We start from the raw sequence: 55,416 nt of genomic DNA on the forward strand, positions 1-55,416 counted from the left end.
GCCATCCTCGCCTCGACCAGCGCCGAGCCCGGCGCCGACCTGACCGCCACCGAGCGGACGATGCTGAAAAGCATCCTGGATCTGCGCGAGCTGCGCATCGGCGACCTCATGGTTCCCCGCGCGGACATCGTCGCCGTGCAGAAGGACATTTCGCTGGGCGAGCTGCTCGCCGTCTTTGCCGAGGCCGGCCATTCGCGCCTCGTCGTCTATGACGACACGCTCGACGACCCTGTCGGCATGGTCCATATCCGCGATCTCGTGACCTATCTGACCCAGCGCGCCATGACCCCGCGCGTGGCGCCGCCGCGCGCCGCCACCCCGCGCAATGGCGCGCGCGAGGCCTCGGGGACGGAAGCGCCCGACGCCGGCGGCAAGGCCGCCCGCCCAGCCTTCAACCTCAAGGCCATTGACCTCAGCAATTCGCTCAGCGGCGCCAAGCTGATCCGCCGGCTGTTGTTCGTGCCGCCCTCCATGCCCTCGATCGAGCTGCTGGCCAGCATGCAGGCGAGCCGTATCCATCTCGCCCTCGTCATCGACGAATATGGCGGCACTGACGGCATCGTCTCGATGGAGGACCTGGTCGAGGAAATCGTCGGCGACATCGAGGACGAGCACGACGAGGACGAGACCCCCACCATCGCCCGCCAGGCCGATGGCAGCTTCATCGCCGACGCCCGGGCCAGCCTGGAGGATGTCGCCGAGATGATCGACCCGGCCTTTGCCCTCGGCGAGGAGGCCGAGGAGGTCGACACGCTGGGCGGCCTGCTCGTCACCCTGGCCGGCCGCGTGCCGGTACGCGGCGAGATCGTGCCGGCGCCGGGCAATTTCGAGATCGAGGTGCTCGATGCCGATCCGCGCCGGGTCAAGCGGCTGCGCATCTCGCCAAGCCGTGGCGAGGCGGGTGCTGACGCCCGACTGGCCGGCGGCGAAAGCGCGGGCGCCACGGCGCGGGCCCTGCCGCCGCCCGCCCAGCAGGCCGGCGAGGCCACGCGGATCGACACGCGCCGCGACACCGATGCCGCCTGAGGCGAGGCCAGGCGTTCGGCCCGGTGCCCGGCGAGCGCTGCGTCGATGCTGACGCCGGAGCGGCTGCAGGCGGCCCCCGCCCGCTGGCGCGCGCTCGCCGCCCTTGCGGCCGGCGGGCTCTCCGCGCTGGCCATGCCGCCCTTCGGGCTGTGGCCGGTGCTGGCGCTGACGCTGCCGGTGCTGGTGTTCCTGATCGACGGCACCCTGGAACTGCCGCTGCGCCGGGCGCTGCAAGCGAGCTTCCTCGCCGGCTGGCTGTTCGGCATGGGCTATTTCGTTGCCGGCCTGTGGTGGATCGGCCAGGCGTTTCTCGTCCAGGCGGAAGTCTTCATGTGGCTGATGCCGTTCGCGGTGATCGGCCTGCCGGCGGCGCTTGCGGTGTATACCGGGCTCGGCTGTGTGCTCGCCCGGCTGCTGTGGACCCGGGGGCCCGGGCGGATCCTCGCCTTTGCCGCCGCCCTCACCTTGGCGGAGACGGCGCGCGGCACGCTGCTGACCGGCTTCCCCTGGAACGATTTCGGCTATGCGCTAGCCACCGATCTGCGCTTCGCGCAAGCCGCCTCGGTCATCGGTCTCATCGGCCTGTGCCTGGTTGCGCTGGCCTGCCTTGCCAGCCCGGCGGCGCTGTTCAGCCCCGCCGGCGCCCGCCGCGCCCGCCATGTGCCACTCGCCCTCGCCGTCGGCCTGCTCGCCGCCCTGTGGGCGGGCGGCCAGTGGCGCCTTGCCACCACCGAGGTCGGCACGGTGCCCGGCGTGCGGCTGCGGCTGATGCAGCCCGACCTGCCGCAGGACCAGAAATTCCGCTACGACGCCCGCCGCAGCGTGATGGACCTCTATCTGGCCACCAGCGAGAGCCAGGGCGGGCTTGCCGGCGTCACCCATCTGTTCTGGCCGGAATCGGCCTTCCCCTTCTTCCTCGAACGCGAGCCGGAAGCGCTGGCGCGAATCGTGGCGATGCTGCCGCGCGGCACCACCCTCATAACAGGCGCCGCGCGCTACCAGCCAGTGCCGGGCCGCGAGCGGCCGGATGTGTTCAACGCCGTGCGGGTGATCGATTCGGAAGGGATGATCCGCGGCAATGCCGACAAGGTGCATCTCGTTCCTTTTGGCGAATACCTGCCGTTTCAGGAAACGCTGGAGGCGATAGGGCTGGAGGCGCTCACTCGCCTGCGCGGAGGCTTCGCCGCCGCGCCCATGCGCAGCCTGCTGCCCATTCCCGGCCTGCCCGATGCGGTTCCGCTGATCTGCTATGAGGCGATCTTTCCCGACGAGGTGATGCCCGCCTCCCTCGCCCAGGCCGGCGAGGCGGGAACCCGGCCGGGCTTCCTGCTCAACCTGTCCAACGATGCCTGGTTCGGCCTCACCCCGGGCCCCTACCAGCATTTCGAGCAGTCCCGCCTGCGGGCGATCGAGCAAGGATTGCCGTTGGTCCGGGTAACCAACAATGGCATCTCCGCCATTGTCGACCCGCTGGGACGAATCACCGCGATTCTACCCTTGGGTGTGCGAGGCGTACTGGACGACAGCCTCCCACAAGCTTTGTCCGCTACCCCTTATGCCACGTTTGGCAGGGTGATACCGTGGTTGTTGCTTCTTGGCGGCCTCTGCGGGGCGCTCGTGCTGCGTTTGCGAGCTATGCACGTCTAGATTGATCGACGCCGGAACGCGCTGCGCCTAGACTGTCGACGGGCTCGGGCACTGCTTCTCTCCCTCTGAACCGGGGGGGAGGTATTTTTTTGTTTGCAGTCGGGGAAGCCGATGACGAAGAAATCTCCCAATCCCGTCGACAAGTATGTCGGCAGCCGGGTCCGCATGCGTCGCATGATGGTCGGCATGAGCCAGGAAAAACTTGGCGAGAGCCTCGGCATCACCTTCCAGCAGATCCAGAAATACGAGAAGGGCACCAACCGGATCGGCGCCAGCCGCCTGCAGAATATCTCGCAGGTGCTCTCCGTGCCGGTGGCCTTCTTCTTCGACGGCGCCCCCACCATGACGGGTGACGTGCCTGGCTTCGCCGAGGACGCCTCGCCGGCCTATGTCTCCGATTTCCTGGCCTCGTCGGAAGGGCTCGCCCTCACCCGCGCGTTCCTCAAGATCGCCGACAGCAAGGTCCGCCGCCGTATCGTCGACCTGGTAGAGGCTCTTGCCGAGCCGAGCCCGGCGGCGTGAGCCGCCGGTGCCGGCGCGTTCTTTTTTCCGAACGAATCCGCCTTTAAAACCTTGACCGCCCCGACCGCGCTTGCAAAAGATGCGCGGTCGGGCGCGGGCATATGCGCCTGCCGAGAATCGAGGAGCCGACTCGTGTCCCGCCAAGCCTATCTTTTTACTAGCGAATCCGTCTCCGAGGGGCACCCTGACAAGGTGTGCGACCGCATCTCCGACGAGATCGTCGACGCCTTCTTCAAGCACGGTCCGGAATTCGGCTGGGATCCGAGCCATCTGCGTGTGGCTGCCGAGACGCTGGCCACCACCAACCGGGTGGTGATCGCCGGCGAAACGCGCGGCCCGGCGCAGCTGACCAAGGACTTCCTCAGCCATATCGCCCGGCTCGCGATCAAGGATATCGGCTACGAGCAGGACGGCTTTCACTGGGAGAAAGCGGCGATCGACGTGCATCTGCACGCGCAGTCGGTCGACATCGCCCAGGGCGTCGATTCCGCCGGCAACAAGGATGAGGGTGCCGGCGACCAGGGCATCATGTTCGGCTATGCCTGCCGCGAGACGCCCGAGCTGATGCCGGCGCCGATCTATTACGCCCACAAGATCCTCAAGCTGCTTGCCGATGCCCGCCATTCCGGCGAGAGCACCGTGCTCGGCCCCGACGCCAAGAGCCAGGTGACGGTGCGCTATGAGGGCGGCAAGCCGGTCGAGGTGACGCAGATCGTGCTCTCGACCCAGCACCTCGATGCCGACCTCTCCTCGCACGATGTGCAAAGCATCGTGGAACCCTATATCCGCCAGGCGCTTCCCGATGGCTGGATCACCCCGGCCACCGTCTGGCACGTCAACCCGACCGGCAAGTTCGTTATTGGCGGGCCGGATGGCGATTGCGGCCTGACGGGCCGCAAGATCATCGTCGACACCTATGGTGGCGCGGCCCCGCATGGCGGCGGCGCCTTCTCCGGCAAGGACCCGACCAAGGTCGACCGCTCGGCCGCCTATGCCGCGCGCTACCTCGCCAAGAACGTGGTCGCCGCCGATCTCGCCGACCGCTGCACCATCCAGCTGGCCTATGCCATCGGCGTGTCCGACCCGCTGGCGGTCTATGTCGACCTCTACGGCACCGGCAAGGTCGACGAAGCCAAGCTGGAGAGCGCGCTGCGCGAGGTGATGAACCTGCGCCCTCGCGGCATTCGCGAGCATCTCGGCCTCAACAAGCCGATCTATGCCCGCACCTCCGCCTATGGCCATTTCGGCCGAGCCCCGGATGTCGATGGCGGCTTCTCCTGGGAGCGGACCGATCTGGTCGAGGCGCTTAAGTCCGCCGTCGGCTGACATTGACGCCCCGCGCGCGATTGCACGCGGAAGACACTGCGCTTATGCGGGGCGGACAGGCCATGTCCGCCCCGCCCTTGTTTCGAGCATCCCGCATGACCGCCGCCGACGACACCCGCCCCGACACGACCGGCGACAGGCCGCCGGATGGCGCCCCCGCCCCCCGCGAGGCCGCTTTCTATGGCCGGCGCAAGGGCAAGAAGCTGCGCACGGCGCAGGCCGCCCACATGGCGCAGGACTTGCCGCGCCTTGCCATCGGGCTGGACGATGTCGGCGCGGCGTCGCTCGCCGACCTCTTTCTCCACCGCGTGCGCGAGGTGCGGCTGGAAATCGGCTTCGGCGGCGGCGAGCATCTGGTGGCCGAGGCGCAGCGCCACACTGACATCGGCTATATCGGCGCCGAGGCGTTCCTCAACGGCATCGCCAAGGCGACGACCAGCGTGAGCGAGAAGGGGCTGGCCAATGTCCGGCTCTATGGCGACGACGTCATTCCCCTGCTCGACCGCCTGCCCGCCGCCAGCCTGACGCGCGTCGACCTGCTCTATCCCGACCCCTGGCCCAAGCGCCGGCACTGGAAGCGGCGCTTCGTGCAGGCCGACAATATCGACCGCATCGCCCGGCTGCTGGTGCCCGGCGGGCATTTCCGCTTCGCGACCGATATCGAGCATTATGCGGCGTGGACGCTGCGCCAGCTTCTCGCCGATCCGCGCTTCGACTGGACCGCCGAGCGCGCCGACGACTGGCGCCTCGCCTGGGCCGGCTGGCCGGGCACGCGCTACGAGGCCAAAGCCCTGCGCGAGGGCCGCCGGCCGGGATACTACGAGTTCCGGCGCCGCTGATTACCGTCTAGACTTGGAACCATGACGGGTGCGGCCGCGTTTATGTGGCACGTCGACCCACTGTCCCTTATCCGGAGATACACATGGCCCAGCCGCAGGACGATTTCGCCAAGCTGTCCGCCGACCTCTCGACCCTGCGGAGCGATGTCGCGAAGCTTACCGAGACGCTCGCCACCATCGCCAAGTCGGAAGGGGCCTCGGCCGCCGACGCCATCGCCGGCCGGTTCCGCTCGGGCGCCGCGCGCGCCGAGGCCGCCGCCTCCGGTCTTGCCGAGGAAGGCTATGCCGCCCTGCACGACGCCAAGGTGCGTGCCCAGGCGTTGACCGGCGATCTCGGCGCAACGATCGAACGCAACCCCTATGGCTCGGTGCTCGCGGCGCTGGGTGTCGGCTTCCTGTTCGGCCTGCTGTCGCGGGGCAAGTGATGCTCCGCCTTCTGCTGGCGATATTTGGCGGGGAAATCCGCCTCATGGCGCGCAGGGCCGCGCGCACGGCCCTGCTCTGCGCGATTGGCGGCCTGCTGATCGCGTGCGCGGCGGTGTTCTTCATGATCGCCTCGTTCATCGCTCTGGCTGACCGCTACGACGCGCTTACCGCCGCGCTGGTGATCGGCGGATCCCTGTTGGTACTGGGCCTCATCTTCCTTCTCGTCGCGCTGCTGCGTGGGCGGCGACGCCGGCCGGCAGGGCTTGGCGGCTATGGCGCCTATGGTGCCATGCCCCCTGCGGCTTCCGGCATGGCGCCGGGCGTCGGCCCGGCACCGCCGGCCGGGATGCCTCCCGCCAGCGTGAAGACCGTTCTCGGCATTGCGGCCGGCGCGGTGGTCGTCGGCCTTATTCTTGGCCGACGGGTCTGAAAATGTGATGCCGGGCCCTCATCGGCCCGGTCCGCATTAGCCTCCCGTTATTGCAGGGGCTGCTAAAAAGGACCAATCTGCCACAAAGGCCGGAGCCCGGCGCCACCCGCGTGGCGCGGGGCGTTCCGCTTGCCGCAGGAGGTTCCAACTTGACGTTTCGACGTTTGTCGCTGCGGCCGGGAGCGGCCATTCTCGCTACGCTCACGGCGTTGGGTGTCGCGCTGCCCGCGCGTGCCGACGCCCCGCCGGCAGACTTCATCGCCCGCTCCTCGCCAGCGGGCAATTATCTCGCCGCGCGCCTCGCCATCACCGAACGCGACACGGCCGCCGCCGCCGCCTATTACCGCGAGCTGGCCCGGCTGTTCCCGCGCCAGCGCGAATTGCTGGAGCGCGCCTTCCTTACCCTGCTGGCGGAAGGCTCCATCGACGAGGCGGTCGGGCTGGCCCAGCGGCTGGTGCGGATCGATCCCGAACATACGCTGGCACGGCTGGTGCTCGGCGTGCGGGCGATCAAGGCCAAGCAATATGTCACCGCCCGCAGCAATCTGCGCCGCTCCGGCCAGGGTGCCATCGCCGAGCTGAACGCCACCCTGCTCAGCGCCTGGAGCCAGTTCGGCTCAGGCGATGCCCGCGCCGGCGTCAAGGCGATCGACGCGCTGCAGGGCCCGGAATGGTATGCCGGCTTCAAGGATTTCCACGCCGGGCTCCTGCTCGACGCGGCCGGCGTCAAGAAAGAAGCCGGCCAGCGGCTGGAGGCGGCGCTCAAGCTCGATCCGCGCACCCTGCGCGTCGTCGATGCCTATGCGCGCTGGGCGTCGCGCAATGCCGACAAGGCGCTGGCGGTCTCGACCTATGAGGCGTTCGACAAATTGGTGCCCGGCGACCCGCTGGTGGCCCGCTCGCTGGAGCAGCTGAATGCCGGCAAGACGCTTCCGCCGCTGGTGACGACCCCGGTCGCCGGTGCGGCGGAGGTTCTGTACGGTCTTGGCGCGGCGCTCGGCCGCCAGGGCGGCGAGGACCTCGCTTTGGTCTATCTGCAGCTCGGCCGCTGGCTGGACCCCTCGCAGCCGCTGATGGCGATCACTCTCGCCGACCTGTTCGAGACGATGAAGCGGCACGAGGACGCCATCGCCCTCTACGCCGCCGTGCCCGATTCCTCGCCCTTCAAGACGAATGCTGAGGTGCAGCGCGCCCTCAATCTCGACGCCATCGACAAGCATGACGAAGCGCTCGCCGTGCTCAAGCAGGTGGTTGCCGGGAATGTGAAGGACCAGCGCTCGATCATGGCGCTGGGGGACGTGCTGCGCGCGAACGAGAAGTTCGCCGAGGCCGCGGAGGTCTACACCACGGCCATCGACCAGCTCGGCACGCCGCAGGCCAAGGACTGGGTGCTCTATTACTTCCGCGGCACCTGCTACGAGCGCACCAAGCAGTGGGACAAGTCCGAGGCCGATCTCAAGAAGGCGCTGGAGCTCAGCCCCAACCAGCCGCATGTGCTGAACTATCTCGGCTATAGCTGGATCGACCAGGGGGTGAACCTGGAGGCCGGCACCGATATGATCCGCAAGGCGGTGGCGCTGCGCCCCGATGATGGCTTCTTCATCGACAGCCTCGGCTGGGCCTATTACCGCACCGGGCATTACAATGAGGCGGTGCGCGAACTCGAGCGTGCGGTCGAGCTCAAGCCGAACGAGGCGGTGATCAACGACCATCTCGGCGACGCCTATTGGAAGGTCGACCGCAAGCTGGAAGCCCGCTTCAAGTGGAACCATGCCCGCGACCTGAAGCCCGAGCCGGACGAGCTGGCCGATATCGAGCGCAAGATCGCGGTGGGCCTGGATGAGGCCGAGCGTATCAAGTCAGGCGCGGCGACGATCCAGAAGACCGAGGCGGCGCCCGCCGTCGAGCCGCAGAAGGCGGCGGTGGACAAGACGCAGGATGCTGACAAGCCGGGCAATGGCGGCTGAGGCCGCGGCTGTCGCGTTCTATCGATACAAAAGAGGGGCGGGTCCTGCGGGACCCGCCCCTTTTTATTGATCGGTCTTCTTAGCTGGTTGGTCTTCGGGCTCAGCGCGCGGCGGTGCCGACGAAGAACAGCGGACGCGCGCGGAGGGCGAAGGCGCCATCGCCGATCAGCCAGAGCGCGAAGGATGCCACGATCAGGAAGCCGGGATATTCCCAGCCGCCGCCAGCGGCGGAGAACAGCCAGCCATTGGGAATGTGAACGCTCATGGCGCCGGCCATGACCGGGATCAGCAGCAGCGCGACATGGCGGGCATAGACGCCGGCGATGATCAGCAGGCCGCCGATCAGCTCGGCCAGGAACACCGGCCAGGCCAGCGCTTCCGGCAGGCCGAGGCTGCCGAGGAAGCCGGCAAAGCCGGGGATGGTGAAAACGGCGTATTTCAGCAAGGCGTGGGACACCCACATCAGGCCGAGCGCGACGCGCAGGACAAAGGCGCCGTAGGGGGCGGAACGGGAATCGATCATGGCGGATCTCGCGGGAATGTTGAAGGAGCGGGGCAGGCGGCGCCTGTCGTCGCTCGGAGGTAATCCAACGCCCGCCGCAACGCGATAGCCGCGAATACCCGAGCGCCCTTGCATTTCCGCAATGGCGTGACGATTGACAGCCACGCCATGTCCTCGTCCCCGCCCGTTTATCGCGCCGAGGTGGTGGGACCCTGCTGTAACGGTCATTCCGGGCGGCAGGGCGCGTGCGTGCCTGAGGCCGCGTGCCCTAGCTGCGCCCGACAGGCTGCGCCGGTCCCCGAATGGAACTGGAAGCGGCCGTCTCTTTCAGGGAAGCGCCTGGACCTCACCAGAAGCGGCCGCCCGCGCCAGGATGGCAGACCCCGCCCGTCCATCCGCGCGCGGTTGTCGACTATTTTACCGGATCGATTTCCGCCGTCTCGACTGGCACGGTCTCGGCGCGGGCCGCCGGCTTGGGCGCCACAGTGCGCTCGGCCAGCCGGGTGCGGCCGCTGCCACCGCGCTTGAACTCGCACCACAGCCGGTCCGCCCCGGCGAGATTGCCGCGGAAGCTGACCTTGTCGGTCTTCTCCAGCTCGAAGCAGGGCTGGAAGGCCACGCCCTTCAGCTTGGCGCACACCGACTCGCCCCGCACCATGATGGTGCCGGCGGGCAGCGTCACATAGCGAGCATTGCCCTTGCCGCGCATCTGGATGGTGCCGGCGACCGAGCCGTCGGGAAGGATGCGGCCCGAGCCGGCCGTGCCCTCATAGCAGGTGTAGGAGAAGGTCTGCCCGACGACGAAGCGCTGGGCCTCCTGCGCCGTCAGCGTCTCGGCCGAGGCGGAAGCCATCGGCGCCACCATGATGGCGGCGAGAAGGGCGGCAGCCGGCAGGGCAGAAGACAGGCGCATGACGGTTTCCATCGCTCGGGAGTTTTCACGATGCGCTGCGAAGGGCCTGCCTTGTCAAGGCCGCACGGCGAATCAGTCCCTCCTGCCGGGGCACGCGACTTGCCGGTGTGGCCCCGCCGCAACGCCTTCGGTACCACGATCCCTATGGTGAAGGATGAGGGTTAACAGCTCGCAAACGCGCGCCGCCCTTCAGCCTGCCGCTGGCAGCGCCGCCCGCGCCACCGGCTTTTCGACGATCGGCAGGTTGATGGCGGCAGAGGCGAAGCTGAGCGCCACCGATAGCCACCAGACGAAATCATAGGAACCGAGGCGCTCATAGAGCAGCCCGCCCAGCCAGACGCCGAGGAAGCCGCCCACCTGGTGGCTGAAGAAGGCGAAGCCGTAGAGCATGGCGAGATAGCGGGTGCCGAACATCAGCATCACCAGTCCCGAGGTCGGCGGCACGGTGGAGAGCCACAAAAGGCCGAGCACGATGCCGAAGCCGATCGCCGTCACCGGGTTCGCCGGCAGAAGGACGAAAGCGATGATGGCAAGTCCACGGGCAAAATAGATCGCCGCCAGCAGATAGCGGCGGGGCATGCGGCTCGACAGCCAGCCCGAGCCGAGCGAGCCGGCCATGTTGGCCAGCCCGATCGCCGCCAGCGTCCAGCCGCCCACGGCGATGGAGAGGCCGCGGTCCATCAGATAGGCCGGCAGATGGGTGGTCACAAAAGCGAGCTGGAAGCCGCAGGTGAAGAAGCCGAGCACCAGCAGCACATAGCTGGGATGGCGGAAGGCCTCTCCCAGCGCGGCGCCGATCGACTGCTGGCGCTCCCCCGCCTTCGTGGCGGGAGGCGCGCCCGCCAGCGCCAGCGCCAGCGGCATGATCAGCAGCATGGCGAGGCCGAACACGAGCAGCGTCTGGTGCCAGCCAATGGTGGTGTTGAGCCCCGCCGCCAGCGGGGGAAACAGGAACTGGCCGAAGGAGCCGGCCGCCGTGCCGGCGCCAAAGGAGAGCGGGCGCCACTTCTCCGGCAGCATCTTGCCGAAGGCGGCGATGACGATGTTGAACGAGCAGCCCGAAAGGCCGAAGCCCACCAGCACGCCGGCGGACAGGTGCAGCATTCCGGGCGTCGCCGAATAGGCCATCAGCACCAGGCCGGCGGCATAGAGCGCCGCCCCGAGCCACAGCACTCGCGTCACCCCGAAGCGATCGGCGACCGCGCCGGCAAAGGGGGTGCCTATGCCCCAGATCAGGTTCTGGAGGGCAATGGCGAGGCCGAATGTGTCGCGGCCCCAGCCATATTCGCCTGTCATCGGCAGCATGAAGAGGCCGGAGGACGCACGCGGGCCGAAACTGAGCATGGCGATCAGGCAGCCGCACAGCACGATTAGCAGCGGCGCGCGGGCTGCGAGGCTGGGCCGGGGAGCGTCGGTGAGGGCGGACATTGGAGGCCTCGAATCGGCGCGGCGGGCTGCCTTGGGCGTTCAGGCTAGCGCTGGGCCGTCCCGGATGGAAAACGAATAAATTTCAGGATGAGTATCAGCAAAACTGATGAAAGTGGGGAGGCTTTGCTGTCCGAGGTGGCTCGATACTGCCGCAGTGAGGCCGCCGCGCCACACCTCCGCGCAATAGCGGCCAGTGACACGCCCGTGATCGGCTGGTTCACGAACTTTGCCATGCTTCGCCTGTAGGTGAGGATCATTGCCGCATTTCACCGTTCCCCACCTCCTTCCTTCCGCGTGCGCCCCCCATGCTTCTCGACCGACGCCTTTTTCTCCTTGCCTCGCCGTTCGCCCTCGCCGGCTGCGCCACCACGCGCGAGCCGATGACGAGCCGCGTCCTGCCGCCGGCGATGGACCCGCACTATCTGCGCATGTATGCCGCGATCACCGACGAGCCCTTCCCGGTGCCGGCGGTTGACCTCACGCAGATCGACCCGCGCTTCCTGCGCCAGGAAGTGGCCTATCCGACGCGCTACCAGCCGGGCACGATCGTCGTCGATCCCAATGAGCGCTTCGCCTATCTCGTCATGGCCAATGGAAGGGCGCTGCGCTACGGCGTCGGCGTCGGGCGCGAGGAAGGTTTCAATTTTCGCGGCGAAGGCGTCGTCGCCCGCAAGGCGTCGTGGCCGGGCTGGACGCCCACCCCGGCGATGATCGCCCGCGAGCCCGAGCGCTACGGCCCCTATGCCGGCGGCCTGCCGGGCGGGCCGACCAACCCGCTGGGCCCCCGCGCGCTCTATCTCTACAAGGACGGGCGCGACACCTATTACCGCCTGCACGGCACCACCGAGCCCTGGACCATCGGCACGCAGGTATCGTCGGGCTGCGTGCGCTTCATCAATCAGGACATTATCGACCTGTACCGCCGCGTGCCCACCGGCACCCGCGTCATCGTGCTGCCCGCCACCGGTGTGCCGGTCGGCTGAGCCGGACGGGCGAGAGGCCCACGCGCTCGCGGCGCCTTTCGGTCAGTACAACGTCATGCCCGGGCTCGGCCCGGGCATCCACGTCTTTCGCCTGGCCCTGCGCTAAAGTGGTGGATCCCCGGGTCGAGCCCAGGGATGACGGCGAGAAGGCGGCCAAGGCCGAGCATACCGGCCGGAGTGAACCCGCCTGCGGCCCCGCTTCACCCCAGCCTGATCTCGAACGGTTCATTCTCCATCGCCTCGCGGCCCCGGCCGATGGCGGCGATGGCGGCGCTCATGCGGCCCTGACGGCCGAGCGCGGAATCGGCGATCGCGACCAGCAGCGCGTTCGGCGTGGCGATAGGGGAGGCGGCACGCAAGGCGTGGGCGATCTCCGCCTCGTCGCGCTCGGGCTCCAATGCGCAGGCGGCGATATAGGCCGAGGCGGTGGAGCGGCTGACGCCGAGATAGCAGTGCACCACCAGCGGCGCCTGCCGCGGCCAGCGGCGCGCGAAGCCGAGGATCGCCTCGACATGCTCGATCGAGGGGTGCACCAGCCCGTCCTGCGGGGCGAGAATGTCGTTGAAGCCGACGAAGAGATGATTCTCGCGCAGCACCGTGGGCGGCAGCGTTACCGGCGTCGCAATGTTGATCACGCTCAGCACATGCTCGGCGCCGGTGCGGGTGACGGTCTCTGCGAGACGCGAGAGCGGGCAGACGTGGATCATGGGGCCTCCGCGACCAGTTCCTGAAAGCGGGCGAGAAAGCGCGCCTTCGCCTCATCCGCGCTCCAGGGAGTTAGGTAGTCGCGCTCGTCCGCGCTGTCGAGCGGGCAGGGCGTGCCGAAAAAGCGCCGCGCTTCCGCGATCTCGAAGCCGGCGAGCCGGGTCGCCTCCAGGAACGCGCTGGCGCGGTCGGCCGCCTTGACCCGTGCCACCAGAGTGGCCGGCCAGTGCGGCGGCAGGCCGAAGCGCAGGCTCACCGCCGCCAGCAGCCGTGCTTCCACTGCCTTGTAGTCGCCCCCGATCACCGCCTTGAAGGGGCTGATCATGTCGCCGACCACATATTCCGGCGCGTCGTGCAACAGCATGGCGAGCCGCCAGCGCCGGTCGATATCAGCCCCGCGCAGTGCCGCCTGCCGGCGGGCGAGCAGCTCGACCAGCACCGAATGCTGCGCGACGGAGAAAATGTGCTCGCCGCGCGTCTGGCCGTTCCAGCGGGCGACGCGGGCAAGGCCATGGGCGATGTCCTCGATCTCGATGTCGAGCGGCGAGGGATTGATCAGGTCGAGCCGCCGCCCCGACAGCATGCGCTGCCACGCGCGCAGGGGCTTTGCGGCCGCCAGGGGGAGGCTTGCGGGAGTGCGGGGCAGGGCTTTGACAGGTTCGCTCATGGCAGGTTCGGTCGTATCAGGTTCGGTCGTATCAGGTGCAGCCGTGGCGCGGCCTGCATGGTGCCGGCCTCAGGCCCGCGCGCCGTGGCGGTGGCAGGTGACGGCATGATCGTCCACCATGCCCACCGCCTGCATGAAGGCATAGACGATGGTCGGGCCGACGAAATTGAAGCCGCGCTTCTTCAACTCCTTCGACATGGCGATCGCCACCGGCGAGGTGACGAGAGCGGGATCACCGGGCGCGCGGCGATTGTCGAGCACCGGGCCGTTAATGTCCCAGAGCAGCGTTGAGAAGCCCGGCCCGCGCTCCTGGATGTCGAGCCAGACCTGCGCCGAGCGGATGGTCGATTCGATCTTGGAGCGGTTGCGCACGATGCCCGCATCCTGCATCAGCGCCTCGACCTTTTCAGGCGTGTAGCGGGCGATGATCTCCGGCTGGAAGCCGTCGAACGCGGCGCGAAAACCCTCGCGCTTGCGCAATATGGTGATCCAGGCGAGGCCGGCCTGGAAGCCGTCAAGGATCAGTTTCTCGAACAAGGCGCGGTCGTCATATTCCGGCACGCCCCATTCGGTGTCGTGATAGGCGACATAAAGCGGATCGGTGCCGCACCAGGCGCAGCGGGTCAGCCCGTCTTCATGGGTGTGGACCTTCACGGTGCATTCTCCGTGCCCGGAATGGCAAAGCGCGCCCAGCCGGGGCGCTCGGGCACCAGCGCCGTGCCGTCCGCCTCAATGAGCTGGCCGGCGGCGCGGGCCTCCTCCAGCCGGTCGAGCCGCACCAGCGCCAGCGCCCGCCCGTCGACGCCCGAGCCGATACGGCCGATGCTCTTGCCGCCGGCGGTGATCGGCGTGCCCTCGGCCGGCGGCGGTCCGCACAGAGCGAGCGGGATGATGCGGGTGCGCGCCGTGCCGCGATGCTGCATGCGGCTGACGATTTCCTGCCCGACATAGCAGCCCTTGTCGAAATCGATGCCGCCGAGCTGGTCCATGTCGGCCTCGTGCGGAAAGGCGTCGCCATAGAGGAAATCCTGCCCGCCCTCCGGCACGCCGAGGCCGATGCGGTGGGCATGCCATTCCGCCTCCGGAACCATGGCGATCTGCGCCGCCTCGGCGGCTGGCAACAGGAAGCGCCGGCCGAGCGCCGGCAAGCGCGGGTCGTCATAGGAAAGCGTGTCGATCAGCGGTTCCGCCCCACCCCAGGCGACCGCGACGGTGAGGTCGTCGAGCAGGCCGATCTCCACCTTGGCCCGCAGCCGGTAGAGCTGCAGCCGCTTGAGAAGGTCGGGCGCCACAGCGCGGGGAATGTCGAGGCGGAAGCCGCCCTCGGTCGTCAGCACGATCATGTCGGCGACGATCTTGCCCTGCGGGGCGAGCAGCGCGGCATAGCGCGCCGCGCCGGGCGCGGGGGTGCGGGCGGTGAGAAGATTGTCAAGGAAATGGGTGGCGTCGGCCCCGGCGATGCGGGCGACGGCACGCTCCTTCAGGATCGCGATCGGCATGGAGGCGCGCTCCGAACTGGGGTGCCCGGCGGTGCGGGCGGGTTGCCCGAGAGGTACGACGCGCCGGGCGATCGGGCAAGCGCAAAGAAACGAAACGGGAACAGGTCGCGCCGGCATGCGCGTTCATCGCCGTGTGGATCCGCAAGGCATTTTCGCCGGCGCGGTTGCCCGCCGACGTCGGCGCCCCATCTTCAGGACGGGCTGCCCCGTTCCAGCCCCCACCATTTCGCAAGGGAGATTTCCATGTCCGGCACCGTTCTCTTCACCGGCACCGCCACCGCCATTGGCGGCCGGGGCGGCCATTCCCAGACCAGCGACGGCTCGGTGTCCGTCGATCTCGGCATGCCGAAGAACGGCGTGCTCGATTCCGGCAAGACGACGCCTGAGCACCTGTTCGCCGCCGGCTATGCCGCCTGCTTCGGCTCGGCGGTCGAGGCCGTCGGCCACCAGAAGAAGCTTGACGTGACCGGCGCCGCCGTCACCGTCGCGGTGTCGCTGGTGAAGGGCGATGACGGCTTCAGCCTCGCCGCCAAACTTTCGCTGAAGGCGCCGGCGCTGACGCCCGAGCAGACCGAGGAGGTGCTGGAGGCGGCGCACCAGATGTGCCCCTACTCCAAGGCCACGCGCGGCAATATCCCGGTCGAACTCAGCGTGGGGTGACCTCCCTGCGAGTACCGCTATAACAATGTCATCCCGGACGGCCCTAGGCCGATCCGGGATCGCATGTCGTTCGTGGTTCTGAAGACGGTCTAGGCTCTCCGGCTTCGCCTCCTGCCGGGACGGTAAAGGGCCGGACGTGCCGGCCCCCGCTCACGCCGAGCGGCGCAGTTCGCCCGTGCCGCCTTGCGCCACCAGTTCGCGCAGGCTCGGCAGTTCCACCGGCGCGCCGGTGGGGCTGACTAGCCCGCGCGCGCCCTTCAGCACACCGGGGCGCAGCTCCAGCCCGAGAAAGCGGCTGCGGTCGAACGCGCCGGGCAGCCACAGCCCTTCCGTCAGCCCGACATCGAAGCCGAAGCGGGCATAATAGGGCGCATCTCCGACCAGCAGGATGGCGCCATGGCCGAGCCGGGTCGCCTCGCAGATGGCGGTGTTCATCAGCGCCGCGCCGAGGCCCCGGTCGCGGAACCACGGATGCACCGCCAGCGGGCCGAGCAGCAGTGCCGGGCGGGCGGGGCCGGCGGTCACATGCCACAGGCGCAGCGTTGCCACCACGCGCCCGTCCGGGCCGTGCGAGGCGAAGGCGAGGCCTTCGGCCGGCTTGCGGCCTTCGCGCAGGCGCTCGCTGGTCTTGGCGAGGCGGGCGGCGCGGCCGAAGGCGAGGTCGAGCAGGGCCTCGCGCTGGGCGATGTCGGCCGGCGTCTCGAGCGAAATGGCGGGGGCGGCAGTGGCGAGCGCAAGGGTGGTCATTGGCGGCCTCCAACACCCGGGATCGCCGGGCAAAGAGGGACAGGGAATTGTGAAATCGGTCGTCGGCCAGCGATCCCGGATCGCCGCGGCGTCCGGGATGACGAGAGCGGGGCGCGGCCCGCTCAGATCACATAGGATCGCAGCGGGTCGAAGCCGTTGAACGCCACCGCCGAATAGGTGGTGGTGTAGGCGCCGGTGGCCTCGATCAGCACCTTGTCGCCGATGGCGAGCGACACCGGCAGCATGACCGGGGTCTTCTCGTAGAGCACATCGGCCGAATCGCAGGTCGGGCCGGCGAGCACGCAGGGCTCCACCGCGTCGCCGTCGCGCGCCGTCACGATGGGGTAGCGGATCGCCTCGTCCATCGTCTCGGCGAGGCCGCCGAACTTGCCGATGTCGAGATAGACCCAGCGCACCGAATCGGTGTCCGACTTCTTCGAGATCAGCACCACCTCGGCCTCGATGAGGCCGGCAGCGCCGACCATGCCGCGGCCCGGCTCGATGATGGTCTGCGGGATGGCGTTGCCGAAATGCCGGGACAAGGCGCGGAAGATCGCCTCGCCATAGGCTTCCGCCGCCGGCACGTCCTGCAGGTACTTGGCCGGGAAGCCGCCGCCGAGATTGACCAGCGAGAGAGAAATGCCGCGCTCGGCGCAGGCGCGGAAGATAGCGCTAGCCGACGCCAGAGCCGAATCCCAGGCCTCGACATTCTTCTGCTGCGAACCGACGTGGAAGGAGACGCCATGCGCCTCCAGCCCGAGCCGGTGGGCATGCTCCAGCACGTCGACGGCCATGTCGGGCTCGCAGCCGAACTTGCGCGAGAGCGGCCATTCGGCGCCGGCACCGTCGCACAGGATGCGGCAGAACACCTTGGAGCCGGCGGCGACGCGGGCGATCTTCTCGACTTCCTCGGTGGAATCGACCGCGAACAGGCGCACGCCCAGCTGGAAGGCGCGCGCAATGTCGCGCTCCTTCTTGATGGTGTTGCCGAAGGAGATGCGGTCCGCCGTGGCGCCGGCGGCGAGAACCATCTGGATCTCGGCCACGGAGGCGCAGTCGAAGCAGGAGCCCATCTCGGCCAGAGCGGAAAGGATCGCCGCATCCGGGTTCGCCTTCACCGCGTAGAAGACGCGGGTGTCCGGCAGCGCCCGGGCGAAGGCGGCATAATTGGTGCGGACCACGTCGAGATCGACGACGACGCAGGGGCCATCTTCACGACGGGTGCGCAGGAATTCGCGAATACGGTCGGTCATGTCAGTCTCCACAACCCGAAGCTTCGATCCAGATGAAGCGGACATGTGGATGCGAACACCCGCCCGCGGCGCCAATGGGCCGCGTTGATGGCAGGAATGCGCACCCGTCCGCCGACCGTGCGGCGCGTGCCGCTCGGTCGTTTGGAATGGAGCCGTGGCATCAGAGCGCCGCTGTGCGCATGTGGAGAGCGCCAGCGTCGTCAAATGCCTTCGCTTGGTACGGGAAACCCGACCGCACGCCCGGCAAGAAGTAGTGCCTCTTCAGTTTCCCGACCTTTGGAGGGCCGACAGAGACCAAAAAAGCCCGTACGTCGTTGCTTCAAGTCACGTTCCCCGCTGAGAGCGAGGTGCGCCGGTTTCGCCTCCGGCTACCGATCTGACTGGCGACTTTCCGGCCTCTTGTCCGGACTTCCGCCGATCGGCACGCGACCACAGGCACGTGCGAATATTGGGCAAGGCGGGATATAGGGATCTACGCCGTCATATGCAAGCGGGTTTTGCAGTTTTCATCGCATACGCCCGAAATATCGGCATGCTTGCCGATCAGGCGGTAGCGCAGGGCCGGCGCTTGGCTTGCGCGGGCAACAGGAGGCGCAGAAGCGGGCGCGCCTCAGCCTTCGACAAAAGGCTCGATAGACTTTGCCTTCATCACGAAGCGATAGATGCCGTAGAGGGCGAGAAGGCCGAAGGCGCCCTCGAAGATGAGCTCCCACACCCAGCTGGCCTCGAAAAGGGCGGCAAGGGCCCAGCCGGCGGCAAGGCCGGCCCCGATGAGCTCGGCGCCCAGCAGGATGGCGGCGCTTCCCACCGTGCTGACATTGTCCCAGCGAATGCGTCGGCCCGTGCTCATCTCGTCCCAATCCGTCTACTTCGGCGCGGCGCAACCTGCTATGCCCGGCGGCGCGGGTCAAGCGGCGACGCCTTCGGCGGGGGCGCATGTGGAGTGCGAAATGGCTCACGATCGGGTTTACGAGAGCACGCGCGCCGGCTCCGGCATGGTCGCCACCCCTCATTGGCAGGCGACCGAGGCCGGCCGTGCGGTGCTGGAAGAGGGCGGCAATGCGGTGGAGGCGGCGCTCGCCGCCGCCGCGACCCTGGCCGTGGTCTGCCCGCAGGTGAACCAGCTCGGCGGCGACGGCCTGTGGCTGATTCGCGACCCGCGCGGGCGCGTCGCGTGCATCGACGCCGCCGGTCCGGCCGGCGAGGAGGCGCTGGCCTCGTTCTACCACGAGCGCGGCCATGACGAGATCCCCGCGCGCGGCCCGCTCGCCGCGCTCACCGTGCCGGGGCAGGTGGGTGGCTGGTTGCTGGCGCAGGAAGCCGCCAGCGCCTTTGGCGGCCGCATGCCGGCGCGGCGGCTGCTCGAATCGGCGATCGAGCACGCCCGCGTCGGCATCTCCGTCTCGCCCTCGCAGCACCGCGCGACCCTTGAGTCGCGCGCCGAGCTCGACGCCATTCCCGGTTTCCGCGCCTCCTTCCTCGAGCCCGATGGCAAGGCGCCGGCAGTGGGAACGGTGCAGCACTGCGAGCGGCTGGCCGACACGCTGGCGCAGCTCGCCCGCGCCGGGCTCGACGATTTCTACCGTGGGGAGGTCGCGCGCGAGGTCGCCGCCGATCTGGCGCGCGCCGGCAGCCCGGTGACGCGCACGGACCTGCGGGTCTATCGCGCCCTCACCCGTCGGCCGCTCACGCTGAAGCTGCCGGACATGGCGCTGTGGGCCGCGCCGCCGCCCGCACAGGGACTGACGATGCTGCTGACCCTCGCGCTTTTCGCCCGACTCGGCATCACAAGGGTAGAGAGCGCCGCCCATCTGCACGGGCTGATCGAGGCCGGCAAGCGCGCCGTGCGGATCGGCGCCGCGGCGATCACCGAGCCGACTGTCCTCAGCCCCGACCCCGCCGATTTCCTCACCCCGGAGGCGCTGGCGCGCGAGGTGGCGGCGATCGACCCAAAGCGTACTTTGCCCTGGCCGCAGGGCGCCGGAAGGGGGAGCACGCCTTTCGCCACGCCTTTCGCCACGTCTGGCGGCGCGGCGTGGATCGGCGCGGCGGACAAGAGCGGCGTCATGGTGTCCTATCTCCAGTCGCTGCATTCGACCTTCGGCGCCGGCCTCGTGCTGCCCTCGACCGGCGTCCTGATGCATAATCGCGGCGCCGCCTTCTCCCTTGATCCGCGCGCTCTCAATCCACTGCAGCCCGGCCGCCGGCCGCCGCTGGCGCTCAGCCCCGGCCTGGCGCTGCTGGCGGATGGGCGCGTCATCGCTTTCGGCGCCAGCGGCGGCGAGGGCCAGCCACAGACCGATGCCGCGGTGCTCAGCCGCTATCTGTTCGGCATGCCGCTCGGCGCCGCCATCGCCGCGCCGCGCTGGCGGCTGAGGGCAGGGCTGCAGATCGAGGCGGGAATCGACGAAGCGATTGCCGAACAGCTTGCCTCCGCCGGTCACGATGTCGAGATCATCCCTGAATCGTTCCCCGACATGATGGGCCATGCCGGGGCGGTCATTCTGCATCCCGGCAAGGCGGGGCTGGAGGGCGCGCATGATCCGCGCTCGGACGGCGGCGCAAGCGGGGTGTGAACAGGCGTATCTGCCCCTACGCGACTTCATCGAACGGTCACAACAACATGCGAGACGCGCCGCCATGGACGTGATTCTCACCAATGCCCGCCTTGTCCTGGAAGACCGCGTCGTCGATGGCACGCTGGTCCATTCGGACGGGCGCATCCGCGCGATCGACGAAGGCCGCTCGCACCTTTCCGCCGCCATCGATTGCGAGGGTGCCTATCTCGCGCCCGGGCTGATCGACCTGCACACCGACGCGCTGGAAGGCCATTTCGTCCCGCGCCCGAAGGTGATCTGGCCGGATGCCCGCGCCGCCGCGCTGGCGCATGACGCGCAGATGGCCGCCTCGGGTGTCACCACCGTCTATGACGCGATCTGCGCCGGCGGCTTCGACCAGGCCAAGGCGGACCGGCGGGCGCTGTATGAGATCATGCTGGACGCGGTCGATTCCGGCGTCGAGCGCGACCTGTTCCGCGTAGACCACCGCGTCCATCTGCGCTGCGAGCTGACGGACCGCACCCTGCCCGACCTTGTCGACGTCGCGCTCGGGCGGCCGACACTGGCCCTCGCCTCGCTGATGGACCACACGCCCGGCACCCGCCAGTGGCGCAATGTCGAGCATCTCAAGGTCTATCTTACCGGCATCGGTAAGAGTGGTGGCGATATCGACGCCGAGGTGGCCGACCGCATCGAGCGCGCGCGCGGTGCCGTCGCCGACAATTACAGCCGGATGGTGGCGCTGTTCGCCTCGTCCGGCCTCGTGCTGTCGAGCCATGACGACACCACCCCCGCCCATGTCGACGAGGCGGTGGCGGCGGGCTGCACCATTTCCGAATTTCCGACCACGATGGAAGCCGCCCGCGCCGCCCGCGACAGCGGCCTCGCCACTATTGGCGGCGCGCCAAACGTCGTGCGCGGCGGCTCGCATGCCGGCGGCGTGTCGATGCGCGACCTCGCGCGTGAAGGGCTGCTCGACGCTCTCGCCTCGGACTATGTGCCGGCGAGCCTTCTGCAGGCGGCGCTTGCGCTGACCCGCACCGCCGGCCTCACCCTTCCTGACGCACTGGCCCTCGTCACCTCAGCCCCCGCCCGGCTCGCCCGGCTGGAGGATCGCGGCCGGCTGGAGGCGGGCCTGCGGGCCGATCTGGTGCGCTTCCGCCTCGCCGACGATACGCCCCGGATCGACGATGTCTTTGTCGCCGGCCGGCGTGTCTTTTGAGGGGCCCGCTCGTGTCCGCCGTGCCGAACGCCGCGCTTCCCAACGAACTCGCCGCCACCCGGCCGACGACGCCGCGCTATGCGCTCTATTTCGCCCCGCCGGCGCAGAGCCCGCTCTGGCGCTTCGGCTCCGCTGCGCTCGGCTATGACGCGGAGACCGGCACGGAGCCTGCACCGCTGGCGTTGCGGCGTTTCGATGCCGCGCGCTGGCGCGAGATCACCGCCGAACCGCGCCGCTACGGCTTCCACGGCACGCTGAAGGCGCCCTTCCGCCTCGCGCCCGGCCGCAGCGAGGACGAGCTGCGGGCCGCCTGCGCCCGCTTTGCCGAGAACCGCGCCGGCTTCGCCTCGCCCGGGGTGAAACTGGCCAGCATCGGCCGCTTCCTCGCCCTGCGGCTCGCTGCACCCAGCGCCGCGCTGGACCGGCTGGCCGCCGGCACGGTGGCCGCGCTCGACGATTTCCGTGCCCCGATGAGCGAGGCCGAGCGCGAGAAGCGCCTGCGGGCGCCCCTCACGCCACGCCAGCAGGAATATCTCGCCCGCTGGGGCTACCCCTATGTGCTGGACGATTTCCGCTTCCACATGACGCTGACCGGTACGCTGGACGATGAGGAGCGGGCGCTGGCAGAGGCGGAGCTTTCCGAGCATTTCGCCGCCAGCGGCGCCGACGGGCCGCTGATCGTGCGCGAGATCGCACTCTATCGGCAGGAGGCCGGCCCGTTCCGGCTGATCGCCCGCTTTCCCTTCGGCAGCTGAGGCGGAGACACGACCATGGCGCTCAAGCTCGGCCCGGTGCCGACCGTCGACCCCACCGCCGAGGTCACGCGCTCGACGCTGGGTCGCTACACCGAGGTCGGCCCGCGCACCCAGCTGCTGGAAGTGGAGTTGGGCGATTATTCCTACGTGGTCAACGATTCGGACATCGCCTACACCCGCATCGGCCGCTTCACCTCCATCGCCGCCATGACCCGGATCAACCCGGGCAACCACCCGATGCAGCGGGCGAGCCAGTCGCATTTCACCTACCGCGCCTCGGCCTATTTCGACGATGCGCAGGACGAGCCGGACTTCTTTGCCTGGCGGCGGGCGCAGGGCGTGACCATCGGCCATGATGTGTGGATCGGCCATGGCGCCATCGTCCTGCCGGGCCGTGCCATCGGCGATGGCGCGGTGATCGCCGCCGGCGCGGTGGTGACGAAGGACGTCGCGCCTTACACCATCGTCGCCGGCGTGCCGGCCAAGCCGGTGCGCGAGCGCTTCCCGCCCGTCATCGCCGAACGCCTGCAGAAGCTGGCCTGGTGGGACTGGGACCATGCCCGCCTGAGGGCCGCGCTGGACGATTTCCGCGCGCTGCCGGTCGAGGCCTTTCTGGAAAAGCACGGCGGGTAGGCCTGACGCCCCCGGCGCCATCCCGGCTCTCACGGCGCCCCTCCGGGATGGCGCGGCGCCCCGCCCTTGCGCCGGTCCCGCTCCGCCGCTACGCCTTGGCCTTGGAGTAGGAGGACGCGATGGCCGCAAGCGCACTGGATGTCGACGAGGTGCTCGCCCGCCGCCGGCTGCGGCGCAAGCTCGCTTTCTGGCGGGTCTTTGCGCTGCTGGTGGTGCTGCTCGGCGGGCTCGGCGCCTTTGCCTGGTGGAGCGATGGCGCGGTGCTGCCGCGTGCCTCGGCACATGTCGCCCGCGTCACCATTGGCGGCATCATCCGCAATGAGCGCGAGCGGATCGAGATGCTGGAAGCCATCGGCAAGTCCGGCGCCAAGGCGGTGATCCTTTCGATCGACAGCCCCGGCGGCACGGTGGTCGGTTCGGCCGCGCTCTATGACGCGCTGCGCCGGCTGGCGGAGAAGAAGCCCATTGTCGCGGTGGTGAACGGCATGGCGGCGTCGGGTGCGTATATCGCGGCCATGGGGGCGGACCACATCGTCGCTCCGCGCAACGCGCTGGTCGGCTCGATCGGCGTGCTGTTCCAGTTCCCCAACTTCGCCGAGCTGATGAAGAATGTCGGCATCTCCTATGAGGAGATCAAGTCGAGCCCACTCAAGGCGGCCCCCAACATGTTCGACCCGCCCACCGAGGACGCCCGCGCCGCGGTGCGCTCGCTGGTCGAGGACAGCTATGCCTGGTTCAAGGGGCTGGTGGCCGAACGCCGCCTGCTGGAGGGCGACAAGCTGGCCCTCGCCGCCGACGGCCGGGTGTTCACCGGCCACCAGGCCCTGCCGCTGCGCCTCATCGACGAGATCGGCGACGAGCGCACCGGCCGCGACTGGCTGGAGCGCGAGCGGGGCATCGATAAGGATCTTCCCGTACGCGACTGGCATACCCGCCGCAGTGGCGACGAATTCGGCTGGCTGCACGGTATTTCAATAAAGCTGATGTCGTTGATCGGGCTTGAAGATCTCGCCCGTATCGTGGCAGATGCGGCCGGTGGGGCCGCAGCGCAGGCCCGCCTTGACGGTCTTCTGGCCCTCTGGCACCCTCGGGGAGGCTAGACGGGGCCAAGAGCTTCCAAAATATCAATTTTTTGGAGTACCGACGAGCCGAACAAAAAAGGGGCCGGGGCGTCGATGATCAAGTCCGAACTTGTGCAGCGGATCGCTGAAGCAAATCCGCATCTCTATCAGCGCGATGTCGAAAACATCGTGAATGCGATTCTCGATGAAATTGTCGCCGCACTGGCGCGCGGCGATCGTGTCGAACTGCGTGGCTTCGGCGCCTTCTCGGTGAAGGCCCGCCCCGCGCGCACCGGCCGCAACCCGCGCACCGGCGCGCATGTGGATGTCGACGGCAAGGCCGTGCCCTATTTCAAGACGGGCAAGGAAATGCGCGAACGCCTCAATGATGGCGTCGACCTGGAATAGGTCTGCTGGAATAGGCTGCCGAGGGAGAATTCGTGCTGCGTCGTCTTCTGCTGATCCTCATCGTCCTGCCGGTCTCGGTAGGGCTTGTCATGCTCGCCGTGGCCAATCGCCATCCGGTGTCGCTGGTCATCGACCCGCTGACGGGGCCGGGGGGCTGGTCGCTTGAGGTGCCGCTGTTCCTCATCGTCTTCGCGGCGATGATCCTCGGCGTCGTGCTGGGTGGGGTCGCGGCCTGGCTAAGCCAGGGTCGCCACCGCCGGGCCGCCCGCAGTTCCGCGCGCGAGGCCCGTTCCGCCCATGCCGAGGTGGAGGCGCTGCGCGCCGCCAACCGCGAGCCGGCGGCGCGGCCGGTGATCACCCATCGCCGCGACGCGGCCTGATCGGACACAGCCATGAGTGATCTTCGTTTCGTCTCGTCCGGCGAGATCGCCGCGCTGTTGTCCTTTCCCGCGCTGATCGACGCCATCGAGGCGGCCTTTCGGCGCTCGATCACCGTGCCGGTGCGCCATCATCACACAATAGCGCGCCCAGACGGCGACGCGACGGCGCTGCTGATGCCGGCCTGGACCAGCGCGGGCACCGAGGACGACGTCTACGGCACCAAGCTGGTGACGGTGTTTCCCGGCAATGCCGCCCGCGGCATCGAGAGCATCACTGGGCTCTACATCCTTAATTCCGGCGCCACCGGCCAGCCGCTGGCAGTGATGGACGCCCGCGCCCTCACCGTCTGGCGCACCGCCGCCGCTTCCGCGCTCGCCGCCCGCTACCTCGCCCGCGAGGATGCCAGCCGGTTGGCGCTGATCGGGGCCGGGGCGCTGGCCCCCTATCTCGCCCGCGCCCATGCCAGCGTGCGGCCGATCCGCTCCATCGCGGTGTGGAACCGCACGCTCGCCAAGGCCGAGGCACTGGCGGAGATCCTGCGCAGCGAGGGCTTCGACGCGAGCGCCGAGGCCGATCGTGGCGCCGCCATTGCGGGGGCCGACATCGTCACCTCCGCCACGCTCTCGCCGCAGCCGCTCGTCGAGGGGCGCTACCTCGAACCCGGCCAGCATGTGGACCTCGTCGGCGGCTTCACGCCGATCATGCGCGAGGCCGATGACGAGGCGATCCGTCGCTCGCGCGTTTATGTCGACACCCGCGCCGGTGCCGGCAAGGAAGCGGGCGACATCGTCATCCCGCTCGCCAGCGGCGTATTGACGGCGGACGCCATACAGGGCGACCTGTTCGAGCTGACCGCCGGCACCGCGAAGGGGCGCGGCAGCGCGGACGAGATCACCCTGTTCAAGTCGGTCGGCACCGCGATTGAAGACCTCGCCGCCGCCGAGCTGGTGTGGAAGGCGCTGAAGGGCTGACGGGCCGGAGCCCATCGGCGGCCTGCGGCCTTCGAGGCCCGGCCAGGGGCCGGGCACCTCAGGATGAAGAACCGCCTGTTTTTGGATAGAGCCTCGTCATGCTGAGGCACCGCCTGCAAGGCCTCGAAGCACGCCGGGCGGCGCGCTCAATGTCCCGGCTTGCCCTGCGCCTTCACCCGCGCCGCGTCGAGCCGCTCGATGATCGCCTTGGCCACCAGCGTGACCAGCGCCACGAGGGTCAGCAGCGTTGCCACCGCGAAGGCGGCCACTGCATTGTTGTCCTGGTAGAGCAGCTCGATTTGCAGCGGCAGCGTGTTGGTCTGGCCGCGAATATTGCCCGCCACCACCGAGACGGCGCCGAACTCGCCCATCACCCGCGCATTGCACAGCGCCGCGCCATAGAGCAGGGCGAAGCGCACATTGGGCAGGGTGACGAGACGCAATATGCGCCAGCCCCCCGCCCCCAGCGTCACCGCCGCCTCCTCTTCCTCCGACCCTTGAGCGATCATCAGGGGGATCAGCTCGCGCGCCACGAAGGGAGCGGTGACGAACAGGCTGGCGAGGATGATGGCCGGCACGGCGAACATGATCTTGATGTCGTGTTCGGCCAGCCAGGGTCCGAGCAGCCCCTGCGCGCCATAAACGAAGAGATAGGCGACGCCGGCGATGATCGGCGAGATTGAGAAGGGCAGCTCGACCAGCGCCACCAGCAAATTGCGGCCGGTGAAGCGGAACTTGGCGATGCACCAGGCGGCGGCGATGCCGAAGCCGACATTGATCGGCACCACGATCAGCGCGGTGAACAGGGTGAGACCGATGGCATATTGCGTGTCCGGCGCGGCGAAGGAGGCGGCATAGGCGCCCATGCCGTGCCGGAACGCCTCGGCGAAGATCGCCAGCAGCGGTGCCACCAGCACCAGCGCGGTGACGAGCAGCACGGTGCCGATCAGCAGGAAACGCGCCAGCGGGCCATCGCCGACGCGGATGCGGCGGGGCGGATGAGCGTTGGCGGGAGGAAGCGGTTCGCGGGCCATGGTGTCAGTCCCCCGTGCCGATGCGGCGCTGCTGCCAGAGCTGGATCATATTGACCAGGAACAGCATGACGAAGGCGAAGCCGAGCAGCGTCGCGGCAATGGCGGCGGCGGCCGGGTAGTCATATTCCTCGATGCGGATGAAGGTGAGCAGCGACACCACCTCGGTCTTCAGCGGCAGATTGCCGGCGATGAAGATGATGGCGCCGAACTCGCCCAGCGAGCGGGCGAAGCCGAGCGAGGCACCGGTGAGGAAGGCCGGCAGGATGGCGGGGAAGATGATGCGGGCGAAGATGCGCAGATCCGACGCGCCGAGCGTGGCGGCGGCTTCCTCGACATCGGCAGCAAGGTCCTCCAGCACCGGCTGCACGGTCCGCACCACGAAGGGAATGGAGGTGAAGGCCATGGCCATGGCGATGCCGAGCGGAGTGTAGGCGACCTCGATGCCGATCTGCGCCAACGGCCCGCCGAACCAGCCATTCTTGGCGAACAGCGCCGAGAGGGCGAGGCCCGCCACGGCGGTGGGCAGGGCGAAGGGCACGTCGACCAGCGCGTCGAGATAGCGCTTGCCGGGGAACTCGTAGCGCACCAGTACCCAGGCCAGCGCCAGCCCGTAAATGCAGTTGAACAGCGTGGCCAGCGCCGCAGTGGACAGGGTGATGCGGAAGGCCGCCATGGTGCGCGCCCCGCTCATGATGGCGAGGTAGCGCTCCCAGCCGACATCCAGCGCCTGCCAGACCAGCGCGCCGAGCGGCAGCAGCACGATCAGGCTGAGATAGAGCACGGTGATGCCGAGCGAGAGCGGAAGGCCCGGTATGACGCGGTTCAACGGGCGGCTCCTTGCGTCTGGGCCCCCGTTCGCGAACGGGGAGCGGGAAAACTCCAGAACGGAGTTGGCCGGGACACGCCCGGCCATTGCCGCAATTCAACATGAATGTCCAGCGTGGACAGGCCTTCTGCCGCTTCCGGCACGTCATCCCGGAATTGCCGTCAGGCAATATCCGGGATGACGTCGACACTCATTCCCTTCGCGCGATCCCGGCTCTGCGCTTCGCTTGGCCGGGATGACAAGGGGGGTGCGCCGTCGCCTACTGCGCGACGAACAGCTCGTCGAGCTTGCCGCCGGAGGCGAAGTGGGTCTTCTGGGCGTTGGCCCAGCCGCCGAACACGTCCTCGACCTTGACGAGGCGGACGGGAGCGAACTTGGCCTTGAACTCTTCCGCCACCTTGGGGTCGACGACGCGGTTGTTGAGCTCGGCGGCGATCTTCTGGCCTTCCGGCGAATAGAGATAGGTCAGGTAGTCGGTGGCGACCTGGCGCGAGCCGCGCTTGTCGACCACCTTGTCCACCACCGCGACCGGGAACTCGGCGAGCAGGCTCACCTCGGGCACCACGACCTGGAAGTTCTTGTCCTTATAGGCGTCCTTCACGCCGATCACCTCGGCCTCGAAGGTGATGAGCACGTCGCCCTGCTCGCGCTCGACGAAGGAGGTGGTGGCGCCGCGCCCGCCAGTGTCGAACACCACGACATTGGAGAGCAGCTTCTTGGCGAAGGCGTCAGCCTTGGCGACGTCGCCGTTGAACTTCTCCAGCGCGAAGGCATAGGCGGCGAGATAGGTGTAGCGGGCATTGCCCGAGGTCTTCGGGTTGGGGAACACCAGCTTCACGTCGTCGCGGACAAGATCGTCCCAGTTCTTCACGTTCTTCGGATTGCCCTCGCGCACGAGGAAGGCGGGGAACGAGTACCAGGGTGAGGAGCCGTTGGGCAGGCGGGTCTGCCAGTCCTTGGCCACATAGCCCTTGTCGGCGAGGAAGGTGATGTCGGTGATCTGGTTGAAGGTCACCACGTCGGCCTCAAGGCCCTCGACGATGGAGCGCGCCTGCTTGGAGGTGCCGGCATGGCTCTGGTTGACCTTGATCTCCTTGCCGGTCTTCGCCTTGTAGGCCGGCTCGAACTGCTTGTTCTCAGCCTCGAACAACTCGCGGGCGACGTCATAGGAGGCGTTGAGGATCTGGTTCGGCTCAGCGGCGCGGGCCTGCGGCGCGATGGCGGCGAAGGCGAGGGGCGCGAGCGCGGCGGCGAGGGCCGAGGTCAGGATCAGGCGGCGCGAGGGGCGCATGGGCAGTCTCCACGGTCGGAACAGGGCGCGGCCGGGGTCGCGGCCAGCAAATACATCATAGAGTCGTGAATTTAATAATTTCACAGTCAAACGTGAGTAGCATGCGGGATGTCGTCACGGAAGGGGTAATTTCAACCCCGCTGCCCTGCCATTTCACATTCGCGGCAAGGATACCCCGCCAATGTCGGCGCCCTTCTGTCCCGCCGTCGGCGACACCCTCGCCTCAATGGCCGGTTCCGTGCTAGGTGGCTCTCTTCCAGGAGGCGTCCGTGTCGCTTGAGATCAAAATCTGCGGGCTCAGCACCGCCGAGACGCTGGAAGCGGCGCTCGGTGCGGGTGCGGACATGGTGGGCATGGTGTTCTTCGCCCCCTCGCCGCGCCATGTGGACTTCGCCACCGCCGCCGTCCTCGGTGCCCAGGCGCGCGGGCGGGCGCAGATTGTCGCGCTCACCGTCGATGCCGATGATGCCGCGCTCGCCGCCATTCTCGACGCGCTGCGTCCCGGCATGCTCCAGCTGCACGGCCGCGAGACCCCGGCGCGCGTCGCCGCCATCAAGGCGCGCTTCGGCCTGCCTGTGATGAAGGCGCTCGGTATCGCCGGCCGCGAGGACCTTGCCGCGCTGGCCGCCTATGAATCGGTGGCGGACCGGCTGCTGCTCGACGCCAAGCCGCCCCGGGGCGCCGTGCTGCCCGGTGGCAATGGCGTGACCTTCGACTGGAACCTTCTCGCCGGCCTTGACCTCGCCCGGCCCTTTATGCTGTCAGGCGGGCTCGACCCGGAAAACGTCGCGAACGCGGTGCGGCTCATCCATCCGCCCGGTCTGGACGTATCCTCCGGTGTCGAACGTGGACCCGGCATCAAGGACCCGTCCCGCATCGAAGCCTTCCTGCGCGCCGCGCGGGCGGCCGAGGCGGAAGGTGGGGCCCGCCGGCCCTCGGGCGACACACCCGCCGGCGCCACCGCCATCGGCGCCAAGCCGACGCCGCCTTCACCTGCCAGAGAGACGAGCCCGTCGTGAACGCTCCCAACTCCTTCCGCACCGGCCCCGACGACAACGGGCATTTCGGCCTCTTCGGCGGTCGTTTCGTTGCCGAAACGCTCATGCCGCTGATCCTCGATCTGGAGACGGCCTATAATGAGGCCAAGGCCGATCCCGCCTACAAGGCGGAGATGGATGCCGGGCTGAAGCACTATGTCGGCCGCCCCAGCCCGCTCTATTACGCCGAGCGCCTGACCGAGTATCTGCGCGCCGGCGCAGCTCCGGGTATGGGCGCCAAGATCTATTTCAAGCGCGAGGAGCTGAACCACACCGGCTCGCACAAGGTGAACAACGTCCTTGGCCAGATCCTGCTCGCCCGCCGCATGGGCAAGAAGCGGATCATCGCCGAGACGGGCGCGGGCCAGCACGGTGTCGCCACCGCCACGCTGTGCGCCCGCTACGGCCTCGAATGCGTCGTCTATATGGGCGCCGTCGACGTCGCCCGGCAGGCACCGAACGTTTTTCGCATGAAGATGCTCGGCGCCAGCGTGGTGCCGGTGCAGTCCGGCTCGAAGACGCTTAAGGACGCGATGAACGAGGCGCTGCGCGACTGGGTGACCAATGTCAGCGACACCTTCTACTGCATCGGCACGGTAGCCGGCCCGCATCCCTACCCGGCGATGGTCCGTGACTTCCAGAGCATCATCGGCACCGAGACCCGCGAGCAGATGCTGGAGATGGAAGGCCGCCTGCCGGACAGCCTGATCGCCTGCATCGGCGGCGGCTCCAACGCCATGGGCCTGTTCCACCCCTTCCTCGACGACCCGAGCGTGCAGATCTTCGGCGTCGAGGCCGCCGGCCACGGCATTCCCTCAGGCCAGCACGCCGCCTCGCTCACCGGCGGGCGCCCCGGCGTGCTGCACGGCAACCGCACCTATCTTCTGATGGACGGCGACGGCCAGATCGCCGAGGCGCATTCGATCTCCGCCGGCCTCGACTATCCCGGCATCGGCCCGGAACATTCGTGGCTGCACGACACCGGCCGCGCCACCTATATCTCCGCCACCGATGACGAGGCGCTGGCCGCCTTCCAGCTGGTGGCGAAGCTTGAGGGCATCATTCCGGCGCTGGAGCCGGCGCATGCGCTGGCCAAGGTCGCCGATCTCGCCCCGACCCTGCCGGAAGACCATCTGATGGTGGTCAACCTCTCCGGCCGTGGCGACAAGGACATCCCGCAGGTGGCGGACATTCTGGGAACGAGCCTATGAGCACCCGCATCGAGACGCGCTTCCGCGCCTGCGCCGCCGAGGGGCGCGCCGCGCTCGTCACCTTCGTCACCGCCGGTGACCCCGATTTCGACACCTCGCTCGCCCTGCTGAAGGCCCTTCCGGCGGCGGGCGCCGACATCATCGAATTCGGCGTGCCCTTCACTGATCCGATGGCCGACGGCCCGGCGATCCAGGCGGCGGGGCTGCGCGCGCTGGCCGCAGGGCAGACGTTGGCCAAGACGCTCGCGATGGTGAAGACCTTCCGCGCCGGCGACGACACCACCCCCGTGGTGCTGATGGGCTATTACAACCCGGTCTATGTCTATGGCGTCGAGCGGTTCCTCGCCGACGCCAAGGCGGCCGGCGTCGACGGCCTCGTGGTGGTCGACCTGCCGCCGGAAGAGGATAACGAGCTGTGCCTGCCGGCGCTGGCGGCCGGGCTCGACTTCATCCGTCTCGCGACCCCGACCACCGACGACAAGCGCCTGCCAGCCGTGCTCAAGCATACGGCGGGCTTCGTCTACTACGTCTCCATCACCGGCATAACAGGCATGGCGCAGGCCGATCCAACCGCCGTCGGCACGGCGGTGACGCGGATCAAGCGCCACACCGCGCTGCCCGTCGCCGTCGGCTTCGGGGTGAAGACGCCCGAGAGCGCCGCCGCCATCGCCGCCAATGCCGATGGCGTGGTGGTCGGCTCGGCGCTGATCGACGCGCTGCGCGCCACGCTCGACAGCGAGGACCGCGCGACGCCGGCGACGCTTCCCGCCGTCACCGACCTCGTCAGCAGGCTGGCCGAGGCGGTGCGCGGCGTGCGCCGCCAGGCGGCGGAATAGGCCGGGGCGCACGCAAGGCGAGCGGCGGAATCGCTGTTGCGCCTTTTCATCGCCCTTCTGCGGCATTAGATGAGGGGCGGCCGGCGGCAGGAAAACCCTGTCGCGAGCCGCCGCGCCACCGTCCGGAGCCCGACCGTTGAACTGGATCTCGAACGTCGTCCCCAAGCTGAGCTCCTTCCTGAACCGCCGGGAAGTGCCGGAAAATCTCTGGGTAAAGTGCCCGGAGACCGGGCAGATGGTGTTCCACAAGGATCTGGAGGCGAATCTCCACGTCGTCCCCGGTTCCGGCTTTCACATGCGGATGGACCCCGCCGCTCGCCTGCGCTCGGTGTTCGACGGCGGAAAATGGTACGATATCGCGCTGCCGGCGGTCGCCATCGACCCGCTGAAGTTCCGCGACGAGAAGCGCTATGTCGACCGGCTGAAGGACGCCCGCGCCAAGACCGGCGCGCAGGACGCGGTGAAGGTCGGCTATGGCAAGCTGGAAGGCCTGCCCGTCACCGTGGCGGTGCAGGATTTCGGCTTCATGGGCGGCTCGCTCGGTATGGCCGCGGGCGAGGCCATCGTCACCGGCCTTGAGACCGCCGCCTCGCGCGGCACGCCCTTCATCATGTTCGCTTCCTCCGGCGGCGCGCGGATGCAGGAAGGCATCCTCTCGCTGATGCAGATGCCGCGCACCACCTGCGCCATCCAGGAGCTGCGCGAGGCCAAGCGCCCCTATATCGTGGTGCTGACCAACCCGACCACCGGCGGCGTCACCGCCTCCTACGCCATGCTGGGCGACATCCAGATCGCCGAGCCGGGCGCGCTGATCGGCTTTGCCGGCCCGCGCGTCATTGAACAGACCATTCGCGAGAAGCTGCCCGAGGGCTTCCAGCGGGCCGAGTATCTGCGCGACCACGGCATGATCGACCTTGTGGTGCATCGCCACGAGATGCGCGCCACCCTCGCCCGGCTGTGCCGCCTGCTGATGCGGGCCCCGGCGCCCGCCCCCCTTGCCGATCAACCCAAGGCGCCGCTGGCAAAGTCGTCCGAGGAAGCGGCGTCGGGCGAGGCCCCGGCACTGCCGGCCCCCGCGCCCAAAAGTGCCGCGCCCACGAGCGCCTGAGGCAGCCATGACCGCGCTTCCCGCCGCCGGCCCCGGCCCCATCGAGGGGTCGCTGCGGCCGGTGGATGCCATTTTCGACCGCCTGCTGGCGCTGCACCCGAAGCTGATCGACCTGTCGCTCGACCGCATGTGGCGGTTGCTCGACCGGCTCGGCCATCCCGAGCACCGGCTGCCGCCGGTGATCCATGTCGCCGGCACCAATGGCAAGGGCTCCACAGTCGCCTTTATGCGGGCGATTCTGGAAGCCGCCGGCAAGCGGGTGCATGTCTACACCTCGCCGCATCTGGTGCGCTTCAACGAGCGCATTCGCCTCGCCGGCAGGCTGGTCGACGATGCCCGGCTCACGCAGGCGCTGGCGCGGGCGGAAGAAGCCAATGGCGGCGAGCCGATCACCTTTTTCGAGATCACCACCGCGGCGGCGATGCTGCTGTTCGCCGAGGTGCCCGCTGACATATTGCTGCTGGAGGTGGGCCTCGGCGGTCGCCTCGACGCTACCAATGTGATCGACAAGCCGCTGGTGAGCGTCATCACCCCGGTCTCGATCGACCATGTGGATTTCCTCGGCGAGACGGTGGCCGAAATCGCCGGCGAGAAGGCCGGTATCCTCAAGCGCGGCGTGCCGGCCGTGCTCGGCCATCAGCCGCGCGAGGCGCTGGCAGTGATCGAGCGGCAGGCCGCCCGGCTCGGCGTGCCGCTCTCGGTGATGGGTGAGCATTATCAGGCGCATGAGGAGGGCGGCCGGTTGGTCGTCGCCGACGAGGCCGGCCTGATGGACCTGCCGCGCCCGCGCCTTGTCGGACCGCACCAGATCGGCAATGCCGGTCTCGCGGTGGAGGCGCTGCGGGTGGCCAATCTCGGCCTGCCGGCGCACGCCTTCGAGGAGGGGATGCGGTCGGCACAATGGCCGGCACGGCTGCAGCGTCTCGGTCCCGGCCCGCTCACCCAGCGGGCACCGGAAGGCGTCGACATCTGGCTCGACGGTGGCCACAACGCCGCCGGTGGGCAGGCGCTCGCCGCCGCGCTGGCCGATCTGGAAGACCGGGTGTCGCGGCCGCTGGTGCTGATTGTCGGCATGCTCGGCAACAAGGACGCGGACGCCTTCCTCGCGCCCTTCGCCGGCTTGGCCCGCGAGCTGGTGGCCGTGCCGGTGCCCGGCGAGCACAAGGGCGCGCCGCCGGAAGCCCTGGCGGAAGCGGCACGGGCCTATGGTCTTGATGCCTCGACCGCCCCGAGCGTCGCCGTCGCGCTGGAGGGGCTGTCAGCCTTTCCGGTCGGCGCCGCGCCACGGGTGCTGATTGCCGGCTCGCTCTATCTCGCCGGCGCCGTCCTGGGCGAGAACGGCGCGCTGCCGGATTGAGCTGTGGGTTTCGCGCGGGATCCTTGGCCGCGCACCATCCGGGGCATACGGCATAACCCTGCGTCATGGCCGGGCATCACCCGGCCATCAGCGGATTGGTTCGTGAAGGAAGACGTGGATCCCCGGGCCAGGGCCCGGGGATGACGCGCGTGATCGAACGGCCGGCGCGCGTCAGCGCGGCGCCAGCACCATGATCATCTGGCGGCCTTCGAGCGAGGGCTCGGCCTCGACCTTGGCAATGGTCGCCAGCTCTTCCTTGACCTTGTTGAGCAGCTTGTAGCCCAGCTCCTGATGCGCCATCTCGCGACCGCGGAAGCGCAGGGTGATCTTCACCTTGTCGCCTTCCTCGAAGAAGCGGTGGATGGACTTCATCTTCACCTCATAATCATGGGTGTCGATGCCGGGGCGCAGCTTGATTTCCTTGATCTCGACAACGTGCTGCTTCTTGCGCGCCTCGTTGGCCTTCTTCTGGTTCTGGTATTTGAACCGGCCATAGTCGAGAATCTTGCAGACCGGCGGCGCCGAATTCGGGGCGATCTCGACGAGATCGAGACCGGCCTCCTGCGCCATCGCGATCGCGTCGCGCGTGAGCACGACACCGAGGTTCTGCCCCTCCTGATCGATGAGCTGAACTTCGCGGATGCGGATGTCTTCGTTGACGCGCGGACCGTCCTTTTCCGGCGCGACGGGTCTCATGGGGCGACGAATGGCGTCTTCTCCTCTGCCATTTCAGATAGTGGCGTTTTCACCGCGCCTCGAAGGTCGCCGGCCGGCTGATTTCCGCGCGCGTAAAACGGTCGCAGAAGATCGTGACAAACCCGACAGAAGTCAACGGCGTGACGGCCGCGATCGCATGTAATTACGCATGCCAAGGTACTTCCAGCCGCGCATGCGCGCGCTGGAGCCCCCGGCCCGCTGTTCGTCCGCGATCCCTGCCTGTAAGCCAAGATGGCGTTGCCGGCCCGAATCGCAAGATGCCGGCGGCCAGACCCCGCTCCCGGTACCGCCGACGGTTGAGGAAGAACCTGCGATGAACCACCCCGCCGACAAAGACGACGCGCCCCATTTTCTCACCGTCGGCGACGACCAAAGGGCGATCGCGGTGCGCGTCACCCCTGGGGTTTCGACCGCCGGCTCGCCGGGCGTCCTGTGGTGCGGCGGCTTCCTCTCGGATATGCGCGGCAGCAAGGCGCAGGCGCTGGCCGAATGGGGCGCGCGCACCGGGCGGCGCATCGTGCGTTTCGATTACTCCGGCCACGGCGAATCGGCCGGAGCGTTCGAGGACGGCACGATCTCGCGCTGGGCGCAGGACGCCCTCGCCGTGTTCGACGCCGAGACGCAAGGCCCCCAGATCGTGGTCGGCTCCTCCATGGGCGGCTGGATCGCGCTGCTTCTCGCACGGGCACTGGCGGCGCGCGGCGAGACCGGCCGGCTCGCGGCGCTGGTGCTGATCGCCCCGGCGCCCGATTTCACCGAGGAGCTGATGTGGAAGGCGATGCCGGAGGAGGTGCGCGCCGCCCTGATGCGGGACGGCCAGTGGGTGCGCCCTTCGGAGTACGGCCCCGGGCAGGTCATTACCCGCGGGCTGATCGAGGACGGGCGGGCCAACCTCGTGCTCGGCGCGCCCTTCGCCGTGGGCTGCCCTGTGCGGATCCTGCAGGGTGTGGCCGACCCGGATGTGCCCTGGCAGCACGCGCTGCGCCTCGTCACATGCCTCGCCGAGGACGATGTGGTGCTGAGCCTCATCAAGGATGGCGACCACCGCCTGTCCCGCCCCGAGGACATCGAGCGCATCCTGGCGGCGGTGGAGGAGGCGGGCTGAGGGGGCTGGGCACCGGCGCGTCGGCCGGTCGCGGCCGGCTTCAGCCGCCCGGCGCGCGCAGGAAAATGATCTCGCTGGTGTCGTAGCGGCGGCGCTCCAGCTCCTCGAAGCCCTCGGGGGCGGCAAAGGCGGCCTCGACCGATTCCTCCACCACGACCAGCGCGCCGGGCGCCAGCCAGCGACCCGCCAGCGCCTCCGCCACCGCCTTCTCGGCGAGGCCGCGCCCATAGGGCGGATCGCAGAAGACGAGGTCGAAGGCATCGCTGGCGAACGCCTCGCCGAGCTTGGTGGCATCGCGGCGGAAGATGCGGGTGATGCCGGCGACGCCGAGCGTCTCGACATTGGCGCGGATCAGCCCGCGCGGCTCCGGCGCCTCATCGACGAACACCGCCAGCTTCGCGCCGCGCGACAGCGCCTCCAGCCCCAGCGCGCCGGTGCCGGCGAACAGGTCGAGCACGCGGGCGCCGTCCGCCGCATCGCCATAGGCATGGGCGAGCACGTTGAACAGCGCCTCGCGCAACCGGTCGGAGGTCGGGCGCGTGGTCATGGAGGAGGGGCCGCGCAACGTCCGCCCCTTGAAGCGCCCGCCGACGATCCGCATGGCCGGGTCCGTCAGCTGCGCGGCGAACGGGGCGGGCGGCCGGGTTTGCCGCCAGAGGGCTTGCCAGACGGCCTGCCACCGGAAGGCTTGCTGCCGAAGGGCTTGCCGCCGGTTGGCCGACCCGCCGGCTTGCCAAACGGCTTGCCACCGGACGGTCGGCTACCCTCAGGACGGTCGCCAGAGGGTTTGCCGAACGGCTTGCCGCCGGACGGGCGCCCGCCGGGCTTATCGGCAAAATTCTTGGCGCCATAGCTTTTGCCACCGCCGCCGGAGGGCCTGTCACCGAAGGACCGGCCACCCGCCGGCTTGTCCCCGAAAGAGCGACCGCCAGACGGCTTGTCGCCGAAGGAGCGGCCGCCGGCCGGGCGATCGCCGCGCGGGGGACGATCCTCGCGGGGCGCCCGATCGTCGCGGGAACGGAACGGCCGCGCGCCCTGCGGGCGGTCGCCCTCGGGACGTTCGCGGCGGGCAGGGCGCTCATCGCCTTCCGGCCGGGGGCGGAAGGAACGGGCGGGCCGCTCGCCCTCGGGGCGTGGCCCGCGCTCGCGGAAGGGGCGCGCCGAATCCGGGCGAGCCCCCTCGGGACGCTCGCGGCGGGCGGGGCGTTCGTCGCCTTCCGGGCGCGGCCGGAAGCTGCGTGACTGCTCGGACTTCACCCGGCCGCTATAGGGCCGGGCGCTGCCGGCGCCACGGAAGGAACGCCCGCCCTCGGGGCGCTCCGGCCGGGCCGGGCGTTCGCTGCGCTCGGGACGCTCGCCACGCGAGGCATCGGAATCGTTGCGCGGCCGGAAGGTGCGCTCGCCCTCGGGACGAGGCGCGCGCTCGCGGAACGGGCGCTCGGGACGGTCGCCGCGCGCCGGACGCTCGCCGCGCGGGGCATCGGAATCGCTGCGGGGGCGGAAGGTGCGCTCGCCGGCCTCACCCTCGCGATCGACGCGCGGACGGGCGGGGCGCGGGCCGCCGACCTTGCGGTCGCGGCTGGAAGCGCCGGCCCGGGTGGGGCGCTCGCCGAAGGGGCGCTCCTCGCGGGCGGGGCGGGCCTCGCCGGCCTCGGCAGCCTGATCCGGGCGCTTGCGGAAGGTCCGCTCGCCGCCGCGTTCGCCGCTGGCGGCGGCGGGGCGCTTGCCGGTGCGCACGCTGGCGCGTTCCTCGTCGCGCCGGGCGCGGGCGGGGCGGGCGGGGGCGTCCTCAAGCGGGGCTTCCGTGGAGCGCACGCGCTGCACCAGCACCTTGCGGCCCTTGCGGTCGGCAACGACACCGGCTGTCACGCTCTTGCCCTCGCCCGGCTCGGTGTCGATGGGCAGGCGCCGGTGGCGGTCCTCGGCCCCTTCCGGCTTGGCGTAGCGCGGCTTCGCCGCCCCCTTCGCCGCTCCCTTGGCGCCCCCCTTGGCGGCGCGGGCGGGCGCGTCGTCCTCGGCATGGTTGAACAGCGGCCCGTCGAAATCGGCGCCGGCGGCCTTGGAGAGCGCCTCGCCGAGCTGGTCGGCGAGGATGCGGGTGCGCACCTCCTCGGCCTCGCCCTGCGGCAGCTCGCCGAGCTGGAACGGGCCATAGGAGAGGCGGATCAGCCGGTTCACGTCGAGCCCGAGCGAGCCGAGCACATTGCGCACTTCGCGGTTCTTGCCCTCGCGCAGCGCCAGGGTCAGCCACACATTGGCGCCCTGCACGCGGTCGAGCACCGCCTCGATCGGCCCGTAATGCACGCCCTCGACGGTGATGCCGGCGATCAGAGCGTCGAGCTTGTCCTGGGTGATGTCGCCCTTGGCACGCACGCGATAGCGGCGCAGCCAGCCGGTTTCCGGCAGCTCCAGCACCCGCGAGAGCCCGCCATCATTGGTCAGCAGGATCAGCCCTTCGGTGTTGAGATCGAGACGGCCGACCGAGACCAGGCGCGGCAGGCCGGCGGGCAGGATCTCGAACAGGGTGGGGCGGCCTTCCGGGTCGAAATTGGTCGTCACCACGCCCTTGGGCTTGTGGTAGAGGAACAGCCGCGTGCGCTCCTTCTCCGGCAGCTTGACGCCGTCAACGGTGATCTCGTCCTCGGCGGTCACGGTGCGGGCTGGGCTTTCCAGCACCTCGCCATTCACCGCCACGCGCCCGGCCAGGATCCATTCCTCGATCTCGCGGCGCGAGCCGAGGCCGGCGCGGGCCACCACCTTGGCGATGCGCTCCGCCTCGCGCGGTCCCGCCTCCTCGGACGCGGCCGGGCGGGCGGCGCGGGGAACGCGGTTGATTTCCTTGCGGGGCGGCGTGTTTTTGGGCATGGGGATTGATCCGGTCTCCGGGCGGCGGGTGCTAGCATGTCCTGCAGGACGATGCGAGCTTTTGGCGAGCTTTAGACGAGTAGGGCCTTGACGAACGAGCGTTCCGACGCGGCCGGCACCGGCTGGGCCCGCCGCGATTTCATGCGGCTTGCCCTCATTGAGGCGGCCCGCGCCGCCACCCGCGGCGAGGTGCCGGTGGGCGCGGTGCTGGTGCGTGCGGGCGAGGTGCTGGCTGCCGATGGCAACCGCACCCGCGAGCTTTCCGACCCCACCGCCCATGCGGAGATGCTGGTCATCCGCGCGGCGGCCGCCCGTCTCGGCAATGATCGGCTCACCGACTGCGATCTCTACGTCACTCTGGAGCCTTGTACCATGTGCGCGGCAGCGATTTCCTTCGCGCGGCTGCGCCGGGTCTATTACGGCGCGGCCGACCCCAAGGGCGGGGCGGTGGAAAGCGGCGTACACTTCTTCGCCCAGCCGACCTGCCACCACCGGCCGGATGTCTATGGCGGCCTGGGCGAGAGCGAGTCGGCCAGCCTGCTGCGCGGTTTTTTCGCCGGGCGGCGAGAGTAGAGTGTTTTCAAGCGAAGTGGATGCCGGTTCGCGTCAAGAAAACGCGGCAAACCAAAGGTCTACCCCAGCACCGCCTCAAGCCGGCGCTTCACCTCGTCCTTGACCGGCTCGGCGGCCTTCAGGATGGCGGCGGCGCGGAAGAAGTCGAGCACGCGGAAATCATTCACATTGGGCCGGATCAATATGTCCGGCGCCCCGGATTTCAGCTTCTCGCCGACGATGGAGGAGGCCATGATCTGCAGCGTGGCGAACATCGCCTCGAAAGGCGCCGGCACGCCGCGCATCTCCGTGCCATGGCCGCCGGTGATGTCGACAGCGATCACCACATCGGCCCGAGCGCGAAGCAGGTCGAAGGGCAGCGGGTTCACCGCCCCGCCATCGACCAGCGTGTGGCCCTCCAGCTGCACCGGGCGGATGAGGCCGGGAATGGCCAGCGAGGCCGCCACCGCCGGGCGGATAGGCCCGCTGGCGAAGGTGCGCTCGCAGCGCTCCCAGTAATCGGTCGCCACCACCTGCAGCGGAATCGAAAGTTCCTCGAATGTCTCCGGCACCGCCTCCGGCATGAAGCCGCCGATAAAGCGCTCGGCATCGATCAGCACCGGGTTACCGAGGCCGGCACCGAACAGATCGGAGATGCGCCCCACCCGCGCGGCGAGCAGGCGCTTCATCACCTCGCCGCGATTTTTCAGCGTCTGGGTGACGAGGTGGCGGATATCGCGCGCGGGCATGCCCGCAGCATAGACGCTGGCGAACAGCGCGCCGATCGACGCCCCGGCCATGGCGGTGGGACGCAGGCCGAGATCGTCCAGCGCCTCCAGCACCAGAATGTGGGAGAGACCGCGCGCCCCGCCCGAGCCCAGCGCTACGCCGAGCGTCGGCACCCGGTGCGCCGGGGCGCCCGGCACCGTGCCACCGGGCGAGGAGATGGCGCCGCGCGCTGCGGTTTCCTCCGTCGCCGAGGGGGAGGCTGTCGGCGCAAGCTCGCCAACCGGGGCATCGCCCGCCGGCGGGCGCCGACGTCGGCCAGAGGTGGAATCATCCATGGTTTCGCCCATGCACGTGTTCTGCCACGGGCCCGCGGCATTTGTTTGAACATGGGCCCGCCGGCGCGGCGACGCCAGAGTGGGCGGCCCGCATTCGGCCGAATAGCGGGCTTTTCAGCGCCCGGCTCAGTCGCCCAGCGCCCGCCAGGCGATGTCGCGGCGGCAGAAGCCTTCCGGCCAGTGGATGCGGGCAATAGCGTCATAGGCCCGCTCGCGCGCCTCGGCGACATTGCCGCCGAGCGCGGTAACGGTCAGCACCCGCCCGCCATGGGCGAGGATGGCCTCGCCCTCCCGACGGGTGCCGGCATGAAACACCTTCACGCCGGGAATGGTCTCCGCAGCCTCCAGCCCGCCAATGCGCGAGCCCTTGCCATAGGGGCCGGGATAGCCCTTCGTCGCCATCACTACGGAAATCGCCGCGTCGGGCTTCAGCGCGACCGGCTGGTCCTCCAGCTGGCCTGTGGCAACAGCGGCGAGCAGCGCCAGCAGATCGCCCTCCATCCGCATCATCAGCACCTGGCATTCGGGATCGCCGAAGCGGACATTGTATTCGATCAGCTTCGGCCCCTCGCTGGTGATCATCAGCCCGGCGAACAGCACGCCGCGAAACGGGCTCGCCGCATCGGCCAGCGCGCGGGCGGTGGGCTTGACGATGTCGTGCAGGGTGCGCCGCTCCATCTCGGCGGTAAAGACCGGGGCGGGCGAGTAGGCGCCCATGCCGCCGGTGTTCGGCCCCTCGTCATTGTCGAAGGCGCGCTTATGGTCCTGCGCCGAGCCGAAGGGCAGCACGGTCTCGCCATCGACCAGGCAGAAGAACGAGACTTCCTCGCCGTCGAGGAATTCCTCGATCAGGATTTCCGTGCCCGCGCCGCCCATGGCGAACACCTCGTCGACGCCGGCCAACGCCTCCTCCAGCGTCATCGCCACGATCACGCCCTTGCCGGCCATCAGCCCGTCAGCCTTGAGCACGATCGGCGCGCCGTGGTGCCGGACGAAGGCGCGGGCGTCTTCCACCTGGGTGAAACGCCCGAAGGCGGCGGTGGGGATGGCGTGCGCCTTGCACAATTCCTTGGTGAAAAGCTTGGAGCCTTCCAGCTGCGCCGCCACCCGGCGCGGGCCGAACACGGCGATGCCCTCGCTGATCAGCCGGTCGGCGATGCCGTCGACCAGCGGCGCCTCCGGGCCGACCACGACGAGGTCGATCTTCTCGGCGAGGCACAGGGTGACGATGGCGTCATGGTCCTCCAGCGGCACGCTGTCGAAACAGGTGGCGAACTGGGCGATGCCAGGATTGCCGGGCAGCGCGAAGAAGGCGCCCATCAGCGGGCTCTGCGCCAGCTTCCAGGCGAGCGCATGCTCGCGGCCCCCTGAGCCGAGCAGAAGAACATTCATGCGGCAACCTCGATCTGCGCGCCCCGGCGGGCGCCTCGCTGAGCGTTTCGCCTAAACGTTCGGGCGGCGGGGAGCAAGGGGGAGCGGCGAATGGGAGGTCGGGCCCGACACCATCGAACATCCTTCGCGGCTCGGGCTCTGCCCGCGCCTCGAAGGATGACGTCGCACGGGGGACGACGAACCACGCTCGTCATGCTGAGGTGCGAGCGAAGCGAGCCTCGAACCACACAGCCGGCATGCGCCCCGCTCCCGAAGGCGCCCCTCACTCATAGGCCAGCGCCACCACCGGATCGAGCCCCGCCGCCTTGCGGGCGGGCAGGTAGCCGAAGACGAGGCCGGTGAGGAAGGCGCAGGCGAAGGCGAGAAGCGGCGGCATCAGCGAGAGCACGATGGTCACGCCCATTCCTTCCAGGCCCAGCGCGGCGGCAAGGCCGAGTCCGACGCCTACCGCCCCGCCGACCGAGCACACCACCAACGCCTCGGTGTTGAACTGCAGCATGATGTTGCTCATCCGCGCCCCCGTCGCCATGCGGATGCCGATCTCGCGGGTGCGTTCGGTCACGCTCACCAGCATGATGTTCATCACCCCGATGCCGGCCACCAGCAGCGAGATGGCGGCGACGCAGCCGAGCACGAGGGTCAGCGTGTTCTGCGTCTCCATCGCCGTCTCCAGGAACTGCGCGGTGTTGCGTACCTGGAAATCCTCGGTCTGGTGGCGTTCGGCGATGATGCGGGTGATCGCCGCCTCCACCGCCGGAATGTCGCCGGCCTGCGTCACCTTGATCGTGACCGAGTTCAGGAACTGCCGGCCGAACACCCGCACGAAGCCGGTGGAGAGCGGCACCAGCGCCACGTCGTCCTGGTCCTGGCCGAAGGCATTGGCGCCGCGCGGGGCGAGGACGCCGATTACCTCATAGGGCACGTTCTTGACCATGACATAGCGGCCGATCGGGTCGTCGGCACCAAACAGGTTCTGGGCTACGGTCTGTCCCAGCACCGTCACCGGCGCATAGGCGCGCACATCGGCCGGGGTGAACATCACCCCGCGCGCCAGCGCCCAGTCGCGGGCGGCGAGATAGTCGGGCGTGGTGCCGGTCACGGTGGTGAAATAGTCGAGCGAGCCGTAGCGCAGCGTGTAGCGGCCGGAGCGGTCCGGGGCGATGGCTTCGATGCCCGGAATGGTCTTCAGCGCCTCGGCATCCTCCGCCAGTAGCGTGGCATTGTCGCCGGCGGTGCGGATGCCCGGCGCGCCGGGGCGGACGATGAGAAGATTGGTGCCGATCTGCGAAATGCGGTCCAGCACGCTCTGCTTGCCGCCATCACCCACCGCCAGCATCGTGATCACGGAGGCGACGCCGATGACGATGCCCAGAAGCGTCAGGGCGGTGCGGAACAGATTCGCCGTCATCGAGGCGAAGGCCATGCGCACCGCTTCCGCCAGATCGGGCACGAAGCGCGCCAGCCCGCCGCGCCGGGCCGGGCCGGTGCCGGGCAGTGGCGCGCGGGCGGGCTCGTCCTCGCGCCGCTCGTCGGAGACGATGCGCCCGTCTTGAAAGCGCACGACGCGGCGGGCATGGGCGGCGACATCGGGGTCGTGGGTGATGAGAATGACGGTGTGGCCCTCGGCATTGAGTTCGCCGAGCAGCGCCAGCACCTCCTCGCCGGAGCGCGAATCGAGCGCGCCGGTCGGCTCGTCGGCCAGGATGACAGGCGCCGCGTTCATCAGCGCGCGGGCGATGGAGACGCGCTGCTGCTGGCCGCCGGAAAGCTGATTCGGCCGGTGTTCGCTGCGCTCGCCGAGCCCCAGCCGGGCGAGCAGCCCGTGCGCCCGCTCCTCGCGCGCCTCGCGCCCCATGCCGGCATAGATGGCGGGAATGGCGACATTCTCCGCCGCCGTCAGGCTGGGCAGCAGATTGTAGCGCTGGAACACGAAGCCGAAGGCCGAACAGCGCAGCTCTGCCAGCTCGTCCGGACCCAGCTCCTCCACGTCGACGCCGTCGACGCGGTAGGCGCCGGACGACACCCGGTCGAGGCAGCCGATGATGTTCATCAGCGTCGACTTGCCCGAGCCGGACTGGCCCATGATGGCGATGAACTCGCCGGAATGGATGGAGAGCGACACGCGGTCGAGCGCCCGCACCACGCTCTCGCCATTCGGGTAGATGCGGCTGACATCGACGAGCTCGACGATCGGCCGCATTTGCTCGCCTGCCAGGCGGGCTGTGGCGGTGCTATCCTCGATGCGGGTCGCGGCCTCGCTCATCGCCTCAGCCCAGACGCGGCGGCATGGAGGGGCGGCCCCCACCCGGACGCGGGCCCGCCGGGGCGTTGGCGCCCGTTATCACCGTCTCGCCGGCGTCCAGCCCCTCCAGAATCTCGGTCTGGCTGCGGTTGGACAGGCCGGTCTTCACCGGGCGCTCCTGCGGCCCCTGCGGGGTCAGCACGCGCACGCTCTGGCTGCCGTCGCGGGCGGTGCGGATCGCCGGGGTCGGCACCAGCTTAACGCCTTTGGCCTCGCCGAGGCGGAAGAATACCTGCGCCGTCATGTCGGTCATCAGCATCAGGTCTTCATTGGGCACGTCGATCAGCACATTGTAGAGCACCACGTCGTTGACGATGGTGGGCGTCGGCTCGATCTGCCGCACCGTGCCGCGCCAGCGCCGGTCCGGCAGGCCCAGCGTGGAGAAGGAAGCCGGCGTGCCGACGGTGATCCGGGGAATGTCGCCTTCCGCCACCTGCGCCGTCACCGTCATCGTCTGCAGGTCGGCGATGCGCAGCACGATGGGGGCGGACTGGTTGGCGTTCAGCGTGCCGCCCTCGCGGGCGGTGATGGAGACGACCGTGCCGTCCATTGGGGCATAGATCTTGGTGTAGCCGAGATTGGCGAGGTCGCCGTCCAGCGTCGCCTGCATCTGGGCGATCTGCGCCTTCAGCGCGTCGATCTTGGCCTCGCTGATCTGTTCGGTCGCCATGGCGGCGTCGGCGGCGTCCTTACTGCCGGACTGGTTCTTGAGCAATTGCTGCGCGCGCTCATTGCGCAGCCGGTCCAGCGTCAGCTGCGCCTCCGCCTGCGCCAGCTGGGCGCGCAGATTGTCGAGGCTGGCGCGGTCGCCGGCGACGCGGGTCTGGTAGACGGTGGGGTCAATCTCGGCGAGAAGGTCGCCCTTCTTCACCACCTCGCCCACATCAGGGTGGATGGTGCGCAGCTGGCCGGAGACCTGCGTGCCGACATCGACATAGGTCTTGGGCTGCATCTTGGCGATGGCGTTGACATTGGTCTCGATGTCGCCGAGCGCGACGATGGCGGTCTGGAAGGCAGGCGCCTCCTCGGGCGCCTGGACGCCGGCATAGTAGTAATAGCCGCCCCCGGCCATCAGCAGGGCGGCGAGCAGCCACGGCCAGCGCCGCCGCCGGCCCGCCGCCTTCTCACCCGTCCAGCTGTTTTCCGCCTTCTGTAACATCACGCCATTCCGTCCTCGCCGGCTTCAAGGCGTAAGGCCTAAGTTACGGCAGATAAAGTGAATTCGCGGTAATGATGGATTGTGGCGGCAACATTGGAGGCGCTCCAGCGTGGGGGCCGGAGGCGCGGGCCGAGCCCTAGGAATCACCCGGCCGGTACTCGCCGGTGGCGGGGTCACGGCGCAGCGTGGCGCGGGGGTCGAGCGTGCCCGCCCTCTCGGCGCGGCGCTGGGCGTCGAGCTCGGTGTTCACGCGGCGCGATTCTCGCACCAGCACCTTGACCAGGGCGGCGGTGCCGATGGCACCCAGAGCGAGGATGAAAACGGGCGGCATGAGGGTGTTTCCGGAAGGGAGCGGCAGCGACGCGTCAGAGCCCGAAGCGGCCCCATAATGCACGTTCCTCTGCGGCGGAAATGAGGGCCTGCGCCGCCCCGGCGCCGATATCGGCCGCGGCCCCGCCGCCCGTTACCGCGCTCATCGCCACGCCGGGCGAGCGACGGCCGAAGAGGCCGGGCTTCACCTCGATCAGCGGGGTGCGCACATTCTCGCCATAGCGGGCACGCAGGAAGCCGCGCAGGTCGCCGATGGCGTCGACAAGGCCGAGTTCCTGCGCCTGCGGTGCTGCCCAGAACTCGCCGGAGAACAGAGTCTCGTCATCGCCGGAAAGCACGTCGCCGCGCCGCGCCTTCACCAGCGTCACGAAGGCGGCATGGATCTCCTGCTGCAGCGCCTTCAGCCGCTCGATATCCTCCGCCTTCTCCGGCTGGAACGGGTCGAGCATCACCTTACGGGTGCCGGCGGTGTAGACGCGGCGCTCGATGCCGAGCTTTTCCAGCGCGGCGGGGAAGCCGAAACCGGCGCTCACCACGCCGATGGAGCCGAGAATGGAGAAATCGTCGGCGACGATCTCGTCGGCCGCGCAGGCCAGCATGTAGCCGCCCGAAGCCGCGACATCCTCAACGAAGGCGATCACCGGCAGCTTCTTCTCCACGGCGAGGGCGCGGATGCGCTTGTAGACGAGGTGGGACTGGGTCGGCGCCCCGCCCGGCGAATTGATCACCAGCGCCACCGCTTTGGCGCCCTTCACCGCGAAAGCGCGCTCCAGCGCCCTCGACGTGTTGGCGAAGGTGATGCCGGGGCGGAACGGGCTGGCCATGCCGATCGCTCCGTTCAGTCGCACGACCGGTACGATGGGTGTGCCGCCGCGTAGCCTGGCGGGCAGGAAGGGATCGAGACGGCGGCGGAGGTCTTGGAAGAAGGATGATGTGGCCATGCCCTAGAGATAGGGTGCGTGTGGCCTTTGCTCAATGTGTCGTCGCGCCGGGGCGACGCATTGAGCCTCGCGTCATCCCGGCCCGATCGCCCCGCCCGCGCGCAGCACATGCTCGGCGGCGGCGCTGGGCCGGCCGTCGCCTCCCGCCAGCACCAGAGCCGGCAGCAGCGCGGGCGGCGTGCGGCGGCCCTTGATGGCGCCGATCAGCAGCCGGTTTGCCGGCGCTTCGGGGGAGGGGTGGACCGGGCGGATCGTCACGGCGCCGAATCGGCCCTTCAGCCCGGCCAGCAGCGCTTCGATGGCCTCCGGCCGGTGGATCAGCGCCAGCCGCCCGCCCGGCGCCAGCAGCCGCTCGGCCGCGCGCAGCCAGACCTCCGCATCGGCATCGGCGATGGCGTGGGCGAGCGCTTTTCCAGAGTGCGGCGAGGCGCGGTGGCGGGCGAGGTCGTTGAAGGGCGGGTTCATTAGCACCAGATCGGCGGCGCCGGCGGCCGGCATGTCCGGTCCGGAGGGGCGCCCGAGCCGGGCGACATCGGCGCACACCACCCGCACCCGCTCGGCGAGGCCCGGCATCTGGCGCGCCGCGTTGCGGCCGGCGAGGTCGGCCAGCGCCGGGTCGATCTCCACCAATGTCAGCGTGGCGACGGGAACCCTTGCGGCATAGGCGAGCCCGGCCGCGCCGACCCCGGCGCCGAGATCAACCGCACGTCCGGCTTCCGGCGCGCTGGCCGCCAGCAGCAATGCGTCATGACCAGCGCGGTGGCCGCGCTGCGGCTGCAGCAGGTGCAGCCGGCCGCCAAGAAAAGCGTCATCGGTCAGGACCTCATCCGTCGGCGCCTCGCCCATAAGCTCGCGCATCACATCGCTCATGCGTCGCCGAGGGCGGCGCCGAAGCCGGCCTCGTCCAGCAGCGCCCGCGCCTCCTGTTCCCGCTCGCTCTCAATCAGCAGGCGACGCGGCAGCAGGCCGATCGAGCCCTCCATCACGCTCATATGCTGGTCGAGCACGAGATGGCCGATCCCCGCGCTGTCGAGCAGGGCCGTGATGGCGGAGAGGAGGACGAGGTCATTGGTCCGGATGAGTTCGCGCATCGCGCTATATGAGGCAGCAAGCCGCCCGCAAGGCAAGCCGGCCGCGTTTGGTGCCGACTTGCGGGGTGTCTCAGAGCCGCATCTCGGCGCGCACGGCGGGCTCGAAATCCTTGTCGAGGCCGAGGCGGACGAGTTCCCGGTACTGGATCGGCAGCTTGCGCTTCAGCGCCGGCAGGCCGAGCTCCAGCACGAATTCGGGGTGCATCAACGGAAAGGAGGCGAAGAGCCGCTTTCGGCGGATCGGGCCGGCCAGCGCGTCGCGGATGCGCAGCGGCGACCATCCCTTGTCGATCAGAGGCTGGAGCCTGGCCGCGTCCTTCGGGTTCAGCTGGCACTGATAGGCGAAGATGCGGGCGAGCTTGTCCGGGTCGTCCAGCGCCATCAGCCGGTCAATCACGGTACGCCAGTCGACGAGCGCGCCGAGCGTATAGCCCCGGCGGGCGAAATGGCGCGACAGGCCGCGCTCCAGCCGCCGCACCACCAGATGCTTGTTGTCGATGAGCGGCATGTCGCGCCAGAAGGTGAGAAACTCCTCGCTCGCCAGCAGGCGCGGCGAGAAGCGCAGGAAGTAGGACTGCACATAGTCCCGGCTCACGCCGAAGCGAGGCACGCCATTGAGCAGAAAGCCGAACACGTCTTCCGGCGCCTGTCGGCAGCGCGCCAGCGCATCGCAATCCGTGCGCAGCGGGAACCACAGGCTGTCATTCATCAGGAAGAGCATGTGCGGCCTCACGCCCCGCTCGAACAGCGTGAGGATACCTTCGCGAAAGCCGCCGAAATCATAGCCGAGATTGGGCCGCTCGATCACCAGATGCGTGACGTCGCCCAGCCGCGCGCGATCCTCCTCGCGCAGGGGAGCATTGGACACGACGACGCAGGCAATGCCGTGGCGGGCGAAATGGGCCAGGGTGGCGAAGGTGGAGGCGGGTATGCCGGCGCGCGGAAAGATCACCAGAATGGCGACCTGATCGGCAATCGGCTGCTTTCCCAACGTAATCTTTACGCTGTGCGGGCGCCCTGAATCGTAGTCCCGGCGCCGCACGGCACCGAGAAACATCCAGGGCACGCTGGACAGCTTGGCGCGCCAGCGCCCCAATTCTTTCCGGACTTTCAAAAACCACGCCAAGCCCACGACCCCAACAACAATCTAGTATCTCGATACTAGTCAAATCCATGTTACTTTCGCAACAGTCCGTTTCTCTTTGTCCCCCAGAGAGCCTGTATTCCATGGGCGAGGTCCCCGGCGCTTACGGGGCGGCGGGCGGCGCAGGGTGACGAAAACTTTCGCCTTCGGGCGCGGTAAGCTATGAGAACCGCTCGGGTCACGAGCGTATCGCCGCTCGCCGTCGCCATTGCTGAGGGAGCCCCCTGTGTCCGTCGCCTACTCCTTCACTCCCGCCGTGACGGGGTCCGAAGCCTCGCTGGCGGGCATCGTCACGCTTGTCCAGGCCGATATGGGGCGTGTGAACGCGCTGATCCTGTCGCGCACCGGCTCCGAGGTGACGATGATTCCGGAGGTTGCTCAGCACCTCATCTCCTCCGGCGGCAAGCGTCTGCGTCCTATGCTCACCCTCGCGACCGGTGCGCTGGCGGGCTATGAGGGCGAGGGCACGGTCAAGCTTGCTGCTTCGGTCGAGTTCATGCACACGGCGACGTTGCTGCATGACGACGTGGTCGACGACAGCGAGATGCGCCGGGGCAAGCTGGCCGCCCGCATGCTGTGGGGCAACGAGGCCAGCGTGCTGGTTGGCGACTTCCTGCTGGGCCAGGCCTTCCGCATGATGATCGAGGTCGGCAACATGCGGGCGCTCGACATCCTCTCCACCGCCGCCGTGGTCATCGCCGAGGGCGAGGTCGCCCAGCTCGCCGCTGCCAAGAACATCGCCACGGACGAGGATGCCTATCTCGCCGTCATCCGCGGCAAGACGGCGGAGTTGTTCGCCGCCGCCTGCGAGGTCGGGCCGGTGCTCGCCGGACGCAGCGCGGCGGAGCAGGCCGCCTGCCGTGCCTATGGCATGAATCTGGGCATCGCCTTCCAGCTGGTCGACGATGCGCTGGACTATGGCGGCTCGCAGGCCGATCTCGGCAAGAATGTCGGCGACGACTTCCGCGAGGGCAAAATCACCCTGCCGATCGTGCTGGCGGTGCGCAACAGTGACGAGGCGGAGCGCGGCTTCTGGCGCCGCTGCCTCGAACAGGGCGAGATCGGCGAGGGCGACCTCGACCACGCGCTGGCGCTGCTGCTGCGCCATGGCGCCATCGCCGCGACGGTGGAGCGTGCCCGCGCCTATGGTGCGGCGGCCAAGCAGGCGCTCGCTGTCTTCCCCGCCAGCCCGGCCCGGGATGCGCTGCTCGACGTGGTCGATTTCTGCATCGCGCGGGTGCGCTGACCCTAGAGCGGTTTCAAGCGAAGTGGGTACCTGTTCGCGTGAAGAAGACGCGACAAACAGTGAAATGATCTAGCCGCGCGGGGCGAAGACGATGAGCGCGGCGCCCATGAGGCACACCGCTCCGCCCATCAGGTCCCAGCGGTCGGGCCGGAGCCCCTCTACCACCCACAGCCACATGAGCGACGCCGCGACATAGACACCGCCATAGGCGGCGAAGGCGCGCCCGGCCGCCGCCGCCTCGACCTGAGTCAGGGCCGCGCCGAAGGCGATGAGGCTAAGCCCCCCCGGCACCAGCCAGAGCGCATTCGCCCCGTTGCGGATCACCGCCCAGAAGGCGAAGCAGCCGGCGATCTCCAGCAAAGCGGCGGCGGCGAAGAACAGGGCGGTGTGCATCGGCGCCTCGCCTTCAGCCGAGCACGGTGGACTTCACCCACCATCCCGGGTGGGCCGCCGCCACGATCCGCGCCGCGGCGGCCGCCGCGCGGCAGTCGTCATAGAGCGCGAACATTGTCGCCCCGGAACCGGACATCCGCACCAGCCGCGCCCCCGACGTCGCCTCGAGCGCCCTTTCGACGGCGCCAAGCACCGGCGCCAGCGCCCGCGCCGGCGGCTCCAGATCATTGAGCTCGGTGCGTAGCCAAGCGAGCAGCCCGGAGCGCGACGCCGCTTCCGGCGCCGGCGCGGCCTCCCCGCAGCGCGTGCCCGGCGCCAGCGCCAGCGCGCGGAACACGTCGACGGTCGCCACCGCCACGCGCGGGTTCACCAGCACCGCCCCGAAGCGCGGCAAAGCGAGCGGGGTGATCGCCTCGCCGCGCCCGCCCATCCGGCAGGACCGGCCATACAGGCAAGCCGGCACATCCGAACCAGTGGCGAGCGCCGCCTCGAACAGCCTATCATCGTCGGTCTCAAGCCCGTTCGCCCGGGCCAGCAGCCGCAGCGCCGCGGCCGCGTCCGCCGAGCCGCCACCAAGGCCGGCGGCCACCGGCAGCCGCTTGGCGAGGGTGAAACGGCCCGTCACAAGACCGGGCACGCGCGCCGCCAGCGCTCGCGCCGCCCGCAGCACCAGATTGTCGCCCTCGCCGGCAAGCGCCGGCGCGCCCGGGCCCTCAAGGGCGAGCGCCAGTTCCGTCCCCGGCAGCAGCGCCAGCCGGTCGCCAACGCCAGCAAAGGCGACAAGGCTCGACAAATCGTGATAGCCGTCGGCGCGCCGGCCGAGCACCCGCAAAGTGAGGTTGACCTTGGCGGGCGCGCGCTCGCGCAGCACGGCGTTGGGCGGTGGGTGAACAACCATGAACCGCTTATGCGACGCGCCTTCGCCGGCCGCAACCGCCGCCGCATGCCCGTGCCACCGGGAGGCGCGAGATGACCGGCCCGGCCCGCGCAACCGCTCCCTCTACCGCTCCCTTGCACCCCAGGGCGGTTTGGCTGTATAAGCAGGGCATTCAACGATCTCACAAACGATCATCTGATCGGTTGAGAGTGGGTTCCGTCGCCGGGGCCCGCTCTTTTTGCATTGCGGATCGTAAGCCGATCCGACGAGGACGATGAGCGAAACCGAAGCCCACGCCAACGAAGCCAACGCCACTGATTCGAACGCCCTGCCCGAGGGTCGTCTCGACGAGCCACGTCTCGTCATCGAGTCCGGTCCCGCCGCACGTGTGGCCGGCATTGTCGGCCCGGTGCTGCAGGGCCTTGGCTTCCGCCTGGTGCGGGCCAAGATCTCCGGCGGCAGCCCGCCGACCCTGCAGATCATGGCCGAGCGCCCCGACGGCTCCTTTGGCATCGATGAGTGCGAGGCGGCGAGCCGCGCTATCTCGCCGGTGCTCGATGTCGAGGATCCCATTACCGGCGCCTATAATCTGGAAATGTCCTCGCCCGGCATCGACCGGCCGCTGGTACGGCTTTCCGATTTCCACCGCTGGGCCGGCCATGACATCAAGGTCGACATGGCGGTGCCGGTGGATGGGCGTAAGCGCTTCCGCGGCATCCTGGTCGGCGCGAAGGGCGAGGAGGCGCTGCTGCGCCTGCCCGACGCCCCCGCCGGAGCGGCCGACACCGTTGCGCTGCCCATTTCCGACATCGGCGATGCCCGCCTGGTCATGACCGACGCGCTGATCCGCGAGGCGCTGCGCCGGGACAAGGCGCTGCGCGAAGGCGCCGGCATCGACGAGGATGACATCGATTTTGCCGATATCGGCGACGTGCCGCTCGAGGGCGACGACGCTGACGAGAATCCGGATGACGATATGTTCGTGGGTGGCGAAGGCGTCGCCCCGCGCGTCGTCCCGCCGAAGAAGATGCCGGTCAAGCAGAAGTCCAAGCCGATGCTGAAGCCCAAGGGCGCGGCGAAGCCCGGCAAGAAATCCAACGCCAAACGTAAATCCCATGCGAAGGAGACGCACTGATGGCCGTCGTCAGCGCCAACCGGCTTGAACTCCTGCAGATCGCCGACGCGGTCGCGCGGGAAAAGACGATTGACCGGGGCATCGTGATCGCCGCGATGGAGGATGCGATCGCCAAGGCGGCGCGCTCGCGCTACGGCGCCGAGACCGACATCCACGCCGAGATCAACCCGCGCACCGGCGAGCTGCGCCTCGCCCGCCATCTGCTGGTGGTCGAGCAGGTCGACAACCCGGCGGTCGAGATCGACCTCGTCGGCGCGCGCCGGCTGAACCCGGCGGCGCAGATCGGCGATTCCATTGCCGACACCCTGCCGCCCTTCGATTTCGGCCGAATTGCCGCGCAAAGCGCAAAACAGGTCATCGTGCAGAAGGTGCGCGAGGCCGAGCGTGACCGGCAGTATGAAGAGTTCAAGGACCGCATTGGCGAGATCGTCAATGGCGCGGTCAAGCGGGTGGAATACGGCAATGTGGTCGTCGACCTCGGCCGCGGCGAAGCCTCGCTGCGCCGCGACGAGCTGCTGCCGCGCGAAGTGTTCAAGACCGGCGACCGCATCCGGGCTTATGTCTACGACGTGCGCCGCGAGCAGCGCGGGCCGCAGATCTTCCTCTCGCGCACCCATCCCCATTTCATGGCCAAGCTGTTCGCGCAGGAAGTGCCGGAGATCTATGACGGCATCGTCGAGATCAAGTCGGTGGCCCGCGACCCCGGCTCGCGCGCCAAGATCGCCGTTACCTCGCGCGATTCCTCGGTCGACCCGGTGGGTGCCTGCGTCGGCATGCGCGGCTCGCGCGTGCAGGCGGTGGTGAACGAGCTGCAGGGCGAGAAGATCGACATCATCCCGTGGTCGCAGGACGTCGCGACCTTCATCGTCAACGCCCTCGCCCCGGCCGAAGTGGTGAAGGTGGTGCTCGATGAGGACCGCGAGCGTATTGAAGTTGTGGTCCCCGATGCCCAATTGTCCCTCGCGATCGGCCGCCGCGGCCAGAATGTGCGCCTTGCCTCCCAGCTGACCGGCTGGGACATCGACATCATGACCGAGGCGGAAGAAAGTGAGCGCCGGCAGAAGGACTTCGCCGAGCGCACCACGATGTTCGCCGAGGCGCTCGACCTCGACGAGATGATGGGCCAGCTCCTCGCTTCCGAAGGCTTCGCCTCGGTCGAGGAAATCGCCTATGTGCCGCTGAACGAGCTGGCGAGCATCGAGGGCTTCGACGAGGACACGGCGCAGGAACTGCAGAACCGAGCCCTGGCGCATCTGGCGCAGGTGGAGGCCACCTTCGATGAGCGCCGCAAGGCGCTCGGCGTCGAGGACGCGCTGCGCGAAGTGCCCGGTGTCACCTCGCCCATGCTGGTGGCGTTCGGCGAGAACGACATCAAGACGGTCGAGGACCTTGCCGGCTGTGCCACCGACGATCTCGTCGGCTGGACCGAGCGCAAGGATGGCGAGGTGGTGCGTATCGCCGGCGCGCTGGAGGGCTTCGAGCTTTCCCGCGAGGCGGCCGAGGCCCTGGTCATGCAGGCCCGCGTCAAGGCCGGCTGGATCACCGCCGAGGAACTCGCCGGCCCGGCTGAAGACGAGGCCGAGCTGGCCGAGACAACTGAGGACGGCGAAAGCCAGGCCTGATCGCTTACCCCGATCGCCCGCTCCGGCGCGGCATCGGGACCGAAGGGAATGGAAGCGGTGACGGACGAGACGGCCCCTCCCGGGGCTGAGCCGGTGGACGACACCGATGCCGCCGGTACCGAACAGGCCGATGTCGGGCTGACCGATGCCGGCCTGCCGGATGCGGGCCGCGCGCCGACCCGGTTGTGCATCGCCAGCCGGGCGGTGCGGCCAGTGGAGGAATTGCTGCGCTTCGTCGTGGCGCCGGATGGCACGGTGGTGCCTGATATCCATGCCCGGCTGCCCGGGCGTGGAGCCTGGGTGACCGCACGGCGCGCCGTGCTGGCCGAGGCACTGAAGCGGAAGGCGTTTTCGCGCGCCTTCAAGGGCAAGGGACGAACCGAGCCGGGACTGTCCGACATGGTTGGACAACTCCTGGAGAAGGATGCCCTCGCCGCCCTCGCCCTCGCCAAGAAGGCGGGGCAGGTGGTGACGGGCAACGCCAAGGTGATCGAGGCGTTGCAGAGCGGGAAGGTCGCGGTGCTGATGCATGCGAGCGAAGCCGCCCCGGACGGGGCGGGAAAGCTCGACGCACTGGCCCGGCGGATCGGCGAGGCTGCCGGACGGGAAATCGCCCGCATCGATGGCCTGCCGGGCGAACAATTGGACTTGGCGCTAGGGCGGGCAAATGTGGTACATGCTGCGCTGCTCGCGCATCCGACGAGCGCGGGGTTCCTCGCGCGAATGAAAAGGCTCGAAGGCTGGCGCGCGGATTAAGCAGGCTGGCCGACGATAGTGGGGCCTTTCCGCATGAGGCGGAAAGGTACAGGAACGGATACCGAATGACCGATACGAAGAACCCCGGCGAGAAGACGATGGGCGTCGGACAGGGCGGCAAGACCACCCTCACGCTCAAGCGACCTGTCGAGCAGGGCGTCGTCCGCCAGAGCTTCAGCCATGGGCGGTCCAAGTCCGTCGTGGTGGAGAAGGTGAAGCGCCGCGTGCTCGGCCCGGGCGACAAGCCCGAGGCGCCGGCACCGGCCGCACCGGCTTCGCCGCCGGCATCCGCCCCGCCCGCCGCACAGGCCGCCCGCCCGGCGCCGAGCGCGCCCCCGCGTCCGGCACCGGCACCGGCACCGGCAGTCGCCGCCGCGCCGAGCGCCCCCGCGCGTCCGGCACCGACGGTTGCTGCCACGCCGAGCGCCCCCGCGCGCCCGGCACCGGCCGCACCTGCCGCCCCGGCGGCGAGCGCCCCGGCTAGCCCGTCCTCGGG

57 protein-coding genes (2 of these 57 running past the window's edge) are annotated in these 55,416 nt (G+C 69.2%); 30 read left to right on the plus strand and 27 right to left on the minus strand.

The features are described from left to right. The 8 genes from J2S76_RS06885 to J2S76_RS06920 form a co-directional block, all read left to right on the plus strand. On the plus strand, nt 1–1,026 hold the 3' portion of the coding sequence (locus J2S76_RS06885) for a hemolysin family protein (RefSeq protein WP_307058785.1). It extends 222 nt beyond the left edge of the window; only the last 1,026 of its 1,248 coding nucleotides appear in the window; the start codon falls outside the window, past its left edge; it ends in the stop codon at nt 1,024–1,026. A 45-nt stretch (nt 1,027–1,071) separates the two neighbouring features. After that, nucleotides 1,072–2,673, plus strand: coding sequence for an apolipoprotein N-acyltransferase (gene lnt / locus J2S76_RS06890; RefSeq protein ID WP_307058787.1), 1,602 nt, complete (start codon nt 1,072–1,074; stop codon nt 2,671–2,673). Nucleotides 2,674–2,784: 111 nt separating this feature from the next. Beyond that, on the plus strand, nt 2,785–3,195 hold the full coding sequence (locus J2S76_RS06895) for a helix-turn-helix domain-containing protein (protein WP_307058789.1): 411 nt from the start codon (nt 2,785–2,787) through the stop codon (nt 3,193–3,195). A gap of 132 nt (nt 3,196–3,327) precedes the next feature. Further along, nucleotides 3,328–4,521: a methionine adenosyltransferase gene (metK, locus tag J2S76_RS06900; protein ID WP_307058791.1), complete on the plus strand. Its 1,194-nt coding sequence runs from the start codon at nt 3,328–3,330 to the stop codon at nt 4,519–4,521. A gap of 95 nt (nt 4,522–4,616) precedes the next feature. After that, complete coding sequence (gene trmB / locus J2S76_RS06905; RefSeq protein WP_307058793.1) at nt 4,617–5,360, plus strand: tRNA (guanine(46)-N(7))-methyltransferase TrmB; 744 nt, start codon at nt 4,617–4,619, stop codon at nt 5,358–5,360. A gap of 83 nt (nt 5,361–5,443) precedes the next feature. Next, a complete protein-coding gene (locus tag J2S76_RS06910; protein ID WP_307058794.1) occupies nt 5,444–5,785 on the plus strand; it encodes a hypothetical protein in 342 nt (113 codons plus the stop codon). After that, nucleotides 5,785–6,216 carry a hypothetical protein gene (locus tag J2S76_RS06915; RefSeq protein WP_307058796.1) on the plus strand — a complete coding sequence of 144 codons (432 nt, stop codon included), beginning with the start codon at nt 5,785–5,787 and terminating at the stop codon, nt 6,214–6,216. The genes J2S76_RS06910 and J2S76_RS06915 overlap by 1 nt, the downstream gene beginning before the upstream one ends. A gap of 209 nt (nt 6,217–6,425) precedes the next feature. Continuing rightward, complete coding sequence (locus tag J2S76_RS06920; RefSeq protein ID WP_370874709.1) at nt 6,426–8,183, plus strand: tetratricopeptide repeat protein; 1,758 nt, start codon at nt 6,426–6,428, stop codon at nt 8,181–8,183. 100 nt (nt 8,184–8,283) lie between these two features. Here the strand turns inward: J2S76_RS06920 and J2S76_RS06925 are convergent, their stop codons facing one another. From J2S76_RS06925 to J2S76_RS06935, 3 genes are all read right to left on the minus strand, one after another. Next, a complete protein-coding gene (locus J2S76_RS06925; protein ID WP_307058800.1) occupies nt 8,284–8,706 on the minus strand; it encodes a DoxX family protein in 423 nt (140 codons plus the stop codon). Between the two features lie 391 nt (nt 8,707–9,097). Further along, a complete protein-coding gene (locus tag J2S76_RS06930) occupies nt 9,098–9,598 on the minus strand; it encodes a hypothetical protein (protein ID WP_307058802.1) in 501 nt (166 codons plus the stop codon). Nucleotides 9,599–9,787: 189 nt separating this feature from the next. After that, the gene (locus J2S76_RS06935; RefSeq protein ID WP_307058804.1) at nt 9,788–11,026 is read right to left on the minus strand and encodes an MFS transporter; all 1,239 of its coding nucleotides are present in this window, start codon (nt 11,024–11,026) and stop codon (nt 9,788–9,790) included. Nucleotides 11,027–11,331: 305 nt separating this feature from the next. On the opposite strand from J2S76_RS06935, the gene J2S76_RS06940 reads away from it, so the two are divergent. Beyond that, nucleotides 11,332–12,009: a L,D-transpeptidase gene (locus J2S76_RS06940; protein WP_307058806.1), complete on the plus strand. Its 678-nt coding sequence runs from the start codon at nt 11,332–11,334 to the stop codon at nt 12,007–12,009. A 200-nt stretch (nt 12,010–12,209) separates the two neighbouring features. On the opposite strand, the gene J2S76_RS06945 is transcribed toward J2S76_RS06940, so the two are convergent. The 4 genes from J2S76_RS06945 to ygfZ all read right to left on the minus strand — a co-directional run bounded on the left by J2S76_RS06945 (nt 12,210) and on the right by ygfZ (nt 14,880). Next, entirely contained in the window at nt 12,210–12,716 is a 507-nt protein-coding gene (locus tag J2S76_RS06945; protein ID WP_307058808.1) for a tyrosine phosphatase family protein, read from the minus strand. Further along, nucleotides 12,713–13,381, minus strand: coding sequence for a YfbR-like 5'-deoxynucleotidase (locus J2S76_RS06950; protein ID WP_370874703.1), 669 nt, complete (start codon nt 13,379–13,381; stop codon nt 12,713–12,715). Before J2S76_RS06950 ends, J2S76_RS06945 begins: the two co-directional genes overlap by 4 nt. Nucleotides 13,382–13,450: 69 nt before the next feature. Beyond that, complete coding sequence (locus J2S76_RS06955) at nt 13,451–14,035, minus strand: DNA-3-methyladenine glycosylase I (protein WP_307058810.1); 585 nt, start codon at nt 14,033–14,035, stop codon at nt 13,451–13,453. Continuing rightward, a complete protein-coding gene (ygfZ, locus tag J2S76_RS06960; RefSeq protein ID WP_307058812.1) occupies nt 14,032–14,880 on the minus strand; it encodes a CAF17-like 4Fe-4S cluster assembly/insertion protein YgfZ in 849 nt (282 codons plus the stop codon). The genes J2S76_RS06955 and ygfZ overlap by 4 nt, the downstream gene beginning before the upstream one ends. A gap of 243 nt (nt 14,881–15,123) precedes the next feature. Here ygfZ and J2S76_RS06965 point away from each other — a divergent pair, with 243 nt between their 5' ends. Continuing rightward, nucleotides 15,124–15,540, plus strand: coding sequence for an Ohr family peroxiredoxin (locus J2S76_RS06965; protein WP_018388599.1), 417 nt, complete (start codon nt 15,124–15,126; stop codon nt 15,538–15,540). Nucleotides 15,541–15,690: 150 nt separating this feature from the next. Here the strand turns inward: J2S76_RS06965 and J2S76_RS06970 are convergent, their stop codons facing one another. From J2S76_RS06970 to J2S76_RS06980, 3 genes are all read right to left on the minus strand, one after another. Beyond that, nucleotides 15,691–16,287: a GNAT family N-acetyltransferase gene (locus J2S76_RS06970; RefSeq protein ID WP_307058815.1), complete on the minus strand. Its 597-nt coding sequence runs from the start codon at nt 16,285–16,287 to the stop codon at nt 15,691–15,693. A 122-nt stretch (nt 16,288–16,409) separates the two neighbouring features. Next, complete coding sequence (locus J2S76_RS06975; protein ID WP_307058816.1) at nt 16,410–17,540, minus strand: type III PLP-dependent enzyme; 1,131 nt, start codon at nt 17,538–17,540, stop codon at nt 16,410–16,412. A gap of 610 nt (nt 17,541–18,150) precedes the next feature. After that, complete coding sequence (locus tag J2S76_RS06980; protein ID WP_018388602.1) at nt 18,151–18,390, minus strand: hypothetical protein; 240 nt, start codon at nt 18,388–18,390, stop codon at nt 18,151–18,153. A gap of 100 nt (nt 18,391–18,490) precedes the next feature. Between J2S76_RS06980 and J2S76_RS06985 the strand changes: the two genes are divergently transcribed. The 8 genes from J2S76_RS06985 (at nt 18,491) to lhpI (ending at nt 25,529) form a co-directional block, all read left to right on the plus strand. Beyond that, on the plus strand, nt 18,491–20,116 hold the full coding sequence (locus tag J2S76_RS06985; RefSeq protein ID WP_307058818.1) for a gamma-glutamyltransferase family protein: 1,626 nt from the start codon (nt 18,491–18,493) through the stop codon (nt 20,114–20,116). A gap of 64 nt (nt 20,117–20,180) precedes the next feature. Further along, nucleotides 20,181–21,320: an alpha-D-ribose 1-methylphosphonate 5-triphosphate diphosphatase gene (locus tag J2S76_RS06990; RefSeq protein ID WP_307058820.1), complete on the plus strand. Its 1,140-nt coding sequence runs from the start codon at nt 20,181–20,183 to the stop codon at nt 21,318–21,320. An 11-nt stretch (nt 21,321–21,331) separates the two neighbouring features. Beyond that, on the plus strand, nt 21,332–22,075 hold the full coding sequence (locus J2S76_RS06995; RefSeq protein ID WP_307058822.1) for a DUF1045 domain-containing protein: 744 nt from the start codon (nt 21,332–21,334) through the stop codon (nt 22,073–22,075). Between the two features lie 15 nt (nt 22,076–22,090). Continuing rightward, nucleotides 22,091–22,708 carry a DapH/DapD/GlmU-related protein gene (locus tag J2S76_RS07000; protein WP_307058825.1) on the plus strand — a complete coding sequence of 206 codons (618 nt, stop codon included), beginning with the start codon at nt 22,091–22,093 and terminating at the stop codon, nt 22,706–22,708. 119 nt (nt 22,709–22,827) lie between these two features. Beyond that, nucleotides 22,828–23,808, plus strand: coding sequence for a signal peptide peptidase SppA (gene sppA / locus J2S76_RS07005; protein ID WP_307058827.1), 981 nt, complete (start codon nt 22,828–22,830; stop codon nt 23,806–23,808). Between the two features lie 75 nt (nt 23,809–23,883). Continuing rightward, nucleotides 23,884–24,177, plus strand: coding sequence for an integration host factor subunit beta (gene ihfB, locus J2S76_RS07010; protein ID WP_091439795.1), 294 nt, complete (start codon nt 23,884–23,886; stop codon nt 24,175–24,177). Nucleotides 24,178–24,209: 32 nt separating this feature from the next. Beyond that, nucleotides 24,210–24,557: a lipopolysaccharide assembly protein LapA domain-containing protein gene (locus J2S76_RS07015; RefSeq protein WP_307058831.1), complete on the plus strand. Its 348-nt coding sequence runs from the start codon at nt 24,210–24,212 to the stop codon at nt 24,555–24,557. Between the two features lie 12 nt (nt 24,558–24,569). Further along, entirely contained in the window at nt 24,570–25,529 is a 960-nt protein-coding gene (gene lhpI, locus J2S76_RS07020; protein WP_307058834.1) for a bifunctional Delta(1)-pyrroline-2-carboxylate/Delta(1)-piperideine-2-carboxylate reductase, read from the plus strand. Nucleotides 25,530–25,675: 146 nt separating this feature from the next. Here the strand turns inward: lhpI and cysW are convergent, their stop codons facing one another. The 3 genes from cysW to cysP all read right to left on the minus strand — a co-directional run bounded on the left by cysW (nt 25,676) and on the right by cysP (nt 28,680). After that, nucleotides 25,676–26,563, minus strand: a complete 888-nt coding sequence (gene cysW, locus J2S76_RS07025; RefSeq protein WP_307058837.1) for a sulfate ABC transporter permease subunit CysW — start codon at nt 26,561–26,563, stop codon at nt 25,676–25,678. A 4-nt stretch (nt 26,564–26,567) separates the two neighbouring features. Next, entirely contained in the window at nt 26,568–27,389 is an 822-nt protein-coding gene (gene cysT / locus J2S76_RS07030) for a sulfate ABC transporter permease subunit CysT (protein ID WP_018388612.1), read from the minus strand. Between the two features lie 259 nt (nt 27,390–27,648). Next, nucleotides 27,649–28,680 (minus strand): thiosulfate ABC transporter substrate-binding protein CysP, encoded by a 1,032-nt coding sequence (gene cysP / locus J2S76_RS07035; protein WP_307058839.1) that lies wholly within the window; start codon nt 28,678–28,680, stop codon nt 27,649–27,651. A gap of 269 nt (nt 28,681–28,949) precedes the next feature. On the opposite strand from cysP, the gene J2S76_RS07040 reads away from it, so the two are divergent. From J2S76_RS07040 to J2S76_RS07060, 5 genes are all read left to right on the plus strand, one after another. After that, nucleotides 28,950–29,699 carry a phosphoribosylanthranilate isomerase gene (locus J2S76_RS07040; RefSeq protein ID WP_307058842.1) on the plus strand — a complete coding sequence of 250 codons (750 nt, stop codon included), beginning with the start codon at nt 28,950–28,952 and terminating at the stop codon, nt 29,697–29,699. Next, entirely contained in the window at nt 29,696–30,928 is a 1,233-nt protein-coding gene (gene trpB / locus J2S76_RS07045; RefSeq protein ID WP_307058844.1) for a tryptophan synthase subunit beta, read from the plus strand. The genes J2S76_RS07040 and trpB overlap by 4 nt, the downstream gene beginning before the upstream one ends. Next, the gene (gene trpA, locus J2S76_RS07050) at nt 30,925–31,764 is read left to right on the plus strand and encodes a tryptophan synthase subunit alpha (RefSeq protein ID WP_307058846.1); all 840 of its coding nucleotides are present in this window, start codon (nt 30,925–30,927) and stop codon (nt 31,762–31,764) included. Before trpB ends, trpA begins: the two co-directional genes overlap by 4 nt. A gap of 136 nt (nt 31,765–31,900) precedes the next feature. Continuing rightward, nucleotides 31,901–32,872, plus strand: a complete 972-nt coding sequence (gene accD / locus J2S76_RS07055) for an acetyl-CoA carboxylase, carboxyltransferase subunit beta (protein WP_307058848.1) — start codon at nt 31,901–31,903, stop codon at nt 32,870–32,872. Nucleotides 32,873–32,879: 7 nt separating this feature from the next. Beyond that, complete coding sequence (locus J2S76_RS07060) at nt 32,880–34,229, plus strand: bifunctional folylpolyglutamate synthase/dihydrofolate synthase (RefSeq protein WP_307058851.1); 1,350 nt, start codon at nt 32,880–32,882, stop codon at nt 34,227–34,229. Nucleotides 34,230–34,400: 171 nt separating this feature from the next. On the opposite strand, the gene infC is transcribed toward J2S76_RS07060, so the two are convergent. Then, entirely contained in the window at nt 34,401–34,925 is a 525-nt protein-coding gene (gene infC / locus J2S76_RS07065) for a translation initiation factor IF-3 (RefSeq protein WP_018388620.1), read from the minus strand. A 334-nt stretch (nt 34,926–35,259) separates the two neighbouring features. On the opposite strand from infC, the gene J2S76_RS07070 reads away from it, so the two are divergent. Beyond that, nucleotides 35,260–36,051, plus strand: a complete 792-nt coding sequence (locus J2S76_RS07070; protein ID WP_307058855.1) for an alpha/beta hydrolase — start codon at nt 35,260–35,262, stop codon at nt 36,049–36,051. Nucleotides 36,052–36,091: 40 nt separating this feature from the next. On the opposite strand, the gene rsmD is transcribed toward J2S76_RS07070, so the two are convergent. Then, nucleotides 36,092–36,652: a 16S rRNA (guanine(966)-N(2))-methyltransferase RsmD gene (gene rsmD / locus J2S76_RS07075; protein WP_307058857.1), complete on the minus strand. Its 561-nt coding sequence runs from the start codon at nt 36,650–36,652 to the stop codon at nt 36,092–36,094. A gap of 11 nt (nt 36,653–36,663) precedes the next feature. Continuing rightward, nucleotides 36,664–38,916, minus strand: a complete 2,253-nt coding sequence (locus tag J2S76_RS07080; RefSeq protein WP_307058859.1) for a pseudouridine synthase — start codon at nt 38,914–38,916, stop codon at nt 36,664–36,666. An 87-nt stretch (nt 38,917–39,003) separates the two neighbouring features. Here J2S76_RS07080 and J2S76_RS07085 point away from each other — a divergent pair, with 87 nt between their 5' ends. Next, the gene (locus tag J2S76_RS07085) at nt 39,004–39,489 is read left to right on the plus strand and encodes a nucleoside deaminase (RefSeq protein ID WP_307058861.1); all 486 of its coding nucleotides are present in this window, start codon (nt 39,004–39,006) and stop codon (nt 39,487–39,489) included. 59 nt (nt 39,490–39,548) lie between these two features. On the opposite strand, the gene J2S76_RS07090 is transcribed toward J2S76_RS07085, so the two are convergent. The 9 genes from J2S76_RS07090 to J2S76_RS07130 form a co-directional block, all read right to left on the minus strand. Beyond that, on the minus strand, nt 39,549–40,544 hold the full coding sequence (locus tag J2S76_RS07090; RefSeq protein WP_307058863.1) for a patatin-like phospholipase family protein: 996 nt from the start codon (nt 40,542–40,544) through the stop codon (nt 39,549–39,551). Nucleotides 40,545–40,658: 114 nt separating this feature from the next. Then, a complete protein-coding gene (purD, locus tag J2S76_RS07095) occupies nt 40,659–41,924 on the minus strand; it encodes a phosphoribosylamine--glycine ligase (protein WP_307058865.1) in 1,266 nt (421 codons plus the stop codon). A 262-nt stretch (nt 41,925–42,186) separates the two neighbouring features. Beyond that, nucleotides 42,187–44,124: a MacB family efflux pump subunit gene (locus J2S76_RS07100; RefSeq protein ID WP_307059140.1), complete on the minus strand. Its 1,938-nt coding sequence runs from the start codon at nt 44,122–44,124 to the stop codon at nt 42,187–42,189. A 67-nt stretch (nt 44,125–44,191) separates the two neighbouring features. Next, complete coding sequence (locus J2S76_RS07105; RefSeq protein WP_307058867.1) at nt 44,192–45,385, minus strand: efflux RND transporter periplasmic adaptor subunit; 1,194 nt, start codon at nt 45,383–45,385, stop codon at nt 44,192–44,194. A 136-nt stretch (nt 45,386–45,521) separates the two neighbouring features. Then, entirely contained in the window at nt 45,522–45,716 is a 195-nt protein-coding gene (locus J2S76_RS07110; RefSeq protein WP_307058868.1) for a hypothetical protein, read from the minus strand. Between the two features lie 34 nt (nt 45,717–45,750). Then, nucleotides 45,751–46,656: a S49 family peptidase gene (locus J2S76_RS07115; protein ID WP_307058870.1), complete on the minus strand. Its 906-nt coding sequence runs from the start codon at nt 46,654–46,656 to the stop codon at nt 45,751–45,753. A gap of 72 nt (nt 46,657–46,728) precedes the next feature. Beyond that, entirely contained in the window at nt 46,729–47,502 is a 774-nt protein-coding gene (locus J2S76_RS07120; protein ID WP_307059142.1) for a tRNA1(Val) (adenine(37)-N6)-methyltransferase, read from the minus strand. Nucleotides 47,503–47,522: 20 nt separating this feature from the next. Next, the gene (locus J2S76_RS07125) at nt 47,523–47,747 is read right to left on the minus strand and encodes a putative signal transducing protein (protein ID WP_307058872.1); all 225 of its coding nucleotides are present in this window, start codon (nt 47,745–47,747) and stop codon (nt 47,523–47,525) included. A gap of 70 nt (nt 47,748–47,817) precedes the next feature. Beyond that, nucleotides 47,818–48,738, minus strand: coding sequence for a rhamnan synthesis F family protein (locus tag J2S76_RS07130; RefSeq protein WP_307058874.1), 921 nt, complete (start codon nt 48,736–48,738; stop codon nt 47,818–47,820). 409 nt (nt 48,739–49,147) lie between these two features. Between J2S76_RS07130 and J2S76_RS07135 the strand changes: the two genes are divergently transcribed. Next, nucleotides 49,148–50,137, plus strand: coding sequence for a polyprenyl synthetase family protein (locus J2S76_RS07135; protein WP_370874710.1), 990 nt, complete (start codon nt 49,148–49,150; stop codon nt 50,135–50,137). 69 nt (nt 50,138–50,206) lie between these two features. On the opposite strand, the gene J2S76_RS07140 is transcribed toward J2S76_RS07135, so the two are convergent. Beyond that, the gene (locus J2S76_RS07140) at nt 50,207–50,530 is read right to left on the minus strand and encodes a YnfA family protein (protein WP_307058878.1); all 324 of its coding nucleotides are present in this window, start codon (nt 50,528–50,530) and stop codon (nt 50,207–50,209) included. Between the two features lie 13 nt (nt 50,531–50,543). Beyond that, nucleotides 50,544–51,428, minus strand: a complete 885-nt coding sequence (locus J2S76_RS07145; protein WP_307058881.1) for a 4-(cytidine 5'-diphospho)-2-C-methyl-D-erythritol kinase — start codon at nt 51,426–51,428, stop codon at nt 50,544–50,546. Between the two features lie 253 nt (nt 51,429–51,681). Here J2S76_RS07145 and rimP point away from each other — a divergent pair, with 253 nt between their 5' ends. The 4 genes from rimP to infB form a co-directional block, all read left to right on the plus strand. After that, the gene (gene rimP, locus J2S76_RS07150; protein WP_307058883.1) at nt 51,682–52,542 is read left to right on the plus strand and encodes a ribosome maturation factor RimP; all 861 of its coding nucleotides are present in this window, start codon (nt 51,682–51,684) and stop codon (nt 52,540–52,542) included. Beyond that, nucleotides 52,542–54,164, plus strand: a complete 1,623-nt coding sequence (gene nusA / locus J2S76_RS07155; protein ID WP_126281242.1) for a transcription termination factor NusA — start codon at nt 52,542–52,544, stop codon at nt 54,162–54,164. Before rimP ends, nusA begins: the two co-directional genes overlap by 1 nt. A 48-nt stretch (nt 54,165–54,212) precedes the next feature. Beyond that, nucleotides 54,213–54,920, plus strand: coding sequence for an RNA-binding protein (locus J2S76_RS07160; protein WP_307058886.1), 708 nt, complete (start codon nt 54,213–54,215; stop codon nt 54,918–54,920). Nucleotides 54,921–54,985: 65 nt separating this feature from the next. Next, nucleotides 54,986–55,416: the 5' portion of a translation initiation factor IF-2 gene (infB, locus tag J2S76_RS07165; protein WP_307058888.1), read on the plus strand. The gene runs 2,455 nt beyond the window's last position; only the first 431 of its 2,886 coding nucleotides appear in the window; the start codon lies at nt 54,986–54,988; the stop codon falls past the right edge of the window.

This window comes from Ancylobacter vacuolatus (assembly GCF_030813595.1).
GTDB lineage: Bacteria > Pseudomonadota > Alphaproteobacteria > Rhizobiales > Xanthobacteraceae > Ancylobacter > Ancylobacter vacuolatus.

Coding starts and splice junctions, on each gene's coding strand:
- J2S76_RS06985 (WP_307058818.1), top strand. CDS start 18,491: ATGGCTCACGATCGGGTTTACGAGAGCACGCGCGCCGGCTCCGGCATG.
- trpA (WP_307058846.1), top strand. CDS start 30,925: ATGAGCACCCGCATCGAGACGCGCTTCCGCGCCTGCGCCGCCGAGGGG.
- J2S76_RS06925 (WP_307058800.1), bottom strand. CDS start 8,706: ATGATCGATTCCCGTTCCGCCCCCTACGGCGCCTTTGTCCTGCGCGTC.
- J2S76_RS06980 (WP_018388602.1), bottom strand. CDS start 18,390: ATGAGCACGGGCCGACGCATTCGCTGGGACAATGTCAGCACGGTGGGA.
- J2S76_RS06950 (WP_370874703.1), bottom strand. CDS start 13,381: ATGAGCGAACCTGTCAAAGCCCTGCCCCGCACTCCCGCAAGCCTCCCC.
- J2S76_RS06990 (WP_307058820.1), top strand. CDS start 20,181: ATGGACGTGATTCTCACCAATGCCCGCCTTGTCCTGGAAGACCGCGTC.
- J2S76_RS07080 (WP_307058859.1), bottom strand. CDS start 38,916: ATGCCCAAAAACACGCCGCCCCGCAAGGAAATCAACCGCGTTCCCCGC.
- J2S76_RS06930 (WP_307058802.1), bottom strand. CDS start 9,598: ATGCGCCTGTCTTCTGCCCTGCCGGCTGCCGCCCTTCTCGCCGCCATC.
- J2S76_RS06970 (WP_307058815.1), bottom strand. CDS start 16,287: ATGACCACCCTTGCGCTCGCCACTGCCGCCCCCGCCATTTCGCTCGAG.
- J2S76_RS07160 (WP_307058886.1), top strand. CDS start 54,213: ATGGAAGCGGTGACGGACGAGACGGCCCCTCCCGGGGCTGAGCCGGTG.
- J2S76_RS06935 (WP_307058804.1), bottom strand. CDS start 11,026: ATGTCCGCCCTCACCGACGCTCCCCGGCCCAGCCTCGCAGCCCGCGCG.
- J2S76_RS07000 (WP_307058825.1), top strand. CDS start 22,091: ATGGCGCTCAAGCTCGGCCCGGTGCCGACCGTCGACCCCACCGCCGAG.
- J2S76_RS07060 (WP_307058851.1), top strand. CDS start 32,880: ATGACCGCGCTTCCCGCCGCCGGCCCCGGCCCCATCGAGGGGTCGCTG.
- cysW (WP_307058837.1), bottom strand. CDS start 26,563: ATGGCCCGCGAACCGCTTCCTCCCGCCAACGCTCATCCGCCCCGCCGC.
- J2S76_RS06945 (WP_307058808.1), bottom strand. CDS start 12,716: ATGATCCACGTCTGCCCGCTCTCGCGTCTCGCAGAGACCGTCACCCGC.
- J2S76_RS06965 (WP_018388599.1), top strand. CDS start 15,124: ATGTCCGGCACCGTTCTCTTCACCGGCACCGCCACCGCCATTGGCGGC.
- J2S76_RS07105 (WP_307058867.1), bottom strand. CDS start 45,385: ATGTTACAGAAGGCGGAAAACAGCTGGACGGGTGAGAAGGCGGCGGGC.
- rsmD (WP_307058857.1), bottom strand. CDS start 36,652: ATGCGGATCGTCGGCGGGCGCTTCAAGGGGCGGACGTTGCGCGGCCCC.
- cysP (WP_307058839.1), bottom strand. CDS start 28,680: ATGCGCCCCTCGCGCCGCCTGATCCTGACCTCGGCCCTCGCCGCCGCG.
- J2S76_RS06975 (WP_307058816.1), bottom strand. CDS start 17,540: ATGACCGACCGTATTCGCGAATTCCTGCGCACCCGTCGTGAAGATGGC.
- J2S76_RS07140 (WP_307058878.1), bottom strand. CDS start 50,530: ATGCACACCGCCCTGTTCTTCGCCGCCGCCGCTTTGCTGGAGATCGCC.
- J2S76_RS07110 (WP_307058868.1), bottom strand. CDS start 45,716: ATGCCGCCCGTTTTCATCCTCGCTCTGGGTGCCATCGGCACCGCCGCC.
- purD (WP_307058865.1), bottom strand. CDS start 41,924: ATGAATGTTCTTCTGCTCGGCTCAGGGGGCCGCGAGCATGCGCTCGCC.
- J2S76_RS06915 (WP_307058796.1), top strand. CDS start 5,785: ATGCTCCGCCTTCTGCTGGCGATATTTGGCGGGGAAATCCGCCTCATG.
- J2S76_RS06940 (WP_307058806.1), top strand. CDS start 11,332: ATGCTTCTCGACCGACGCCTTTTTCTCCTTGCCTCGCCGTTCGCCCTC.
- J2S76_RS06910 (WP_307058794.1), top strand. CDS start 5,444: ATGGCCCAGCCGCAGGACGATTTCGCCAAGCTGTCCGCCGACCTCTCG.
- J2S76_RS07145 (WP_307058881.1), bottom strand. CDS start 51,428: ATGGTTGTTCACCCACCGCCCAACGCCGTGCTGCGCGAGCGCGCGCCC.
- infC (WP_018388620.1), bottom strand. CDS start 34,925: ATGAGACCCGTCGCGCCGGAAAAGGACGGTCCGCGCGTCAACGAAGAC.
- J2S76_RS07070 (WP_307058855.1), top strand. CDS start 35,260: ATGAACCACCCCGCCGACAAAGACGACGCGCCCCATTTTCTCACCGTC.
- J2S76_RS07125 (WP_307058872.1), bottom strand. CDS start 47,747: ATGCGCGAACTCATCCGGACCAATGACCTCGTCCTCCTCTCCGCCATC.
- sppA (WP_307058827.1), top strand. CDS start 22,828: ATGGCCGCAAGCGCACTGGATGTCGACGAGGTGCTCGCCCGCCGCCGG.
- J2S76_RS07115 (WP_307058870.1), bottom strand. CDS start 46,656: ATGGCCACATCATCCTTCTTCCAAGACCTCCGCCGCCGTCTCGATCCC.
- lnt (WP_307058787.1), top strand. CDS start 1,072: ATGCTGACGCCGGAGCGGCTGCAGGCGGCCCCCGCCCGCTGGCGCGCG.
- ihfB (WP_091439795.1), top strand. CDS start 23,884: ATGATCAAGTCCGAACTTGTGCAGCGGATCGCTGAAGCAAATCCGCAT.
- J2S76_RS07120 (WP_307059142.1), bottom strand. CDS start 47,502: ATGGGCGAGGCGCCGACGGATGAGGTCCTGACCGATGACGCTTTTCTT.
- rimP (WP_307058883.1), top strand. CDS start 51,682: ATGAGCGAAACCGAAGCCCACGCCAACGAAGCCAACGCCACTGATTCG.
- nusA (WP_126281242.1), top strand. CDS start 52,542: ATGGCCGTCGTCAGCGCCAACCGGCTTGAACTCCTGCAGATCGCCGAC.
- ygfZ (WP_307058812.1), bottom strand. CDS start 14,880: ATGCCGATCGCGATCCTGAAGGAGCGTGCCGTCGCCCGCATCGCCGGG.
- lhpI (WP_307058834.1), top strand. CDS start 24,570: ATGAGTGATCTTCGTTTCGTCTCGTCCGGCGAGATCGCCGCGCTGTTG.
- J2S76_RS07100 (WP_307059140.1), bottom strand. CDS start 44,124: ATGCGGCCGATCGTCGAGCTCGTCGATGTCAGCCGCATCTACCCGAAT.
- J2S76_RS06895 (WP_307058789.1), top strand. CDS start 2,785: ATGACGAAGAAATCTCCCAATCCCGTCGACAAGTATGTCGGCAGCCGG.
- J2S76_RS07090 (WP_307058863.1), bottom strand. CDS start 40,544: ATGGGCGAAACCATGGATGATTCCACCTCTGGCCGACGTCGGCGCCCG.
- trmB (WP_307058793.1), top strand. CDS start 4,617: ATGACCGCCGCCGACGACACCCGCCCCGACACGACCGGCGACAGGCCG.